This window comes from Bdellovibrio sp. HCB117 (assembly GCF_047305915.1).
Lineage (GTDB): Bacteria > Bdellovibrionota > Bdellovibrionia > Bdellovibrionales > Bdellovibrionaceae > Bdellovibrio > Bdellovibrio bacteriovorus_B.
Genome location: NZ_CP178622.1, coordinates 1,833,843 through 1,888,762 on the forward strand (window position 1 = coordinate 1,833,843; position 54,920 = coordinate 1,888,762).

Below are 54,920 nucleotides of genomic sequence, written 5' to 3' on the forward strand. Positions count from 1 at the left end.
GACGTCGATGACACCATCAAGCTTGCGAATGTGAAGGATCTAAGTGAAGCCGCCCGCTATGCCTTTGATGATAAAAGTCGTTTCTTGGGAATGAATGCGCTTTATCATCACATCGTGAAAGAAAACTCAGACATCCGGGTGGTTTATCTTTCAAAAGCACCCGAATGGTTTATGGGTCGCACGCACCGCAATTTCCTCAAAAACGGAAATTACCCGGCGGGGACCTATATTGGAAAAACCGAATATGATAGCGATGTTCATAAAATCACGAACTTGCGCAAACTCATGGAAGAACACCGTCCGCGCAAGGTGATTCTTATTGGCGATAACGGCGAACAAGACGCCGATATTTACGCGCAACTGGCGCAAGAATACGCCAACCAGGGTATTGAGTTTCATCAATTCATCCGTATCGTTTATAACCGCAACCCTTTCATTGAATGGGGCGCAGCTCTGCATAATGGACAGACAGGCTTTGTAACTCCTTTAGAGATTTCTTTTGAGCTGGAAAAAGCTCACATCTTGAGTTATTCCGCTGTTGAAACTTTGGTAAAGACCCTGGTCCCTGATTTCGTCTATGCGAGCAGCTATGCGGCGGAAGGTGATGTGGCTTTTCCTTATTTCGTGAATTGCCAAACCTTCGTATGGAAGTGGGACGACAGTCTGCAAAGGTTTGATACAATGAAGCAGTTGAAGCTTAAATTGACCGACCGCTGTCGCCTGAAAATGTAAAGAATGTTATTGAAATACCAATTACCACGAGTCTACGAAAATCTCTTACCTCGAGAGATTCTGGAGTTTTCTCCTGAAGAAAATAAAGCGACCTGCGACTCGTGTGCGATGTCTCGTCCTCGCCATAAAGGCAAAGTTCATTATCGCGAGGATTTGAAGTGCTGCACCTTTCATCCGTTCCTCGCAAATTTCATGATCGGGGCTTTGTTGAAGGAAGAGTCTTCTACGGAAGCTCATCGCATCTTCCGCGATAAAATCGCTCGCCGTGAATACGCTCTTCCTATCGGGATGGTGGCCCCGGTAAAATATCAGGTTGAGTTTAATAACCGCACGGAAGGGGAGTTCGGTCAGCGCGAAGACTGGCTGTGCCCTTACTACAATAAAGAAAAACAAAACTGCAATGTGTGGCGCAATCGCGGTGTTGTTTGTACGACCTTCTTCTGCAAAAGCTCTTACGGAAAACCTGGAATTAAGTTCTGGGAAAAAATGAGCAACTATCTTTGGTACGTAGAGTTGGCGCTTTTAGAAGAAGCCTTGGTGATGTTGGATTTTTCGCCTCGTCAAATCATGGATCTTTTGGATTATCACAATCGCTACGATGGCACGGCCGCAGAAAAAAAATCCTGGGTGCTTCCTGAAGCCAAAGCCAAAGATTTGTGGAACGGGTATTACGACGATCAAGAAGGTTTCTATAAGAAATGCCACGATGTCGTGATGAATATGAACAAGAAGTCCTTTCACGAACTCATTGGTGAGCAAGGACAAATGCTGGAAGAAGATATTTTCACTCTCTTGCCGAATTTGAAAGTGGTTTAGTTATGAACATCCAAGAAAGACAACAAAAGATAATCCAAGATTTCTCCACGATGAATCAGTGGGAAGACCGCTATAAAAAAATCATCGAGATGGGGAAAGCTCTTCCTGAAATGCCCGAGAATTTAAAAACAGAGCAAAACGCTGTGAAAGGCTGCCAGTCGCAAGTCTGGCTCTCTGCAAATTTAAACGAGCAGGGTCAAATACAACTTCAAGGCGATAGCGATGCTTTGATCGTGAAGGGTTTGGTTGGACTTTTGTTGTATGTTTATTCTGGAGCGACTCCCAGCGAGATTTTATCGACACCTCCCGAGTTTTTGAAAGCTTTGGGCTTCGAAGGAAACCTTTCTCCTAGCCGCGCCAATGGTCTGCATTCCATGCTTAAGCAAATCAAACTTTATGCGACGGCATTTGATTATCTTCTGAAAACGAAAAAATAAAGTTTGTCTTTCATTCTCACTTTTCTCAGACTTTTATGAGAGGGATGTTCAGGAAGAACATTCAGAGGGGAAAAAGTGAAAAGGAATTCATTCGTAGCGACAATGACTGTCGCGCTTGCAGCAACGTTCTCAGTTGGATTTGTTAACATCACGCCCAAAGTTATTTATGGCGACGACAACCGTGTCGACGTCTATCAAGTAACCAGAGCCGACATTCGTGAAATTGCGGATTCCACAGTGGCTTTGATTCCAACACGCGATATTCAAAATCAAGGAAACGGTTTGGTAAAGATTTTGGCGTCAAGCTATGGCTCTAGTATGAATCTTTGCTCCGATGAGCCTTTCTTTGATCAACCTTCAGCAGCAAATTGCTCAGGTTCTTTAGTTGGTGAGGATTTGATTGCAACTGCCGGCCACTGCATCAGCTCTTCGGACTGCTCTCGGTATGCTTTCGTTTTTGGTTATAAAATGACGGACGCTAAAACAGCTCCAGAGACTTTGCCTGAAGGTGAGGTTTATGGTTGTAAGGAAATCGTGGCTCGTGAATACACAAGCGCCCAAGATTATGCGTTAGTACGTTTGGATCGCCCGGTTCGTGGTCACCGCGTTTTGAGCTTGGCACAGTCAGCAGCACAACCCGGTGACGCAATTTACGTTGTTGGTCATCCCTCAGGTCTTCCGACGAAAGTGGCTGACGGTGCGCAGGTGCGTGCTCAACAAGGAGCTTATTTCACTTCGAACTTAGATACTTACGGAGGAAATTCTGGATCTGCGGTTTTCAACGCAAGAACTCATGAAGTCGTGGGTATTCTTGTTCGTGGAGCCCAAGATTTCACGTATGACCGAGCTAAGCAGTGTACTGTTTCAAACAGATGTGCAGAGACGGGTTGTCGCGGTGAAGATGTTACAAACATCTCTTATATCGTGAATGCTTTAAAAAAATAATTAAGGCTAAAGATATTAAAAAATAAAAAAGGGAGCTTAAGAATAGCTCCCTTTTTTATTTTAACTACTCAAGATGAATGGGAGAACCAGATTGGTTTTGTTCAGCATCGGGAAGTTGCTGATCAGGATTGGGATTTTGTTGAATAGCTCCTTCTTCAGGTTGGCAGTTGGTGCTGTGATTTTCTAGATGGGCTAACTCATCTTTCTGTCCTTCATAACTGACTTGGGGGCACGGGACGAGGGAAGGATCTTGCTCTGTTGCCGTGGGCTGTCGATCTACGCGATCGGCAAGATCACGTTGAGTTTCGATCTTCATTGCATCTGTTGCGGATCCATTTAATGGAACCGTGGGATCTTCAGGGGCCCCTTGAACAAATTGTGGAAGGATAAGGAGAGCTGCCACGATGATAGCTTGTCTCATAACCACCTCCGTATTAACCGCTTTCAAAGTTATTTTAACATAGGTGATTGGGAGTAAGTGCACTTCTGTGCTTTAACGTAAGGACGTTTTGCAGCGAAATTTTCGAAAAAATAATTTAAGGCCTGCGCCACGACAGAGTGAATCTGAGTATTTTCTTAGTTTCCGTGTTTTTCGAAGCGGTAACCAGAACCATAAACGGATTTGATTTCCCATGGAGTGCCCTCAAGCTTTTTGCGAAGCTTTGACATATGAGTGTCGATGGCGCGATCGACCACGCTTGTATTTCCACCCCAGACTTGGTCTAAAAGCTGCTGGCGGGTGATAACTTGATCTTTGTGTTTTGCTAGATACAAAAGAATTTTGAACTCAATTGAAGTGGTTTCAATGGGCTTTTTTTCACCTTTGATATCGCAGGAAATTCTTTGCATCGTTAGGTCGAAATGCAAGCTGTCGACCTTTAACATTGCGTTGTCGTGATGTTTCGTTTTCTTGCGAAGCTTGGCCTCTATGCGCGCCCGGAGCTCCACGGGTTCAAACGGCTTTGTGACATAGTCTTCAGCTCCTAGAGAAAAACCCACGACTTTATCTGTGACTTCATTATGAGAAGTTAAGATCACCACCGGGATGTCTTGCAGTTGAGTGTGGTGATGCATGTAAAAATCAAAACCACTTCCATCGGGCAGTTGTACGTCTAAGATGACAAGATCAAAAGGGGAGGTGATGTGTACTGTGGCTTCTTTCAGCGTATTCGCGCATGTCACGTCATGAGCTGAAAGAGTTTCTTTCACCACAATCTGATTCGTTAGATTGTCTTCGATTAGCAGAATCTTAGCCATACTTGTATTTAAGGATGTCATGGGCTCGCAAGCAAAGCAAGACTTTGACGTAAACTGAAGAGTATTTAGTCTAGTGGATCTCAACAAAGATGGCGCTTTTGCAGAGTCAGCTCAGTTTGAAATTGAGAGGGAAAAAATGGTGCGAATAACTGGACTTGAACCAGTGACCTCTTCCATGTCAAGGAAGCGCGCTACCAACTACGCTATATCCGCACAAGAGCATTCAAGCTAACATTCGGACCTTCAGGCGGCAATCATGGATGCAGCTGGTCAGGGGTAACCTTTTATCACAACAGGCGTATGCTGAGTGTTTAGAGGTGAATCATGATTGAATTCTACACAGCCCAAACGCCCAATGGCCGCAAAGTGGCCTTGATGCTTGAGGAATTGGCAATTCCCTACAACCAACACAACATTGATCTTGGAAAGCAAGAGCAGAAGTCCGCAGAGTTTATTGCAAGAAACCCGAACGGAAAAATCCCCGTGATTATTGATACGGAGGGCTCTTATGGCCATAAAACGACTGTGTTTGAAAGCGGTGCTATTCTTTATTATCTCGCAGAAAAGCATCAAGCTTTCTTTGGACATAGCCTTGAAGAGAAAGCACAAGTCATGCAATGGCTGATGTTTCAAATGTCTGCCATCGGACCTATTTTTGGAAATTATCACTATGGAAAGCACACTCTAAAACCTGAAAATCCAGGCTTTATCGAACGTTTCGAAAAAGAGGCTCTTCGTCTTTTGGGAGTGATGGAAATTCAGTTAGAAAAAAATCACTATCTTGCCGGCGAGACATATACTATCGCCGACATTGCGACTTATCCTTGGTTGATTAATTTCATCAAGTCGAAACCAGAATGGTTTGAGTCTAAACCTTCAGTTCGTCGCTGGGCTCAAGTTGTGGGTGAGCGTCCTGCGGTGAAGAAGGTGATGCCTTAAGGTTTTTGAAGTCCCAAAGCTCTTGATCCATCAGTTGGCTTGGCTTGATATTGCCAAGCGCTGTTTGGATCGAGGCATAGACGTTTGGAATTTCTTTTTCCAAATCACGCACGAGTTTTTTAATACGCTGGCGTTTCAATCCATCCTGAGACCCACACAGATTGCAAGGAATGATCGGGAAGTTCCAAACCGCAGCCAATTCTTCAATGTCGCGCTCTGAAACATAAGTCAGAGGTCGAACCAGAATATTTCTTTCGTCGTCCGATTTCAATTTTGCGGGCATTGCTGCCATAGTGCCGACATAAAACAGGTTCAACAACGCTGTGTGAACTACGTCATCGCGGTGATGTCCTAAGGCGAGTTTTGTGAAGCCTTGAGCATGAGCATAATCATACAAAATCGCACGACGAAGACGGGAGCATAAAGAACAATAAGTGGCTCCTTGAACCTTTTCTTTAACAATTGAATAGGTGTCTTTTTCAACAACGTGAAGCTTCACGCCAATACTTTCGATCCAGGCCTTAAAAGCCGTCGCATCAAAACCCGGTTGCTTTTGATCTAGGATCGCGGCTTCAACTTGAAATTTTCTTTCCGAACGACGTTGGATCTCAGTCAATAAAGCCAAAAGAACACTTGAGTCCTTGCCGCCAGAAACGCAAACCATCACCTTGTCGCCATCTTCAATCATATTGAAGTCATTCAAGGCTTGAGTGATTTGTTTGCGAATTTTAATGGCTAAGGGATGCTCAAAGTTTACCGTGCTCATGGTTCAGGGTTCTATCTGAAAACTCGATCACTTGTCGAGCTAATTTCAAGTTCGCCGCTCTGAGGGCTTCAATTCCACGGATGAGAACCTTATCCCCAACATTGAATTGAGAACCGTAATTATCCAGGAAGTAGATAATTTTAATTTGAATCCAGTTTTCATTAGATTCATTCACATACGCCCAAGGCGCTGGAATGCCGCGAATTTCACCAATACCGGCCACGGTGCGCTCCAAAACCTGTTTTGCCAGCTCCACGTTTTCTCCGTAAGCCAAGCGGAAGACTTGGCTGCGGACGATCGGTGTTTCCGGTGGAGAGAAGTTCGAGATCGTGGCATTTGCCATAAAACGGTTCGGTAGCGTGATGAGTTCATCGGAAAAACCCACAAGAGTTGTGGAGCGCCACGTGATCTCTCGCACCTGACCTGTTGTCTTTTGGATCCCGCTGACGATTTCTAACCAGTCACCAATTTCAAAGTTTCTATCAAGCTGTAAAGAAATCCCGGCAAAAAGATTTCCTAGGGTGTCTTGCAAAGCCAAACCCAGAATGACCGAGGCCGCGGCGGAAGTCGCCAGCAAAGGACCGACTTGCAAACCGAAGACGTGAGTCACTCCCCAGAACAAAAGGACGATAGAAAGAATCAAAGAGAAAATATTCACCAGAAGCAAAGGCACGCCATGCTTCATAGAGCCTAAGAAAAGATATTGGAGAACAATCAGTCGGCTGGTTTTAACAAAGACCACGTTCCCCCAAAGGAAGGTGACGATGGCGATGTAGGGGGTGACTTTAGCTATAGTTCCAATTTGTGGTTCTGAAGTTTGCAAAAAGATGAAAACCAAAAATAAAAAACTCAAAACAATGTAATGACGAACCAAAGTTCTGAAGTGATTACGAATGCTGCGATGTCTTTCTTCAGAGGCCTCTTTCAAGAAGAACTTATAAAACACCCAGGTGATGGCGATTAAGCAGCCCAAAAGAATGAAGGGCTCAAGTTCAAGAAGTCCGTAAAGTGCCTGAATTTTGATAAACTTTTCTGCCATAATTGCGGGGTCCCTCGTAAGTCTGATTATAGTGGCTATTTTTTAGTCTAGTCGAGTCTAAAATTTGTGAGGAAGGTAATCTGTGTCGTAACCGCTGCCGATAAGTAAGGCATGAGAAAACACAGTTTATACTTCGCCTTAGGGATGATGATGACAGCCTGCGCACCACAGGGATTTGATGCGGTTCAAAACATCGCGTCGGACACTGTGCAGGACATCGCTTGTAAAGATCAACAGCTTGAAACAAAACTCTGGGATGGACTCAAAACTTATTTGATTGAGCAAAAGTCCATTCCGACGGCCGACGTCATGAAGCAGGCCTTTCATGATCAGGTCGAAAAGCTTTCTGAACAGAATCCTCAATTGACTTCTGCGGAAGTGAAGCGTTTGAACGCCGATCTGGATGCTTTGGTGGATTCGTTGCTCAGTGAAGCCCCGGAAGGAGAAAGAGTTGAGACTCCAGAACAACTTTTGATGCTTCTTTCGGCTATTGATGTCGGGGATCGCACAACAGTCTTCCGTTCATACATGCAAGACAAAGTACGTGGAAACTTCACGCAGTTGCAAAAAACAGTGCAAGCTTTGGATGTGAATTGTTCTAACGACAATGCTTCTTCAGGCACACCATCCCCAGGTGGTGAGGAAGAAATAGAGACTCCGACCACACCGACGGAGCCTTCAGCTCCTGTTGTTGAAGAGCCCAACCGTGACTACGAATGGCACAAACAGCAAGCTTTAGATTCCGGCACTCCATTGTCGGTGTTTGGCGGCCGCTGGGCCTTCGCAACGACTTATCAAAGCTGTCAAAGCGTGCAGCTTCCTTCTTTGAATGCTCAAGTTCCGAATATTCAAGGGATTAGCATCGTGGGTAAACATTCCGACGGAGTGGGCAGCAAACGTCAGATCGCAAGTCTTTCTAAAGTTCAAAACACGCACTATTACATCAAGGATATGACTTCTTACGGTCAAGGTTGCTTCAATGTGCGCTCAAATCCTTTGATCTATGACTACGGTGGAAAGCCTTACGCCACAACGGCGACGAATGCCGAAATCGATATGTTTAAAAATAACGGCGATGGCACCAGTGTTCTTGGTATTGACTGCTCTGGTTATGTATTTACCTCTATGGCTACGGCAGGACTTCGTTTGAAATCCGGTCGCGCTTTGAAGGCTTCGGATGCTTGGGCGTGGGGATCTTCTTCTTATGTAGAACCTCAAAACAATGGTCTTACTTGTTTAAATAAGATCTCTGTTTCCCCAACGACAACGATGAAGGCAGGTGATATCGTCGCGGTTTACGGTCACGTTCTTTTGATTGATAAAGTGGGTGCAGACCCATTCGGTATCAATAGCGTGAAATCCGAAAGCGAATGCTCAAAATTAACTTCCGACCGCTTTGACTTCGTGGTAGCGCAAAGCTCCCCGAATAAAGAAGGTATCGGAATCAACTACTACCAAGCTCGTGATTATCTTCCAACTAGCAGCAAGATGAAAACAGGCTTAGAGAAGTACGCCTATTACACGTGTCTTTCTAAATTCAACGGTAAGACCTACACTCCAAACGTAGGTACTCTGTCAGTGGTTCGCCACAAAGGCACCGCTGATTGCATGGCTCCAAGGGTAAAAATGGCCCGCGAAAGCTGCATCCAGTCTTGTTCTTCGTTGCAGCGGTAGGAAGTCACCGAAGATGAGTTTCGCGGTTTGGCCTGAAACTCATCTTCTCAAATAGTGTTATGCTTAAATTCTTAACGCCGTAACGGCGAAGCTCCGCGTTGATTTTACCGCGTCTGTATCGTTATGCTTTCAGCACTCTTGCTGATCTTAGTCTTATTAAATTTTTTGGCTAACGTAATGATGACATCGCTCCAAGTTCCTTCAGGACAAATATGGGATAAAAGGTCTCGAGCTCTCTTTAATTCATTAAAATCATTTTCATCGACGGTAAGTTCCAGACGAACAGTTTTATTGGATTGAGGTTTCACTATCTCATATGGTTGAGGCGGTTGATTAAATTCTACGGCCAAAACTTTACTGGTTTCAAAGCCGTTTTTGAATTCGATGGATTCCAGAATTTTTTGAGTCTTTTCTGCGGGTACGATATTACCAGTGGTAATTTCGGTCTTAATGCACTTTTGAAGCTGAGTCAGTTGTGAAAGATTCAGAGCGCCTGATTCAAGTTTATCAGCTACTGACGGAATGTTCTTTAGAACACGAGCTGATTGTATTCGTCGGTAGGCGGCTGATTCAGAATATCCTAATCCCTTCGTAAGATAGGAAAACATACTATCAAAGCCTAGCTCGGCATAAAGCTTTCGAGATTCGATTTCGTTAATATAGTGAAGGATTAGATGAGTTATTTTTCTTTCTGAACGGACTAGTTTTTCAAACTGTAAAGTAATTTCTGCGCTCGAAGAGTTTTTAAAGTTCATGGAGTTCCCTTTCCTGTCTGGTAGGACATAAATACCACGTCTTTTGAAAACCCATTTTTTCAGTTTTTCCAAAATCGAACACCTCTCCGTCACTGAGATTATAAATGATTTTATAGTCGATCATAGCCCCTGTAGGAGGAGAAATGTTATAGAAAGAGATCCTCCGCATTTTTCACAAGAAGAGTGCGCAAATGAAATCTTATGGCTATAGAAAACATGGCAAGAAGAAAGTTGTCAAACTTCCAACTCGCAGCGGCTTTTTTCATGGGAAATGATCTTATGAACAGGCTGTCTTCGATTTTCTTGTTCGAAAGAAGTGCCAAAAAGGGCCCCTGTTTAAACTATAGACAGCTCTAAGGCAGTACGTTTTATCCGTAGAGGGTCTTGAAATTGCTGGTTTTAGCCTTGATGGCTAAAATGATGTCCTTGGCTTTAATAACTCTTGCGTGCTTTTCGGCGTGCTCTTTTAAAAAAGACGACGTCGCGGATAAATATGTTCAGGTAAGAGCTGAGTCTATGCCAGAAGAAGAATCTCTTGTGATTGCAGTTCGCTCCGGGTCTAAAGAGGAAGTGGAGCGATTTCTTGGTGAAAAATCTAGTAGCGAACTTGAAGCTATTGTGGCTTTGAACGGCGATCCTTTGGTTTTAGTTGCGGCTCGCCGAGGTTCGGTTGAGATTCTTGAGCTTCTGCGAGGAAAAGGCCTAAATCTTTGGGCGACCAATAAGAAAACTGGTGAAAGTCTATTATCTGATATCAGCATAGTTACAGTCGAAGCTGATTCTGCAGTTAAAGTTTATTTAGAAACATCACTTCGTAAAGATTTAGATATTGCTAAAAGGTATTTCCATAAAGGTAATACGGCAGCAGGCTTGAATATTCTTTCTAAAGCGCGGATTCCATGCACTGTTTTTACAAGGTCTATGATGTTTATGTTATGGGCAAATCCTCATATAGAAGTTGCGCCATTTATGAATGATCTTTTGAAGCAAAAAGAATGCGTACCAGCGAAGACTCAGGTAGAAGCGCAAGATTTCTTGATTCTGGAGTTAAGCGCAAGACTGAAGTTTGGAGTTAACCATTTCGAAACTCTACAAATACTTTCTGAAAGTACAAATACGAAAATACAAAAGTTTGATGGTAACCCCATTGTAACTTCGAACTCAAACAACCTTGTTCGTGTGAACTTAACTTATTCACCGCTTGCTCTGGTGTATTTATATGAGAAGACAGATCCAGCAGGGCAATCTGCTACTGCGGAGGATATTAATAAAGCGGCTTCAAATATCGTGCAATTAATCGAAGAGCCTGAATTGGTATTACAGGTGGCAGTGCCTGAAGAAAATGTTGCAACTAGTATTACTTATAGCGGAGTAAAATATCAGCAAGCAGAGCTATTTCGTTTTCGAGATTATGTGAAGCTTGAATTTAACGATTACGCTGAATCACTTTCAAAAAAATATAATTTACAAAGATACTCTTTATATCCGAGCGATGAGAGGTCCCAATGAAACATTTTATTATAGCTTTATCAGTCTTTGGAGTTGCGCAAGGAGCCTTTGCGGGAAAGTACAACTGCAAGAACATTGACTCCATCGTTGAAGATTCGAGTTTAGTAGACTTGACAGGTGAAAGCCTTGAGGCGCTACAAAGTAGAAAAATTCATGGCAATAAGATTATCGTTTCGAAAGAAGGAAAGAGACTTTTTCTATTTAACGGCGATAATCTTTTGAGAGTCTATAACGTCGCGTTAGGAAGATCTCCTTACGGACATAAAACTCAAGAAGGTGACAACAAAACTCCAGAAGGAGTTTATCAAATTGATTTCAAAAAGAAGGATAGTGAGTATCATAAAGCTTTGCACGTAAATTATCCAAGCAAGGCAGATGTCGAGAGGACTAAAAAAATATCGCTGAAGAAAGGTGTGGAGTTGAGCCCTGGTGGCGACATTATGATTCATGGTCTGCCGAATGACGACACGTCTCGTTTCTTTGTTGATAAAGCTCATCCGGTTATTAACTGGACGCGCGGATGTATTGCCGTGACGAACGAAGAGATCGAGGAGTTATATCAATTAGTTCCGGTAAAAACAGAACTTGAAATCTGTCCGGCTAATGAGCGCGGAGCTCCGAATAGTGCTTTGAGAATCGCAGAAGATATTGGGAAGGAAGAGCAAGATTTAAAATCGATATCCATCCCAGGAAAAGCGCAATAGATTCTTTCAGAGGTTAATTTCAAAAGGCCGCCTGTTCTAGGTGGCCTTTTCTTTTGCACCCACCAAAGTCCAGTTGAACTCAAAGAATTCGTGCCCCCTGAAGTGCGTTTCGTTTAGCATATTTCTGGGGGATTTTCATGACAGAAGCGGAACTTAAAAGGCCAACCGGGATTTATTTGCTGGCGGTTCTTTTTATGCTCGCTCCTTTGGGGAATCTCGCGATCAGCTTTGCAGGTAGTGGCGTTCCTCATTGGTATTTACCTTCCACATTGATTGAATTTTTAAAAGCGGTCTCCCTTCTTGATTGGTCTTGGTTGGGATTTCTTTTCCTCTCTGGGATTCTTCTTTTTAAAGCCCATAAAACCTCTTGGACCATCGCCATTCTTTCCTTGGTGTTCGTCTTAGGATTGAACATCTATCGCTTTAGCACTCATGCCTTAGAGGGTGATGGTCTGTTCGTGCAAACCCAACTGGTTCTTTCAAGCTTCGTCACAGTCGGAGTTCTTCTTTTAGCGTTTTATTTCCGCTTCCCTTATCTGGATCGTCGTGCGCAATGGCTTTTCCCGACAGCGCATCGCTATGATTTCGTCACGCCGGTGGACGTGGTTGCTCAAGATATCTTTGAGGGCGTCACCGAATCCATTTCTGTTTCGGGAGCCCGCATTCGCCTCAAAAGAGATCTTGAGGGGAGTTCGCGGGATTTGCGTTTTGTGGACGTGATTTTCCCTGCCATTCGCAATTTGAAGGTGAAGTGTAAAGTCGTGGAATATCACGAAAACGTGCTTCGTTTGAAATTTAAAGACTTAAGCCGGGGAGATCGAGGGTATCTGCATGACTGGTTTCGGTCTCAGATTGAGACGAATCAGAAATCCGAAGGTTAAGTCTAGGTTCTCGTTAAGTATTTTAAAAAGTGTACCGAAAAGACTCAAAAGCATGAGGTCGATATGATTGGGAAGTTTAAGCCAAGTTCGTTGCTAAAAAATCTCGCAGCAGGAATTTCTGTTGTGACTATGTGTATTGCGCCGGTCGCTGAGGGTGCTGCAGCATCGAACCAAAAGAAGTTGATCAATCAATACCTGAAAGAAACGGGTTTAACGACAAAGAAAATGACTGTCGGTGAATACTGGCGCATGGTTCGTCACGTTTACCCAGATCATCTTCAATCACAAATGGATCAATGGGTGGCATTAAACCGCAACCAGATGATGCCGTCGATTGAAGCCAGCACATTCAAAGACTCTAACGGCAATGAACAAGTTCGTTTGACGCTGACGAAAGATGGTCAAACAATGAATTTGAATTTCACGGGTGATGAAGAAAATCCGTTGAAAGTAAATGGCGTTCCTGTTCAGAAAAAAGAACTCCTCAACTATAACAGCTTTAATGCTTTAGCTGGTAAGTTGGCAAAACAAGATCCCATGATCAATAAATCCCTGAAAACCGGCAAACAAAAGCCGTTGGGGAATGACTTCGTTCTTTCTTACAAAGAATACGTAAAACTTTCTGCACGTCAAAAAGCGGAATACATGATTCGTATGCGTCGTGCGATGGAAGCGGCTCAACGTGTTTACACCGCGATCTACGGCGCACAAGCGATGAACGAGTTCAATAGCAGCAATAAGTACGAATTCGTTTTAAATTTCCTATTCGGAGAAGAAGCTCAAGCCGCAGGCCTTACGGGTAAAAACTGTATCGTAGCTGGTTACTTGTCAGTTTACGGTGAAAACGGTTCTTGCGGTGGTAACAAGCAAGGTGCTGATGACCTAAAACGTAAGATGGCAGCAAGTGGCGCTTCTTGTGCGAGCAACGGTGTTGCTTGTAATCCGATGGTTTATGGTTTCAATTCTTCTGGTCAAGCGTTCTGTGTAAGCCGCGCTGACGTGAAGTATGCGACTCGTACTTGTAACTCAATGTCTCCACTGAATGGTGGTGATGAAAAATCAACGGCTTTAAATAAGAAACGTATCATCGAGTCTTACTTGAAAAGCAAAGGTCAAAACATTGATCTTCAGTTGAATGATGAAAACAAAATTCCTGAAGAACAATACAAGCAGATTTCTACTTATCTGACTGATTTAAAAGCTTATATCTCTTCAGCGATTGGCGCTTGTGATACAGCTCCTTTGAAAGATATCCAAAAGCAGCGTGAAGACCAAGTCAACGCTTGCCAAGAGATCAAAGACCGCGCGTTTGAATTGCAAGCTTTTGCTGTGAACCCAACGCCTCCAACGCCACTTCCTAATCCAGATCCAGGTGTAAATAACTGTACGGATCAAGGCCGTGGTCAAGCAGGTCCTGATGGTCAATGTAAATGTCCAGAAGGTCAAAAAGAAGGCGAAGGCGGCATCTGTATGATCGTTGAGACCGGCGGTGGCGGCGATCTTCCAGGTGGTAAAGAAGTCACGAAAAAAGAAGACAGCTGTGGTTTCTGGTGCCGTAATAAAAACTGGATCATTCCAGTGGGTGTTGGTTTGTTAGCTCTAGGTGCTTTCTGGTGGTTGTTCAAAAAAGACAGCAAAGCTAAGAGCACAGATCCTGTATATGTGCCACCAGCTCCAGTGCCAGAACCGACGGCAACAGCTACGGCGACTCCACCAGTTGTTGAGCCGCCTCCTCCAGCACCATGTCCAGCACCAAATACATTGGTGAATGGAGTTTGTGTGCCACCGGTTGTTGTGCCTCCTCCGACCACCACCACAGAAGGTGGAACAAAGACGGATGATGGAATCAAAGCGGGCGGGGTTCGATAACCCGGGCCCCTTGCAAGGAAGCAAATGTTTATTGATAAAAATCACGATAAGACACATCCACAGCGGGCTCCTCTGAAAAGAGAAGCCCCTGTGCCGTTAATAGGGCCTGGAATTCGCCGTCGTCGCGCTCCCGGGACGCCTCCCACTTCGAAAGTGAATGAGATCTTTAAAGATCGCAAGGCTCTTAATTTTGATCAAAACACAGGATTTCATGGGGGAGCTTCGCGCCGCAAAGGCTATCGTTTGGCCCTGTGGTCGTGGCTGGCTTCGTTCATTGATGCTTTGATTTTGATTTCAGCAAGCTGTGCTTTTATTGCGTCGTTCTCGCTCATTATGCGCACTTCGGTGGGGGCTCTTTTAGGAACTCTCACTCACAGTCAGCATCAGCTTTTATTCTTTGCTGAAGTGTTTTTTATTTTCGGTTGGATTTATATGATTTCCATCCGTACTCTGATGGGATCGACAATAGGTGAATGGGCTTGTGATTTAAGATTAGGTCAGCCTCACGAGCGCATGCAGTCGGGTTATATTTTCCGAGTCGCTTTGCGCAGCACTTTGATTTTACTCACAGGTGTGGTGACTTTGCCGGTGCTTTCTTTGCTTTCAGGAAAAGATCTTGCCGGAGTGCTTTCTGGCTTAAGACTGTTTTCTTTGAAGTAATCCTAAAACTTCATAATGATTTGTCTGCGGGAACTGATCGACGATGAAAGTTTCCCGCAACTCATAGCCGTATTCCTGAAGACGTTCTAAATCCGTCACCATGGATTCCGGAAAACAAGACATGTAAATAAAAAAGGGCGGACGCTTTTCTAAAGAAAGTTCACCCAAGGGGTTTAGAAAATTCATCAATCCCGATCGCGGTGGGTTTGCTAAAACGCCATCGAACTGAGAAAAATCTTCGGTGAGTTTTTTCTGAAAATCTCCCCGGTGGATTTCAATCTTCGATTTAAGATGCTGAAGATCCGAAGGTAAATGATCTAAAGTCATTCGCAAGCCATTTAAGGAAAGCTCATCGATTTCGCAGGCTAAAACACTTTCAGCCGCAGCTAAAGTAGGCAAAGTTAAATTGCCGATCCCCGAGCCAAACTCGATAATGCGGCTGCGGGGAAACGAAGCGATCCAGGTATTGATCACGTCACAGATAACTTTATTAGCGCGAAGACTGGGTTGAGTGAAGCTTGCGACTTGGCAGTACAAATCCACCGGTCGATCCTTCATCCAGGTTTGAAACCAAACGTGAAGTTCAGGGTCTCGCAGTTTGTATTCTTGTCCATTCCAAAAAGGAACTTTGCGTCTTTGGCCGATTTCGACGAAGGCTTTTTCTTGAAGGCGACGTAAAAGATTTTTTTCGTCTAATAGAGCTTTAATATCGACATTGGCAAAATCAAGCCACGCCCCCTTTTGTCCTTGGGGGCCGACACGCAGACGAATGGAGCCTTTTTTAAAGGGCCATTGCAGCTCACGGAATTCAGTCAACCAGGCCGAAAGCTGTGGTGAAAGTTGAGAGCACGTGGCTAAGTCTACGATCTCTCTTTTGCCTTTATGGTAAAGGCCCAATCGACCGTCTTCGAGGCTGAAATCAAGGCGGTCACGTAAGAACCCCGCCCCGGCAGAAAGAGCTTGGACGGGCGAGGGTGAAAGAATGTTTGAGGCGCTAAATAGTTGCTTTAGTTGTTCTTTTTTAAAGTCTATTTGGGCCCCATAAGGTACGCCCAAGGATTGACATCCTGAGCAATCGGCTTGGTATGAGCAAGGCACCACGGCTTGGTGGTCAAAGTTTTCTTTTTCTAACAGGTTTGCCATTGAATGCTTGCCCCGACCTTTTCGGTGATATATTTCTGAACACCTATTTTAGCAGGTATTGGAGGGGATGATGAAGGTTTTCTTGCTTTCCATCACAATGATTTTCGCAGGACTGACAGCACAGGCTGCTAATAACCCTTGGATGCGCACATGCCGTATCGATCAAGGCCAATTCTGGACGATCAAAGTAGGCAGTGACGAACAGGCCCTGTGTTTGTTTGGCGATGCCTCTATCGGAGCTGAGACTTTCTTTCTTTTTAAAACCAATGCCGGCGTAGGTGACGCTATCGACGCTTACAAGCACCGCAAATCCTCATCACCTCGCGGTGGTGTCTGTGGCGCCTTCGATGCGGAACTTATCGAAGGAAAAGACACTTCGGGTCGCACGTTCAATATATGCCGCTTTGATGATGGTTCTTTGATTGAAGAGACCACATTGTGGTTGGGCGCAGGCTCAGGTTCGAACGAAGCCTTGGATCGCGCCCTTTCAAAAACTTACTAGTTCTTGGCCGTTTCTTCGGGGCGCAGTGAGTAGATACATGAGCTTGCGTCCTTCGTGATTCCATCTTCTAAGTGAAGATCTCTTTTTGTAAAACCCAATGTGACATGCGGATAGAAAGCTTCGGGATTAAAATCCTGGGCTTTTCCACCTTTAGACGTATAGAGCATTTGCACCGCTTTTCTAATCTGGAAAAGACGATCGGATTCTACAACCACGTAGTAGGTAGATTCTTTATGCCCGCGATCTTCCACGGATCCCTGGCCTACGCACAAAAGTTTGTAAGGCGCTTTCTTAATATCCATCTTATCAGCCAAGACTTGAATCTCTTTCATCGAAACTTTCTTCTGAATTTTCTTATACTCCGGCGGAGTGATCACCGTGATATGAGCTTCTCCCCGGTGTTGTAAGGAAACGTGTTGAGATTTCTCTAAATCCACACGCAGTTTTTCAAAGGCCGTGTAGGGAAGATCCAAAGAAAGATAGTTCGAAGGACCTTTGTGATCGACTGACGCGATAGAACGGCTGGAAACTTTAAGGTCTGACTCGTTGTAGTGAAGCGAAGAGAGCTTATAAGGAGACGAGCTTGCACAGGCAGTCAGTGAAAGTGAAATGATAAATCCGTGAAACGTGCGCATCATATTCATTCTTTTCCTTCCGGCGGTTGACATAAAACTGTCGTACTTTTAGGCTACACGCACTATGAAAAAAGTGAAAGTTCTTCTTACAAGTGCCTGCATTTTCTCTGCTATTTCCTGCCAGTACAAGGAAGCAAAACCCACCCAGTCCAAGTCTGAGACTGTGGCAGCCACAAGTGGTTCTTTTATCAATGAACCCAATCAATTGATGGCTGAATCGCGCCAAATGACCTTTGTTGGACCTAAGTCAGGAGAAGGCTATTTCAGTCCGGATGGAAAGAAGATGATCTTTCAAAGTGAAAGAGAGCCAGGAAATCCCTTCTATCAAATGTATGTGATGGATTTAATCAGTGGCGAAACGGTGCGAGTTTCTCCGGGGCAAGGTAAAACGACTTGCGGGTGGATTCATCCTTCGATGAAGAAGGTGCTTTATTCTTCCACGCATTTAGACCCCGCAACAAAAAAGAAGACCGAAGAGGAGATCGACAATCGTAAAAAAGCTGTCAAAGCACGTTACTCATGGAGCTTTGATGATAGCTACGACATCTTTGATTCAAATCTTCAAGGAGGCAGCATTCATCGCCTGACGAAAGAAAAAGGCTATGATGCAGAGGCCTCTTACTCTCCAGATGGTCAGTTGATTGCATTTGCTTCAAATCGCGCTGGTTACACAGAAAAACTAGAAGGCGAAGACAAAAAGCTTTTTGAGCAAGACCCTTCTTATATGATGGACATCTACATCATGAAATCCGACGGCTCTCAAGTGAAGCGTCTGACAGACTCAAAAGGTTATGATGGCGGTCCGTTCTTTAGCGCTGATGGTAAAAAGATCACTTGGCGTCGTTTTGCTCCGAATGGATCAACGGCAGAAATCTATACGATGAATGTGGATGGTTCTGACCAAAAACAAATCACGCGTTTAAAGTCCATGTCGTGGGCGCCGTTCTTTCATCCTTCGGGAGATTACATAATATTTGGTTCGAGTGTTCTAGGTTACTCTAACTTTGAACTTTTCATCGTGGATGCTGAAGGCAAACAGGCTCCAGTTCGTGTCACTTTTGATGATGGTTTTGATGGTCTTCCTGTTTTCACTCCCGATGGCAACAACCTTTCCTGGACCCATAGAAACGAAAAAGGGGATTCGCAAATCCTGATTGCTAAGTGGGACGATGTCTTAGCCAGAAAACTTCTAGGGCTTCCTGCGCAAGATCCTGCGGCGGGTTCTCTTTCTCCTGAAGTGAAGGTCGAGGACATCAAGAAGTGGGTTTACTATTTGGCCTCGCCTGAATTTCAAGGGCGCGGAACAGGGTCTGTTCAAGAAAAGGTTTACACAGAAAAGTTAGCGCAACTCTTTAAGTCTTGGGGTTTGCAAGGTGCCGGACCTAAGGGCTCATACTTTGATACCTTCGAATTCACTTCAGGTGTTCAATTAGGATCTCAGAACTTACTTGAAGTTGTGGGTTCTTATAAAAAGAAATACGAAGTTTCTAAAGACTTCGAGCCGATTTCGTTCTCTAAAATTGGCGACTTCCGCGAAGCCCCGATCGTTTTTGTCGGGTACGGAATTAAAGCTCCAGCCAGTGATAAAGAGCCTGAATACAATTCTTATAAGGGTCTCGACGTTAAAGGTAAGTGGGTTTTGGCATTGACGGATCTGCCAGCGGATATCACATCCCAAAGACGTCACTATCTAAATCTGTATTCTCGTCTGCAACATAAGGTGACGGTAGCAAAGAACGAAGGAGCATTAGGTATCATTATTGCGAATGGTCCAGTCAGCGGCTTGCCTGAAAAGTTTGGCAAGATCAAATTTGAAGGTTCTTTGTCAGAGGGGACGCTTGCAGTATTAAGAATGTCTGAGGCCGCAGCTACAGATCTATTGAAGTATGCAGGTCAAGACCTGGGAGCTTTGCAAAAACGCTTAGATAAGGGCGAGATTGTCGACGCTGTCGTTATTCCATCGGCTTACATCAAAGCCAAAGTCGATTTGCAATTCCAAAAATCAACGGGCGTTAATGTTGTCGCGAAACTTCCAGCTCCGGGCGCAAAGAGTTCCGTCATGATCGGGGCTCACGGTGATCACCTGGGTCATGGACAATTCGGCAGCACACTCGCTCGTGGTGATGAAATCGGTAAATCACATTACGGCGCTGACGATAATGCTTCGGGTGTTTCTGGCGTGATGGAGCTAGCTCATTACTACGCCCATCTAGCCAAGGTTTCTCCGAATAAGATTAAGAAGAATCTTTACTTCGGGGTGTGGTCCGGGGAGGAGCTGGGAAATCTGGGTTCTTCTCACTTCACTAAAAATATTGTGAAACATAACATCGTCGCTTATCTGAACATGGATATGGTCGGTCGCTTGAAAGACCGACTGTTTGTACAAGGCTTGGGTTCCGGAGATCACTGGGTTCCGTTAGCCGAAGAAGTTGGAATCCGCTCGGCAGTTCCGATGGTGGTGCAAGAAGATCCTTATCTTCCAACGGATTCTTTGGCGTTCTATATGGCTGGAGTGCCTACGGCCAACTTTTTCACGGGTTCGCACAGTGAATACCACACTCCTCGCGATACGGCCGATCTTGTGAATTACGAAGGTGTCGTTAAGGTTCTGAAAGTCGTCCAAGGCTTTAGTGATGTCTTGGCGGACTCTTCTTTACCAATGGTGAAATACGTCAAAGTTGCGGGATCTCAAAATAAACTAGAAGGTCGCAGCTTCCGCGTGTATCTGGGAACGATTCCTGATTACTCCCAAGAAGGCGTGAAGGGTGTTCGGATCACGGGTGCTTCTAAAGACAGTCCTGCAGAAGCTGCGGGAGTGAAAGAAAAAGACATCATCGTTGAGTTCGACAATACCAAGATCGAAAATCTTTATGACTATGTTTATACTTTACAGGCCGTGAAGCCAAATAAAGAAACCATCATGAAAGTTCTGCGTGATGGAAAAGTGATCGATCTCAAGATCACACCAAGATTAAAAGAATAAAAAAAAGCCCTCTTCGCGAGGGCTTTTTAATTTTTAAGGAGTGAATGTCAATTGAGGGCAGCGGCTTTTTAGCAAACTTGCGAAGGCCTTATCGGAATGTTTAAAGTAAACATCCCCATCTGAAGTTTTGGCAAAGACTTCGCCGTTTTTAATCTTACAAGTTTTGCCTTTTTCATCTGTCAGTAGGGAGGAAGCAGACAGAACCTCTGTAGGAGCTCTTCCTTTAGTGAATCCAGCGTCCAGCAATAGACCTTTGTAATTTGTGATTTCAACCCCGCCACGGTTGTTTCTAGAGATTTCAGAAGCCACTTTCACGGAGGCATTAGAAATCGTCACGACGTCGGCTGTTTCATAATCAAAATAAAAGACATTACCAGCAACTGAGGTGACCTCAAGTTGACGAGTCTCCACATTCCACTTGTATTGTGGAATGACAGTTTTCCGTGGGAACAAATAGAACTCTCTCGCGCCGGTGTCTTCTGAATTTGAACCCTGGCCGAAGGAATTAAAGACCATGAAATCTCCACCCTTGGTAAACATATAATCTCTATAAATCAGGTTCTGAGCTTTATAGTTGCGCACAGACAAGAAGCATTCTCCGCTTGAGAATGTATTCATTTGAATCTGAATGCTGCCACCGCGTTCTACGACGTTTTTGCAAACAGGGTCGTTAGCAAATGCTGACGAGATTAAAAAATATGTTAACAAAAACAAACAATGTGGTTTCATAAACACCTCTTTATTAAGCAGAACCTAAGCAAAATCCGCTGTCAGTAAGTAAAGCGTGGCGACATTAAAAAAATGACAAAATCTGGACTCGAAGGTCCGCAGGCTTCGTGGTTCTATAGGGACATCCCCCTACAATCTCAAACTGCAAAGCCCCCTGAGGCGTGAGGATTTATGTCATCTTTCGTGAAAGAATTTAAGAAATATCAAAAACAAGAAAGACTTCTAACTGGAGCCTTGGTTTTGGTGTCGGTGTTAGCGCCGATTTCTTTCACACTGATGTTGAATCAAAAAATCCAGTGGCCTTTGTGTAGCGCTGTCGGCTTTGTGCTGGGTGTAGTCGCATTGTGGTTGCACGCTCTTCGCAGCAACATCAGTGAAAAACTTGTTAGCAAATATGAAAAGTTAGAAGTGGGCGATGTTCTTTGCCGTAAGGTCACGCCGACAAATCCAGGTCGCTTCGTGGTGACCAACAGAGCCTACAATCATTTGTTCTTAAAGTGCATGTACACAGGCGAAACCGTTCAGGTGTCTAAGGACAGAGTCCGCGAAGATTTCGACATTGCAAATTGATTTTCCCGTAGCCTCCACCAGAATTAATTCTTAAGGGGGAGGCTATGAAAAGCGTATCCGTATTTTTGCTCCTTCTGTACGTTTCAGTCACTTCGTGGGCACAATCTGAAGAAGAAATTCAAAACGAAATAGAAATTGAAAGTCTGAACTATCAGTGCGGGACTGAAACCGCGCGTGGTATTGATTTTAAATACTGCTATCGAAAGTCCTCGGCCACCAACAACGATGATATTGTCTATTTCTTTCACGGCCTTTATGGATCCGAGAAAAGTTGGCACCGGCAATTCTGGGGGACGTGGTTTATTCAAAAATGGTGGTACTTTCGCGGCTATCAACCGCGGGTCGTTTCAATTTCGTTCGGTCCCAAATGGCTTTTGGTAAATAATAAAAAGTATCCGCTACTACCTCTTTTTACTCAGGAAATCATGCCGATGATGGAAAAGCGTATGGGGGGATTAAGACGTGGTAAGCGTCATGTGATTGGTCAATCTATGGGTGGCTTCAATGCAACCCAAATCGCTTTGCGCAATCCGGGCATGTTTTCGCGCGTGGCTTTATTGTGTCCTGCTATCACGCACATTGGCCCTTATGATTCCGAAAAAGAGATTCATAAATATGTCGCACGCACTGGGGCGAAGCTTCGACTTGTTAAAAAAATGTTGAATATTTCGCGGTCGGTTTTTCTCAATAAACAGGACTGGGATCTTCACAATCCCTTTAATTTGTTAAAAAAATACAACTCTTCTAAACGGGCAAAATTCTATCTGTCTACCGGCATGATCGACGGATATGGCTTCCAAGAAGGATCGAAAGATTTTTATGATATGGCTCACGGGAAGTCCTTCTTATCCAGATGGGTCCCGGTTCCGGGTGGTCACTGCAATTTTAATAGAAAAAACACGGCTTACTTCATCATGGGAGATTAACTTTTATGACTGAGATGGAATCCTATAAATTTGATGAAACCAATAATCCTAAAGGTCTGACTTTGGAAGCGCAGGAGGCTTACCGTGAAGAGATTCGCTCTTTGGTAGAGCATATCACTCGTTTGTTGGTGGATCAGCCAGAGACCGTGACGGTAACGACTTATGTGGGCCCGAAAACAACTGTGTATCGCGTGAACTGCGCTAAAGAAAACCTGGGTCAGGTGATTGGCAGCCAAGGAAAAACGATCATGGGACTTCGTGCTGTAGTCCACGCTATGACAGCTCGCACCGGGATTCGCTCGATCGTGGAAATACCTGTATAAGTCGGAAACACTCATTGTTCCTGTTCCTAGGGTTTCCATTTGCATTAAGCTTTCAATTAAAACTCAGTTCCTTTTCAGTTAAAGGCCAATTCTGGCAGGAGGTTGCTCCTATCAGGAAGGCCTTTTAAAACTTGAGATCGTATGTTGGGTTCTGAGTTCGAAGTCTACAATCATCGAAATAACAGCTACTACGCTTTTCGTCCTCTCTCTTTTGATAAAGATATTGATCTCTATTGCAAGTGGATGCAGCAACCTTACGTCGCTCAATGGTGGGGACGTGGCCAGACCCGCGAAGACCTGACGCGCAAACTGATTTCTGAGCTTGAAGACTGCCATCAGTCTCTTTATATCGGCCTCATCGATGGCGTTCCGGTCAGTTACTGGGAACGCTATTGGATTTCGGAAGATGTACTTGGAAATCATATCAAGCATGAACGCTTTGACCAGGGATTGCATTTCCTTATCGGTGAACCTGAGTTTTTGGGAAGAACCCATACCTCTTCAGCGACGGCGGCCTTTATGAAACTCATCTTCAGTGATCCACGCACGCAGAATATCATTGGTGAACCTGACATTCGCAATAAAGCCGTCCTAACTTATGCCGAAGCGACTTGTTTTGTGAAAAGAGAAACCATTGCGCTTCCTGAAAGAACTTCCGCCATTATGGTCTGTGAGCGGGAAAGATTCTTTTCTAAGTACTCTCATGATCCACGCCGGCTTTATCGTCCCTCCGCTGTCACGCAAGAATCAGCTCTTCACGTATCACTATAAAAAAGAAAAGCGCGAAGTTTCCTTCGCGCCGCTAAAGTTAAAATTTTAAGTTCAACCTATTGAGCTTCTTCAACGAAGTTAGAAGCACGTACGATGTCGAACTCGTAGCGTTGTTGCAAATCTTCCAAGCTTTTTGCGCGGTACGCGCCAAAGATTTCGCCTACATAGTATGGCATCAAAACTTTAGGCATTTGGAAGAAAGCGTTTTGCATCATGGAAACTTGGATAGATGGATAAGAAACCACCTGACGGCCGTTTTTACCATCGATCACAAATTGCGCGCGATAGCCCGCCTTTTTCAACAGAGCTTCTTCATGATTGCGGTTCATGTAGCAATGACCGATTTCATGAATCAACAAGTTGTAAAGTGGTGAAGCATATCCTGTCTCTTTGTCATACACACGCGCAGAGAAGAACTTTTTGTTCAGAACGATTTTCGTTCCAACACCGTTTGCATCTCTGACGCAAGAAGAAGATTCACGTTGCAAGTGAGTCTTCGATACGACAACAGGGATTTTGTTCCAATCCACGTTGATAGAAAACTGCGCGGCATAATCACGGATTAGCGCCATGTTTTCGTCGACAATGTTTCTTTCTTCAGCGGAAGCCTCATCAACCACAGACTCTGTTCCTTGAAGAACTTCTCCACCTGGAGAATCGTCTGAAGAGTTAGCACAACCGATGAACGCCAATAATGTTAGGGGTAGTAGTATGAGTTTTTTCATGAGCTAAGTAAGCCATGCTTTGGTAGAGGAATGGAATTCTTAAATGGTCCGTTTGGTAACAATCAAAACGCCGCATTTCTTCTTTGTGAGTTGTCGATGGAGCGACGGGAATCGCTAAGTTTTGACAAAAAAAAGAGGAGTTTCTGAACTCCTCTTACAGAATGAGTTTTGCAAATCAGTAACAGTAGTAAACCCAGTAGCGTGTGTAACCGCTTCGAGATGTGGCACTACAGTAAACTCGGTAACCCGGAGTCACTGAAGAGTAACAACGATACCCTTGAGACCAACAAGAAATCCTTCCACCGTTCGGGCATGTTGTCCAGGCTCTGCAGGTGTAGGTTTTATTTTCCACGTCTCCTTGGGGCGTCTGAAGTCGTTCTGCAAAGTCGGGTAAGCTCATAGCTTCTTCCGAGAGTGGAAATACGTTCTCCAGCGCTCCTTGTCCTCCTGTATTCTCCGGTGAAGCGATGGCTGCTTCGGTAAACATACTCAAAGATAAAAAGGCGATGAGTGAAAGCAGTGATTTCATAAATCCTCCTGGTCTGATTTTAAAAGGGGGAGGGTGGAAGTAAAGAATCGGCGAGGACTGGTGGCAAAATAAACTCCGGTCAGGGACCTCAGTCTTTGTCTTCGTACCTTGTCGGACGCGGGAATTATGAAATATGGCAGTGACTCTTCTTTGTCATAGTCAAAATAAATTAGGGGCCTCTATTCTTTGCTTTCTCAACAACGGAGGACATATGAAGAAATGGATTGCAGTTTTATTCGCAAGTGTTTGTTTGGCTGGCATTAATGCTCACGCAGAAGAGTTTCGCACCGAAGCCGAAATGCCGGCGGATGCAGTGATTGAACCGATGTTACGAGGTTGCCCTTCAGGCACTCGTCCTGTCGCAAAATACTGCTGGAATGAGTACCGCGGGTGCTTTGTGAAATGTGGAGTTCTTTGTCAGAAGGTTCCAACACCACCACCAACAGGCGGCACACCGGATCCTGAATAAGAAATAAAAAAGGCGCAGGATTTTTTCTGCGCCTTTCATGTTATTGAGATTTAAGAAGTCTTTCTAGATAGTACGGATCGTAACTTTCTAAAATAAGTTCTGAATCATGGGGGCTTAGCCCTTCGTTCAAGGTCTCTAGCACTTCATGTATCATAAGAACATCCATCACGTAAGCCTTGGTATTTAACAAAAACCCACCCAAATTTTCGCGACCCAGTGGTTCAAAGAACTCCGGATAACATTTCAGATTATTTCCCACATAGTCTACGAACTCCGCAACTGTTGTATCTGGATTTTGAACCGCTGTAGCGATAAGAGCGATCTGTTCGTCATTGAGTTTTTCACAGTAAAGACGTTTTCCTTCAGAGGCTCTTTCGTCATTGATGTATTTCAACGTTCTTTCAGTCTGTTCAGAAAAATCACGAACAAACTGTTCGGCCGTCACGGCATGAGCTGTCGATGTGATTAATAAAGCAATAATTGTAAGGACTGCGTTTTTCATAAGTCATTTCCCGCGAATAATTCTGCACTTTTACTGCTAGCAACGACCTTCGTCAAAGTTCACAAACTTTGTATGCCGAAGGCCGTGAAGCTTTTCTAGGACTGACCAAAGATTGACCAATTAAAAGCTGCGAAGGGTGCTTAAACCTCTGGATTTACATGTCACCGCGATGCAATCATTGTCCGTCAGTCTGACACCGCCCACATTGGAATTCTTCTGTGGACCGCAGAACTCGCCGGTATACTTTTGGGAAGCAACTTTTTTAAGGTTTAAAAAGGCTTCGCCACCTTCGATATAAAGATCTCTATTGAGACCATAAGCGGGATCTTCAACTTTTCCTCGGCGGCCGACGGCATAAGCATCAGATGAGATAAGACCTAAACCATCAATTGTCACAGCTTGCAATCTGCCGACGCCATAACCATCGACGTCCTTGGCGATATTGACCATTTGAATAAGAACATTTCGACCTGTTCCATCTCGACCTGCACATTCGATTTGGGCCGCTTGAGAAACCGAAGAAAAACAAAGAACGACCGCACATAAAAAAGAAGCATTTTTGAGGGTATTCATAAGAACTCCTTGAATATTGAAACTGAGGTATAATCCCATAAAGAAAGTGGTCGTTGGGGAGAAATCTATTTTCTCTACAAAAATTTCGCTTCTTTTACAAATTTCGTCAGTGTGTTCTATACATTAAAAGCTCTTTTACCAAGACTCTCTGGAATATTTTAAGTGGCGGCGGGATGACAGAGGTTCCGTTACATGGTTTGATTTGTATATGAAGGTCAAACGCATCGTCGCAAATATCGAGACAAAAAAGATTTCCGCCGCGCGCCGGTTTTATGAAAAGGCTTTAGGATTAGAGGTCCTTATGGATCACGGCTGGCTAAAAACATACGGTTCTAATTCTAAAATGACAGTTCAAATAAGCTTTGCCTCTCAGGGTGGTTCAAACACCCCGGTGCCTGATCTGTCGATCGAGGTGGATGATGTTGATGAGGCTTACCGCCGCATAAAAAAAGCCCGGTTTAAGATTGTCTATCCCTTGACTGAAGAACCTTGGAATGTGCGCCGGTTCTTTGTTCTAGATCCATTTGGACGGACTGTGAATATTTTAGAGCATTTGTAATAGGAAGAAATTCTTCAATAATTGATTTTATCGTGACAACTTCGCGGTTCAGAAATAAATCAATTTGAGAATTGACGGGGATTGAATGAGAAATATTTTTTCTATTATCGCGTTAGTAATATTCGTTTCATCAACGGCGCAGGCCTTCAGCTGCGGCGACCGATTTGTAGATTTCGCGAAAGATCAGATCATAAACCATATCAATAAAATACCTCATGACGCGGATACGGTTGAAGGAATTCATTATTATTGGATTGATTGGGGTGGCTTGCCAGAACATATTTCCATCACGCAAGCTTCGCTAAATTGTTTGAAAGACCATGGAGTCATGGAGCCATTCAAAGCTGGAAACAACATACTCTGGCGAAAAGCGCGTTGATTTCCACGGATCTAGAAGCTCGGGAAGGTCTAGATGTTTTATCTCAATAAGTCTGTCACTTTTTGTTCTCGGCAATAATGTCTCGACTAAAGATGTGCACTATTATTCGACTTGGTGCGCATTCTGTTTTTAATTCTCTTCCGAGAAGTCGCTAAAAATCTCCAGCATGTACCGTGAATAAGATGTTTGAAACACGATTAGTTGACCCTGTTCTTCAACGCGCATTACGAGTGATGTAGAAACTGTTCGGTGATCTGTGCCTGGCGTTAGAGGTTCTGAAAAGATCGTAAAATTAAACCCTTCTGTAGGCGGCGCATAGAAGTGCCCGATGATTCCGTTTGCGCGAATAGCATTGTCGTTGTCTGAGATTTTGGTGAGTCGACCATTCTTCTTGTAGATTGAGAACATAACTTTATTAAGAAATATCTATGCCTACGAGACAACTACAAAAATAAAGAAAACAATTTTAAATTTGCTGATTTTAAGGAAGAATGTTGTCTATGAAGAATAAAAACGACTTGGTTATCCCGATCACGGTTCAAGCTGTGAGAGATAATATTTATCAAATAGAGCGCAATGGAATCCTGGTTCAGGTTGTTTTGGATAAGGATCTTGCTGACTTCTACGAAATGGAAGTTAAAAAACTGAATCAACAGGTGTCACGATCCTTAGATAGAGGCTCTAAGTTGTTTCAAAATGAAACATTTGACTGACAAAAGAAGAGTGGGATTTCATTAAAAAGTCAAAGTCACAAAAAGTGACTTTGGAAAATAACAAGGGAAATCAACAACATACGGGCGGCAAAAGACCCAGAGCATACACAGCCAAGGGGGCCATCGCGATATCGAAAGTTACCACCTCTGAAAAATCAGATGAAGTTTATAAGATTCTCGTGGACGCTTTCTTTTATCAGCAATCTGTAAAGATCGGAAATGCAGAGGTGTCTGCTGAGCGCTTTGATGCACTTGAGAAGCGCGTAGACAAGCTAGAGCTGAAAGAGCATATCCCATCAATCCCAAATCAAATAACCAATACTTTCAATGGGCCTACAGTGTATGTGGCTGGTGACTCAAATGGAGACATTAAGCAAGAATTGGAAAGTCAAATATCACTGGAATTGATTCAGTTGAAAAATGAAGTTTCAAAATCGCAAATGTCTGAGGCAAATAAAGATGAACTGAAGAAAGAGTTAACTCAACTGATCGTAGACGCCCAAAAAAGCAGTAAAAGCTCTTTTGCGGACCGCCTGGCCGTGCTCGCTAATGCTGCAACGATCTACGGCGCTTTACCCGCACCAGTAAATCAAGGGATTAAGGTTATATTGGACCTTGGCAAAAAATATTTGGGCATGTAGACAGTGGGAATGGCAAATAAACACCCAATTCCAGTTTCTGAACCGAGCATTCTCTTGGAGATAATAAATCAGTATCCCCTTGCCACAGTTATCACTCACGATGGCGATTCAGTCGAGATTAGCCAACTTCCAGTGGTCGTCAAAATGAAAGAGGACGGGAAGTTTTTTATTCAGGGACATTTATCAACGCGAAATCCCCAGTGGCGTCATCTTAAAGCGGGCGCCACGATGGTTCTGGTTTTCAACGGACCCAATACCTATATTAATTCGAGTTGGTATAAAGTAAATGACGTATCAACCTGGAATTACATTTCCGTTCAGGCAGAAGGCTTGCCTGAATTGGTCGATAACCACGAGGGTCTTCTAGATATCTTAAAGGCAACAACTACGCTTGCAAATCGTTTATACAAAGACCAGTGGGACTTTTACATCCCTGATGACTTAAAGAATGAAGCAGATTTGATTAACTCTATTGGCGGGTTTTCCTTGGAGCCTAAAAAATTGTCTGGCAAATTTAAACTAAGCCAATCCAAGTCCCTTGAAGATCAAAATCGCATAATCAAAGAACTAAGCCTTCGAGACGATGAGAATAGTAAGCTAATTGCGAAGTTTATGAGTGATAATATTAAATAAACACGTCAGATTCGCTCTCTATTAATAAGGCTCTGAGCTTAGTCAGAGCTTTTATTTTATGAGGCCTTTTTCTTGTTGGGAAACTTTATCGGCTTGCCAGTCACTTGATGTTGCACAACTGCATTCCTAAGCTCTCCGATTGTTTTCCACATGTGCGCATAATGCATGAACGTTAAACCTAGAGATTCTGGAGTCGTCGGTTCCGATGGAAACTCGATACGAGTTGGCTCCGGAATAAGCTCCAAAGAAACCTCCTGGCCACGAACAAAAACTTTCGTGTTTCCATCAAAGTCAGTTCTGAAGGTTGCCTCGTAGGAGCCATATCCGACATTCCCAACGATTTTATATCGTTGATTCTTCCAGGTCGTCGTTTGATCACTCATTATCTTTCGATTTTCTTCTATGGTCAGAATCATATTGAGGTCTAGAAACGGATTAAGAGGGGAGTAGGCGGACTGGGAATTTTCCGGAGAAACTGTTTTCTCCTTGTTCCAATAGCCACTAATAAACGTCTCCATCAGATACTTGTTGGCATCCTCGATGGTTTTGGCTTTATTGATTCTTAATTCCGGAATTAGACGGTCTTGGATAGTTCTGAAGGATCTTTCTATGCGACCTTTGCCTTCCGGCGAGTTCGCAAATATCACCTGAATACCAAGTTCGTCGCAGGCGCGTTTAAATTGGCTGAAATTGACTCTCTTACCTCCGCCAGACCATCCGGCCCGGTCAGTATAGATTGCCTTAGGAAGGCCTTTTAGCTCGATTATATGCTTTAAGACCTTCAGGCAAGCCTGGGTCGTTTCGCCCTCAAAAAACTCGGCATAGGGGATTTCAGATGTTGCATCGTCGATGGCCGCGATCAGGCACCATTCGTCCTTGCCATTTGAATCTATGGTGGCAACCATCAATCTGAAGAAGTAAGCCTTCTGAAGGCATTCTGTGACGGTATTCTTTCTTTTTGCGGCGTTTAACTCGCGGATTCTTTACTAACTTAAGTTGTTTGCACCAGCGCCACAGAGTTTTATATGGAATTTCTAATTGATATTGAGAAACCAGGATCTCGTGGAAGTGTTTCACATTGAAATCGAAGTATTCACGACAAAGGAGTTCAATGACTTGCTGCTGAAGCTCATCTGAATATCTTTTATTTGGGGATTTACCCATATTGCCATGCTTAACTCCAAAAACGCCCAATTTACGAACTTTGGAAGCCAGCCTAGAAACTGACCTTTGGCTCATTTGAAGAAGCTCTGAGGCCTTATCTCGTGAAATAGAACCATCTATGAATCGAGTGATCACTTGAAACTTGATGCTATCCTTGGTGCTCATGAAAACTCCATTATCTGCCATCAATTAAATCCTCCTTGTTTCAGTACTTCTGGCAGAACAGAATCAAATCATAAGAATCTGTTTAGAGACAAAGTAAATGAGAACTAAGAAGGAGACAGAATTAATGAGAATCTACACTCGGGAAGGTCTAGATACATTCTTCTGATAAGTTATATTATGTAACGATATATGTGTATCAGCTTTGATTTAAACGCTTTAAAGCCTGATTATTTGGTTCATTTCTGGAATTTCGACATTCCAATTTAAAGACGTTTTAATGCGTTTTTCGAGTTCTTCCGACGCTGACCTTTCCCCATGCACTAAAAACACTTTCTGCGGGGTTTTAGGAGCTTGTTTTAACCAGTTCATTAGATCACTGCGATCTGCATGTGCTGAAAACGAATCTGAAGGTACCACTTTGCATGCGATATCTACATACATTCCATGCAATTTGATTTCTTTTTCTCCATCTAAAATTCTACGGCCGCGAGTTCCAGCGCTTTGAAAGCCTGCCAATAACAGGATATTTCGTGGGTTTGGTGCGAAGGCTTTTAAATGATGTAAAACTCGGCCGCCAGTTAACATTCCGCTGGCAGCGATAATAATCATGGGTCCGGAACGTTCATTTAAAACCTTCGAATCTTCGGCGGTTTTAACGGTGTGAATTTCAGACATAATTTCTGCAAATTGACCTGGACCTAGACGGTGAAAAAACGGGTAGAGCTCATAGAAATTAGAGATCTCTTGTCCCATCGGAGTATTTAGATAAACGGGGATTTGCGAGGGGACTTCCCCTGCCCTTTTTAACTCGGTAATTTCGTACATCAAGTTCTGCGCACGACCGACGGCAAAGCTCGGAATAAGAAGAACTCCTTTTGATTTCGCTATCTCTAGAATGCATTGTTTTAAGACTTCTTTAGAGGGAATTTCCGAATGATCACGATTTCCATAGGTGGATTCCATCACGATATAATCGGCCTCTTGCGGAGGTTCTGGTGGCCACATTAAAGGATCGTTATTGCGACCTAGATCTCCTGAAAAATAAACCTTCTTTTCGCCATTAGAAACTAACACCGAAGACGCACCCAGGATGTGTCCTGAATTAAACAACTCAATGGATAAAGATCCAATTTGAAATTCTTCATGGACTTTATGGGTTCTAAATAACGGCAAAGTTTTAGTGACATCATCAACCGTGTATAAAGCCAGCGCCGGATGATGTTTTGAGAAGCGTTTTTTATTCGCGTATTCAGCGTCCTCTTCCTGGATTTTGGCTGAGTCCAGTAAAATGATCTTGGTTAATTCTAAAGTCGCTTCTGTGCAGTGAATCTCCCCTTTAAATCCCTTACGAACAAGCAAAGGCAGAGCTCCACAATGATCTAAATGGGCATGAGTTAAAACAACGGCATCGATATTTTTCGGGTCAATAGGAAAATCAGACCAGTTCAATTCGCGAAGCTCTTTAAGGCCTTGAAACATTCCGCAGTCGACAAGAATGCGGGTTCCATCGTTATGAACTAAAAATTTAGAGCCGGTAACGGTGCTCGCACCACCAAGAAAGCCGATTTCCATAGAGTGATCCTCGTTATTAAGAATCACTCTATAGATTGGCTGTGAGTTTGGCTAGATTATTAAAAGACTTTCGAACAAGACATGGCTTTTAAGTACTTCGTATCGATCATTTGTTTTAAGAACTCATGACCGTCACGGTTGTAACGTTCTTTAAGACTTTCATCATTACCATCTTTGGCCGTATTCCATTGGGCAAAATTCACGCCCGTTTTTTCAGAGATTTCTTTCACAAATGTCGCGTACTCACCAGATTTGAATGAACCTTCTTTGTATTTTACAACTTCATCCGGGAATACAATAAGTGGAGCTAAAAGCTCAATCTCAGTGCCATACATCGACGGAACATTTGGAATCATACGGCGAGCGTCCATTTTCACCACTAGTATCCCACCGTAAGGAACTGTGACACTCTCCCCTTTTATTTGTTTCGTTACGTCATTACCCATGAAACGATAAGCAACGTTGGGATCATAAGTAAAAGAGATAAAGCTAGATGCTTTGGGATCTCTTGCATGTGATGTCATTTGATCCGTAATACGAATCGATCTAACGTCGCTGGATTTTTCCTGAGACAGCCTATTGAAAGAGACGTCACCGTTCTTTTCGCGATTTGTTGAAAGCGAACGCAAGCGGCGCGTATAACTTCCTTGGTTTTTAGTTAAAACAGTCGACATAAATCCAAACACTTCGCCTTGCGCTGTTTGTTTGCGCTGGATTTTATCGGTATCGTATTTTAAACCTCGGAACGCAATCACGGATTTTTCGTGATTTGGATTTTCAATTGCTTCAAGCCAAATTTTCCACGTGTTGGCTTCTACCGGCTCCATGACGGCCCATGGAAGATAGGCTTCAAGCATCTTACGAACGCCTTTACGATCGTTCTTTAAAATCAAGTCATCCAGTTTCTCATTCATTGCTTCAAGTTTATCCAAAGCTCCCGTATCGGACTTCCAAGCATCCAAGGCCTTTTGTTGTTTTCTTTGATGTTTTGCTGCCAGTTCATCAAGGGCCGCTTGACGGTCTTTCAATTGATTCGCTTGATCTTTGAGAACATCTTGAGTCAGTCCCATGTCAGTGACCATCGATTGAGACAAACGCAATTGTTCTAATATTTTAGAGAATAGAAGGTTCAAACGCGCTTGCGCTGTCGGACTTCCTTCGCGGGCATTGGTCATAAGCTCGGCGATAGAGTGAGGAGATTCGATTTCTGCAGAAACCGAAGTATTCATGTACACACTTTCAAATACTCCGTAGCCACCATTTTTAGTCAAAGCTGTGATCAAGGCCACATCACGAATCAAAGAGTCTTTGTTTTGAAGAGCCTTTTCATCGTAGCGCAAGCGGAAAACCAGACCGTCTTTAGTATACTCAGGAATGATTTCCGTATGTGTAGCGGTAGAAACGGATTCCGCTTTTTCTAACAAACCCGTAGCACTACGACGAAGATCTGAAGAATTCCAAGCTTTCTTATTCGTCGCTTCCATTGCTTTTACAACGAAGTCTTTTTCAAAAGAAAACGGCTGTTTTTCTTCGGCTACAGAATCCAAAGAGACATCCATCGACATGTAGGCATTTTTCTGTGCCGTCGACGCATCTTGCTTCGTTTCTGGCTGAACAACCTTGGTTGGACCACCCGGTTTGGTCGCCGCGTTTATAAAGTGAGTTGCCGCACTTTTAAGTTTCCCAAAAAAACCATCTTTCGCCGCATAGGCTGGAGAGGTCGAGCTCAAGGCAACAATCACTGCCAAGCAAGGAAGAGTTCTTTTTACAAAAGGATAGCTTCGCATCTCATACCTCCAGAAGTTTCGATGATCTCGCGGAAACGAACTCCGCCATTTTTATCGATTTCTTTTGTTAATCCTAATTTCTTTAAAATTTTGCCTTCATAGTGTTGAACCAGAACTTTGCGTGAATTTGAGTTGAAGAAAATCGCATTGCGCGTTTTTTCTGCATCGTAATTCACAAGCTCAAGCTGCAATTCAGATCCCATTGTTGCTTGAATCTTCAAAAGCTCTGCTTGGTAGACGGACGTCGCTTTTTCAGCCGTCGTATTTCCAACCATCACTTGAAGTTTCAAAGCCTTTTTAGGGTTCCAAGTTCCATTTAAAAGTTCTTCGCCACCCACGATCGCGAAAGAAACTCCAGAAAACTTTTTAGACAGAAGCTCTAAACCGCCAGAGAATTTCTCAAGCTTATCCATCAAAAGCTGGCGATCAAATGAAGCTTCTTTCTTAATTAAAGCTTCCAATTCTGCGTCGGTAGTCAAACCTTGACGAAGAGCCAATTGAGTCAGTTGTAATTTTGAAGTCACGTCACGAGACGGTCTGAGCGTATCAATTTTATGATACATTTTTTGCACTGCAGACTCTGCCGAGATCATTTGGAAATTTGAAATCGGAGATTTAATTCCGTTATTGATGAAAAGACTTTCTAAAAGCTTTAACTGACCGTTCTTACGCTTTCCAGAGTCCGCAGCTGCCACAGCCAAGCTTTCATGTTCAGAACCAACCACATCAGAAATAAGGAGATATGGTTGAAAGCTGACTTTAGAACCTAGATTTTCTTTAAGATATCCAGTCTCTAACTCAACAACATCAATCTTTGCTTCCCATTTAGCGAACCATTTTTTCGTTTCATCAAACGGAGATGTCACTTGACCTAAGGTCTGACCCATTTTTACAAAGTCCGTACCGTAAGTCGGTTTTTCTAACGGCAATAGTTTGCCGTCTTGAGTGTAAGTGTAAGCAGGAGCTACCACATCCCCGACTTTGAGTCCTTTACCGATGATGCCGCCGGCAGTTCCGATGTAAACCACTTTGTCGTGGCCCGAGTTTTTAAGCGCGCGAGCCACTGGCACAACTTCATCTCCCCACATGTTAGAGATAAATCTCCAGCGCACAATACGACCGTCTTTAGTTTCTAAAAGAACGTCTGAAACATCATGGCTCGGCTGTTCGGAGTTGAAGATTTCAAAACTTGAAGCCATGGGGTTAGTCATCTTCTCAAACTCCGTTTTTACAACAGAGGCTTTCGTGGTCACAGAAAAGTAGGATCCTGTTTCCTTTACACGCTCAGACAGTTTTTGAATCTGTGATTTTGCAGGACCAACCGGCTCTTGCATGTTCGGTTGAACTTGAGACATCATGCCAGCCATAGTGATCACGTTGGCAATCGCAGACTTTTGACCAATCACAACCATGTCGGCTTTAGGAAGAGTTTTAAACATATCCAACAAACGTTTTTCTTGATCACGGTGAACTTCATTGGCATTTCCGTACACGCGAACAAACTCATCCTTCAAAGCGACTTTGTTATCGTATTTCAAGATGCGCAATTGAGCGATCAAGTGTTTCACACGGTCATCGCCCGAAATACGCGTAAAGGCGTAAGAATATTCTTTTGAACGAGGATCAAATACCAGATAGATTTTGTTGTAATTCGCCGCGCGGGTTTTTACTTCCGCAACGACTTCACGCTCTTCTTGAGAGATTCTTTGACGGAAATCACGCTCAGTTCCTAAGTGAAATTCAACAGATTTATCCGTTAAAGCCGCATCCCAGAAAAGGGCGCGTGTTGTTTTCTCAGAGATATATCTTTCCGCATCCAACAAAATGCTTTTGCCATCCAATTTAGGAATGGATCTTTTATTGTAAGCAACAGGACCTTTGTTCAAATCTGAAACTGAAGCTTCACGCTTTAAAGCAATTGGATCTGCCTTAAAGCCTTCCATCAACTTTTTACGGAAGAAGTTATAATTCCACTCGATATCTTTTAAAGTCAGGTGCTTAAATTCTGGGAATTTTTTATGTAACACGGAAAGAATAAGTTCATTCCACTTATCAGGATTATTGAGATCACGAGAATTGAATTGTTCTTTTGCAAGATCTTCAGGTTCAATGCGACGAATAGCTTCTGCCGCAAGCTTTTGTTCATGGTCCATCAAATAGTCTGCTAGACCATCAGAATAGAAATCCAAACGATCTACAGCTAATAGATATTCTAGCTGTGAAAGCTGTACTTTGTGTTCTGCTGTTAGTTCCGCGCGCGCATTAAGGCTGCCTTGGAACATCAAGAACGCTAAAAGCAGAGTATAGATCTTACGCATAGAAAACACCTCAAAGGGTATCTATGCAAGCTCTGTGGCATTACTTAAGTGGCGATAATACTTGAGATTCTCAAGATGAGAAGGGGAGGCTTTTCAAGCTTTGTCACTCCCCTGTCAACGGGGAAGACGTCTCAGAATGAGATCATCTCCCCTGCTCGAAGAGGACTTATTCTAAAGTCCATTCCTTAAAGCCCAATTTTAAAGCAGCTTCAAGGTCCTTGCGATCGATTTCATAAACGTTCGACATGCCTGTCGGGCTTCCGCACACCTGAATGCGCATCATACCGTCGTTCTGATTTGAAGAAGAATAGACTTTAATGCCTTTAAGCTGCTTTTGCATTTCAGCGACAGGAATGGCTTTTCCCTGACCGCATTGCAAAGAACCATCAGGTTTATGAACTTTCACGCGATCTGTAGCTGCTGACTTTGTCACGGGAGCCTCGCTTGTTGTTGCGTTGGTCGCAGTCGCGGCTGCCTTATCGGGCTGCTTTTGCGTGCGACAATTACCATGTGTGCATGCACCTAAAACAAAAACAAACGGAATAACTGCCAAAAGCTGTTTCATCTCTTACTCCTTAAAATAAGGTGTTTTAATCCAACCTGCTTGAATCGCAAAAAGATTGGCTTCGCCTGAAATGAAATACACACGGCCGGCTTTTTCATCTACTTGGGGAGATGAAAGAATACCACGTCCTGGCTCGATACTTCCCAAGTCAGAACCTGTATTTGGATCTAAGAAACGAAGACTTCCTTGAGATTCTCCAAACACCAATGTTCCTTTATAAGTCTTTACCTGAGAAGCGATGCCGTCTTTTAATTTATAATTCCACACTTTGTCGCCGTTGGACTTTTTTAAAGCCCAGACTTCGCCGTTCGTCGTAGGGTAAAAGATTTTATCTCCGGCCATAGTCACAGCACTGTAACCACCGCCATCAATACGCCACAACACTTCGCCTTTATCGATAGAAACACAGTACAGCTTGTCGTCATAGCCTGCGATATAAAGCTGATTGCCATCAATAACAGGAGTGGCATCGATATCACGGAAGCGTTTGTTGCGATTTAATTGAAGTTCCCAAACAACCGCACCCGTTTGCGCGTTCAACGCGACTAAAGAACCATCCGAGAATCCGACATACAAGGTTCCGTTCTTAAATGCGGCCTGACTGCCACCACGGATAGAAAACTGAGACGTATCCTGACGGGAGTAAAGCCAGATCTGTCTTCCTGTAGCGGCATCTAACGCGTAAAAAACGTTATTTCCAGCTAAGAAGTAAACAACCCCTTCTTCAAGTAAAGGTGCTGAAAGATTTTCGGCTTTTGTTGCAAAAGACCACTGAATTTCGCCAGTACTGGCAGAAATAGAATAGAAATTTCCGTCACTCGCGCCGACGAAAAGGCGATCGCGAATGATCGTAGCGCTGGGCTCAATACCGTTTTGAATCGGCAAGCGCCATTTTAACTGACCACTTTCTTTTTCATAAGCGACCAAGCCATCAAGACCATTTCCTTGAATGACTAAATCGCCAGCAAGAACTGGAGTCATGCGATTGATTTTACGAAAGCCTAGGTTGTCTTTTTCAGTCGTTTGACGAACCCAAGCCGTTTTAACTTCGTATTCTCTTTTATTGTTATTTTTAGAACTCCACTGCTCAAGTGTACGATCCAATGTCGTACACCCCGCAAGACACAATAAAAGAGATCCTAGAAGCAAATTCTTCATTAAAGCCCCAGATTAAAGGTTCTTCTTAGCTTTCAAAAGACGAAGATATTTTTGAGCTTCACGTGCGGCTGCAAAGTCTGTCGTATTTTGATCTTCTTTTTTCGCGATCTCAGTGTAAATCTCTTCAGCCTTAGTCAGGTCATTCATAGATTCAAAGCAAAGGCCCATACGAAGTTTGGCTTCGTCATGCGCAAACGCCAAAGACTTCTGGCTAGACAAAGCTTGCCATTTTTCAATCGCACCTTTGCAGTCGTTTTTAGCAGCAAGGACATTACCCATTTGCATCCATACCAAAGCCGTTAGCATATCGTCTTTATCAAGACCTGCTTCTACTTTTTGTAGAGTCGACAAAGCTTCATCTTGCTTACCGTAGTTCGCATAGATTTCGCTGACATTCAAAGCCGCCATTTGCGCGGCTTTTGTTTTAGGAGCTTCAGAAATGAAAGATTCAAAACCCGCGATCACGGTGCCGTAATCTTTTTGCAAATCACCAGACGCTTTTTTAGCTGGATCAAACGCGGGAACGTTCTTTTTATCTTTTGTTTGAGCTGCCATGATCTCTGCACGAGCCGCTTCTTCAAAGCCTGCTTTCTTTTCGTTATAAGCTTTTTCAAGAAGGAAGTACTTTTCCTGTTGAGACACTTCTTTCTTTTGCGACAAATAACCCGCAATAGAAGCACCTAGACCAACAACAACGAAAGCAATCACGGCGATGATCACCATTTTGGAGTGAGTTGTTGTCCAAATAAAACCCTTTCTCAAAGTTTGTGTAACCTGATCTGGGGACTTCAAATCTTCTTTAGAAATCTTTGTGCTCAAGATAATTCCTCGCTGTTAATAAATACTTACGAGGAAAGATTGTTCTTTGGTCGAGGAGGCTTGTCAAGAAATGGGACCTGGGAGATTCCGTATCACTCGGCGCATAAAAAAAGGGGCTTTGTGGCCCCTTGATTTTGCTAGGAAGTTTGTAAAGCACAGATGCTGCTTCAGCCTACGCGCCCGAAGGCGCTTCGGCTCTGCCGACATCCGTCGGTGCTGCTTCAGCTTCGGCGGCACGAGGCCGCCTGCGCTCTGCCGGCTCACGCCGGGATTAACGATTATAAACTTCTTTAAGCGTCGTGAATGAACGAGAAGACTTACCTGGGTGACGTTGTTTCAAGCGACCAATAGTGTTGATGCGCTCTTCAGCCAAACGGTCTGCCGCCGTGTGAGTTCCGATATTGTCACGTTTTGCAATTTCGTAAACTTTAAGGATGTTGTCATAAACGCGTTTTGTTTTTTCAAACGCGCGATCTGGGGAGTAACCCTCTAGCTCAACGAAGACGTTCATCAAACCACCGGCATTGATCACGTAATCTGGAGCATAAAGGATGCCCAATTCCTTCAACTGGTCACCGTGGCGTGCTTCAGCAAGAACATTGTTCGCACCGCCCGCAATAACTTTAGTTTTGAACTTCGTGATAGTTTGATCATTAACGATCGCTCCCAACGCACATGGCGCCAAGATATCACATTCAACAGAAAGAATTTCGTCAGGAGAAACGGCTTTTGAACCTGAAGCTTCAGCAACTTTTTTAGTGCGGCCCATATCGATATCAGCAACCGTGATTTCCGCGCCTTCTTCTTTCAAGTACTTCACAAGGTTGGAACCCACGTTACCAAGACCTTGGACAGCTACTCGCAAACCTTTCAAAGAATCCGTACCGAATTTTTCTTTCGCAGAAGCTTTGATCCCCATCAAAACACCGTGTGCTGTGTAAGGAGATGGGTCACCAGATCCACCGAAATCCTTAGGGATACCTGTCACCCAAGGTGTTTCCATGTAGATGTGTTCCATATCTTGAACTGAAGTTCCTACGTCCTCAGCTGTGATATATTTACCGTTCAAAGAGTTTACGAACTGACCAAAAGCTCTGAATAGACCTTCTGATTTTTGAGTTTTTGGATCGCCGATGATAACCGCTTTACCGCCACCTAAGTTCAAACCTGAAGCAGCTGCTTTGTAAGTCATACCTTTAGACAAACGAAGAACGTCTACCAAAGCCTCATCTTCATTCTTGTAGTTCCACATACGTGTACCACCAAGAGCAGGCCCCAAAGAAGTATTGTGAATAGCGATGATGGCTTTAAGACCAACGTGAGGGTCGTTACAGAAAACAACTTGCTCATGGTCTCCATGCTTAGAAATAAGCTCAAAAGTTCCCAAAGTAGGCTCCTTCATTTATTTAGTGCGAGGAGATCATGTGTCCATTTGAGTAAAAAGACTAGCGTTAATGCGGCGAATATGTTCGCCGCATTATTTGCATAAAAAGAGAGCGAAAATCCCTCTACCAAGAGGGACTTTCTCATTACATTTTCTCTGGTGCCGGCATTCCCAGAACAGAAAGGCCGTTTTTAAGAGTGATACCCACTGCGGACGCCAAAGCAAGACGAGCTTCACGAGTGGCTTCATCTTTCTCTGTGCCGATCGGGCACTCATGATAGAAGACGTTAAACTTTTTTGCTGTCTCATACAAATAGGTGCAGATCGCAGCGGGTTTAAAATTTTCTGCAGCCTGAGCCACTGCCGAGTTAAATCCAAATAGCGCCTGCATCAACTGGCGTTCTGAAGAATGAGTCAACTTAGACCAGTCGACATTCTTTTGGGTGCGCGGGAATTTGCGTCCCAGACTTGCAATACGCGCATAAGAGTACTGAACAAAAGGCCCAGACTCCCCATCCAGCTTCAACCATTCATTCATATCAAAGACGATTTTCTTATTCGTATCCATACGAAGCATACCATAGAAGATCGCGCCTTTAGCCACCTGTTCAGCGGTGCGGACGATGTCTTCTTTGCTCCACTCGTTTTCATAACGGTGTAGGTACGTCGTCTTAACGTGTTCTTCCATACGATGAACAAGCTCAGTTAAAGGAACGATATTTCCTTTGCGAGAACTCATGGCGCCATCGGGAAGTTCGACATAGTTGTATTGAAGATGGAAACAGTTTTTAGCTTGCTCAAAGCCCAGCATTTCAAGAACGCGGAAGACTTGTTTAAAATGCAAAGCCTGGCGCATATCTACGACATAGACGCTTTTTTCAATGTGCACATCTTCAAACTTATGTTTTGCCAGCAACAAATCTTTCGTCGCGTAAAGCCCAGTGCCGTCGGATTTCAAAAGCATGCAGAAGCCTAAGTTTTCAGCTTCTAAATTCTTACCGATCGCACCTTCTGATTTTTCAAGCTTTCCTTGCGCGTAAAGGTCTTTCACCCACGCCACAGACGGAGAATCCATTTCAGATTCAAAATACCATTCGTCGAAGTGAACTCCCGCCCAGTCATAGACTTTCTTCATCAAGGCGATAGACCATTCACGGGTCTCTTTCCAAAGTTCAAAGTAAGGACCGGATTTAGATTCCAACTGATGAAGAATATCCGTCAGTTCCTGTCTATTAATAGCTTCTTGAGGCGTGCCGTTTTGATCTTCTAAAAGAAGATTGGCTTTTGAGTACATGCGCCCTAACCACTCACCCTTGCCCGTTTCAGGAACAGGCTCTTGGTTGTGCTTTTTCATGTACCAAAGACATTTGGCGACGTGCGTACCCATATCGCCCGGAAAAGTGGAAGCGACGATATCGCGACCCGAATAGCGAAGCATGCGAACGATCGCATCTCCCAAGCACAGATTTCTCATATGACCCACATGAAGTTCTTTGTGAGTGTTTGGCTGAGAATATTCGATCATTGTTTTGGGTGATTTTTCGACCAAAGGCTTCTTAAAGAAACTTCCATCCAGGATCGTCTCTAAAACTTGAGTTCCATGGCAAACGGGAGAAAAAGTGATATTTAAATAAGGGCCTGCCGCCTGAGCCTTTTCAATGAAAGGATCCGCTGAAAAATTCTGCGCGATTTCTCCCGCAATTTGGGGAGGACCTTTTTTTAAAGCCTTTGCCAACGTAAAACAGCCGAAAGCCAAATCACCCATATCCGATTGGGGAGGCTCAACAAGAGCTTTATAGATTTCATCTTCCGAAAGGCTTTGACCCATCTTTTGAATGGCTTCAGAGATCTTTTTCGTAGCTAAAAGTCGAATTGAGTCGTGCTTAATCATAGGCCTTTCCAAAACCACAAAACGGCGAACCAGGATAAACTAATTAAAAGGATGACTATACTCATCTTCTTATGAAAATTCAGGTCTTTTTTCAGCGAAGAAATCTCCGAACGAAGAGTGTCGCGTTCATAGGCAATTCCCTCAAGTTTTGCCGACAACTGAGCCATGTCTTCCATGCGCTGCTGACGTTCTAAATCGACTTCTTTCAAAGCCTTTTGATGCAAAACCTGGGGATTTGTACTGATAAAATACTGAGGAGTTAAACCCGGAATCTTCTCTCGAAGAGCCATATACCATTGCAAAGCCCTCCAAATATGTGGGGGTGCTTCATCATTCTGTTTCGTCCAACGCGTCCAACTGGACGGATCAACCAAAAGAAGCTGGGCCATTTTGCGTTGAGAAAGGCCTAAAATCCCGCGAATTTCTTCCAAATTGCCGATCTGTTTTTGAATGACTGATACCTGAGCCTCGTAATGGATTCGAAGCGATGTCTTTGAGCGGGGCTCTACATCCCCCTCCAAAAAGCCCTCGTTTAAAGTGGCCTTTTCATCCATTTCCTGACCTAGACCCAGAACGTCTATTTCCATTTCAACCCCTTCAGGACTGTTGCATTTCACAATATTTATATTGTTATTCACAATAAATAGCGTTGTATAATACATATATGATTGTTTGAAGGCCTTTGGGGAGTCAAGCTAAGTCATTGAAACCACAAAAGAATCCCTCCAAGGGTATCCCAGTATGCCCTTTTTCAAATTCGCCTAAAGCTTATAGTTATATTCTTTAGTATTAAGTTATTGATATTATTATATATTTTATTGGTGGTTTTTAATGGTGGCATTCATGACGCTATGCACCTATTTATTATTCACTGCGTCTAAACAAATATTTTCTACATGTCACCACTTTGAATGCAAGGCGTTATGAATATCGGTTGTCAAAGCCACCTGGACTCTTGATGATGAGTTATGGCATCGGCAGCACCTCGGTATCAGCTCAATAAAAACAAATATCTTCTCGCGCCCGAATCAGAACGTTTGCGAAAAATTCTCACAGATTTTGAAGATCGAGATCCCCGCAATTGTTTGATGATTTGGGTGGGATTAAGAACCGGAGCCCGAGCTCAGGAAATTTTGAATATCCAGCGCAGTGATTTGAATCCCTATGATGAAACGGTTTTCATCCGGGGTTTAAAGAGCTCGAATGACCGGGAAATCCCCCTTCATTCGCAGCTTTTTTCTAAACTTCATCGCTTTGCGGAAAACCAAGGCGGAACGAAGGTTTTTCCCATCACCTATGATCGTCTCTATCAGGTCTGGCAATTGTATCGCCCCGTCCCAAAGAAGTTTCACGCTTTGAGGCATACTTTTGCGATCGAGCTCTATCAAAAGACGAAAGATTTGCGCTTAGTTCAGGTGGCTTTAGGACACAGAAATATCACAAACACCATGGTTTACGCGGACTACGTGTACTCCCAACAGGAGCTTCGCAAACTCATCCTTTAATTTCATAAACAGACCCGGATACTCTGAACCTTTTGACCGAAGCCCCTGGGGCAAATGGCTTCTTTCTGCTTGAGAGCTTCGAAAAATAAAAAACGCCTTCTGTTAGGAAGGCGTTGGTGGTTCGTATTTTCGTATTTAAAATCTGTATCTAAAATTACTCTGCAGAGCTGATTTCAGATGCAAGGCGCTCGAATTGTTTTGATTCAGAAGCACGGTGAGATCTTTTTTCCTTTTTAAAAGCCAAAAGATCTTTCTTAGTCGGAGAATTATAAGATACACCCGAGTTTTCAACGACAACGATGCGTTCACGAACTTGAGCCGCAGCAGCTTGATCGCGAGCTTCATCGATATTGCCTTTCACTGTAGAGTGCAACTCACCTTGAGCTTTGACGTTCTCAGAAATAAGAGCGTTAAAGTCCGAGATTTTAGCGAAGCTCACAGCCGGAATCATTGCGATGATTGTTACAAGAACTTGCTTTTTCATAGTTTCACTCCTTGTGGATACGGATTACTAAAGCAAGTGCGGTGCCACGCGGAACCCCGATATTTTGGCTTTGATATGGGGGGCGCCGAAAAAGCGCCTAACACATGTCTAACTAGTAGTGAACTTCTTGAAATGAGACAGGATTCGCCCTATCTTGAAAGCTAATAAAGCGACTATAAAAGGCGTCTCAAAATGATCAAAACTTTGTTCCCCACATTCGTTTATTACTCCCCTTTAGCTGTGAAGGGGCAGCCAAAACTTCTTAAAGAACTTAAAGACGAGGCGTATAAATTTGCCGAAATCGACGAGGAGGGACAGGCTTGGTCTAAAAAGAATTATAAGGGCGGTTACACTTCTTATGGTTCTTTAGCGCAATTGCATCGCTACTCTTCGACATTTGAAACACTGGAAAAAGAAATCAACAAACACGTTCGCAAATTCGTAAAGCATCTTGAGATGGATATTGACCCAAAAGAATTAAGAATGAGCTCCTGCTGGGTGAATATCATGCCGACGGATGTGATTCATACCATGCACATCCATCCGCTTTCAGTGATCAGCGGCACTTATTATGTTCAAACGCCGAAAAACTGTTCTTCAATTAAGTTTGAAGACCCACGTCTGGATTCATTCATGGCGTCCCCGCCACGCAAGCACAATGCGAAAGACCATAACCAACGCCATTATTCTTTAGCACCTCAAGAAGGTCATGTGGTGTTGTTTGAAAGCTGGCTCCGTCATGAAGTTCCTAAAAACGACGCCCACAAAGAACGCATCAGCATCAGCTTTAATTACGACTGGGTGTAAAGATGAGCGAAGGCTTGGGTATTGAAATCAAAGAACTTCACAAAAGCTTTCAAAAGCGTGAAGTGATTCATAATCTCGATCTGAAGATTGAACCCGGCTCCTTTGTTTCCCTGGTCGGCCCTTCGGGGTGTGGCAAATCCACCCTGCTGAGACTGATCGCAGGTCTAGAAAAACCAACAAAAGGGGAGGTGAGCCTCTCCCCGTCTGGCAAAAATATTTTTAGCTTCGTCTTTCAAGAGGCCAATCTTCTCCCTTGGAGAAATGTTTTTGAAAACGTGGCTCTGCCTTTTGAGCTCAACAACGAGCTAAAGACTCTTTCAACAGAAGAAAAATCTAAACGCATTCGCGACGCTCTTAAAAAAGTCCATCTCGAAGACAGCGAAACACTTTTTCCCCACGAGTTGTCTGGGGGCATGAAAATGCGTGTCTCATTAGCTCGCGCTCTTGTTAATAAACCCCGCCTTTTGTTGATGGACGAACCCTTCGCCGCTCTGGATGAAAACACCCGCTTTGAAATGCAGAATGAACTTCTAGAATTGTGGAAGAAAGAAAAAATGACAATCGTGTTTGTGACACATTCGTTGTTTGAATCCACTTATCTTTCTGAGCGAATTATTATGTTAAAAGGCCCGGGCGCAAAAATAGTGATCGACCAGAAAGTCGCGCTTCCTGACAACCGCACCGAAGAACTTCGCACCTCCGAAGACTTAAACCATATTGTTAGAAGTATTTCGGCGAGGTTTAAAGAATGAAACGTTTTCTTCCCGCAGCGATCAGCTTTTTTGTTCTTACTTTGCTTTTAGAACTAGCCGTTCAAAAGGGTCTTATAAGTGATACGTTAATTCCTGCACCAACATCCGTTATGAACACTCTTCAAGAAATGCATGAAGACTTCTGGATTGCATTCAAAGAAACACTTTTCAACGTACTTGCCGGTTTAGCTTTAAGTGTTTTAATCGGAAACTTGATCGCCTTTGTATTTTCACTTTCAGAGCTTCTAAAACGCGCGATCTTGCCATTTGCGGTGTTTTTTCAAACCGTCCCGATAATCGCCATTGCTCCGTTGTTGGTGATCTATTTCGGCTTCGGAGCGCCCACAGTGATTGCTTCAAGTTTCATCGTTTCCTTATTTCCGATTATCGCCAACACCTTGATGGGCCTAGAAAGTGCCAGTGAATCGCAGAAAGATTTATTCCGCATTTATCATGCGTCCTCTTTGCAAGTTCTTTTAAAGCTTCGAATCCCTGCGGCGTACTCTTACATCTATTCGGGCTTAAAAATTTCCGCAGGTCTTTCCATTATCGGAGCGATTGCGGGTGAATTCGTGGGTGGCGGAGGTTTGGGCACCCTTATTGATTCAGCACGCACACAGCAAAGAGTAGACATCGTCTTTGCTGCGTTATTATTGTTATCACTCATGGGACTTTTATTTATGGGCACGCTGACGGCCGCTCACAAACTCATCGTTTCACGCCGACCTTTTGCCTCTTCATCACAAGAATAAGGACTTACGAAATGAAATCTTGGCTTTTAAGTTTCACTTTTCTTTTAGCCTCCCACGCTTTTGCTCAATCCCCGACTTCAGTCACATTGGCTTTAAACTGGAAAGCAGAACCCGAGTTTGGTGGCTTCTATGCGGCCGCCCTGCAAGGGATTTACAAAAAGCACGGCTTAGACGTGAAAATTTTAGAAGGCGGCTCTGGCACACCTACAGTGCAAATGCTTGCTAACGGCAAAGTGGAATTCGCCATTGTCAGCGCTGATGAAATCGTTCTTTCCCAAGATCGAAATTCAAAAAACAAAGTCAAAGGTCTGTTCGCGGTCTATCAGACATCTCCTTACATCGTCATGAGCCACGCTGAAAAAAATTATAAAAATCTGAAAGATGTTTTTATGAGTGATGGCATTCTTTCGATGCAGTCCGGCCTACCTTACTACCAGTATCTGGTTCAGAAATTCGGAAGACCCAAAGTCAAAGTGGTTCCTTATGCCGGGGGAGTCAGTAACTTTTTAAACGATAAGAATTTTTCTCAGCAAGGCTTCATCACAACGGAACCTTTGAGCGCGGAAAAAGCCGGCGCTAAAGTAAAGACCTTCTTAATTGCCGATGAAGGTTTTAATCCCTATCTGGTTGTGATTGGTGCCACTGAAGAAACACTTTCTAAAAAGCCAGAGCTCGTCAAAAAATTTGTTGCGGCTTCGCGTGAAGGATGGATCGCCTATCTGAAAGATCCTAAAGACACAAACAAACACATGGCTACATTGAATAAGGCCTTCGACCTAGAAACATTCAACAAAGCGGCGGATGTTCAAAAACCTTTGATTGAAACAAAGGAAACCTTGGGCTCCATGAGTTCCACTCGCTGGAGCACCTTGGTTCAACAGTTAAAGGAATTAAAACTTATTAAGACTTCACCTAAAGCTGAAGATCTTTATATGAATTACTGATTATTTTTTAACTGACTCAACAGAGACAGCCATGGCTTCTGTGTAAGAGGCCTGGATCTGATCTCCAACTTTGATACTTTTCAAAACATCAGCCTTAGGAACTTGAAGGACAATAGTTCTTTCCGGTCCTTTCACTGTGATGGCCTGAGCTTTTGAGTTTACTTTGATCACTGTGCCTGTTGCCGTCACTTGATTCACCATGCGAGCGGCAGGTTTTTGTCCGGGTTGAGACTCATCCACTTCAGTCGACTCACTCATAGCCACCGGAGAACCACCGCCTTTTTTGATATCCCAAGCGAGGGACTCTTGATAGTCGACTTTTAGCACATCCCCTTTTTTAATCTGGGCAAAATTTCTGACTTCGTCGCCAGCAACTACAGCCACCTCTTCACCAGAATCTGTTTTTAGAACAATCTTGCGGCTTTTCTGATCAACAGAAACCACGGTTGCCTGAACCTGAATAATGTTGGCGGTGTTGATCGCGGCGTGAGCCGGGACGGATTGGAACATAAATACCGCTGCTAAAGCTAAAACCAAACGCTTCATGAGTCTCTCCTTGTGATTTATATAAAAATAAACAAGTTGCCGTGGGATTCCAAAAGCCTCGGTGCCCTTATGTTAACAATCTTAAAACCGCCTATTTTGAGCCCGCCTAGAATTCGCAGCCTCTGCACCCGCTTAATTCCAGCTGGAAAAAGAGGGCAAAACAGGGCTTGACCTAGCGCTTCCAAATGTCTTAAAACATCCTGCTTGCCACTAGTTAAAGTGTTGATTTTGGCCGCACTTAAGGAGTTCTTATGAAAATTAAACTGACCGAAGTTCCTGAAGAAGGACGCTCTTATTCTTGGTCCACAGAAACCGGCGAGGCCAATGCCGTTCTGAAGGATATCGTCGGTAAGAATCATTATCAGACTGAGTTTTTCATTAAACCCTTAAATTCTCGCGACTTCGAACTTACGGGCCGTATTGTGACAAAGTCCCCTGAAGTATGCTCCCGATGCGGTATCGACATTGATTATCCAGTGAATGAGAAGTTTCACGAGATTCTGATCCCTAAACAAGATCAGCCTCGCAATAGCAAGTATTCAAAGGTGAACCACGTCAGCGATCTTCCAACGGAAGGCCCTGAGTTCTCTGAATACGAAAATATGGTGTTTGATATGGGGGAATTCCTTCATGAGATCGTGGCTCTTGCTGCGCCTTTTAATCCAGCATGCCCCGAAACCGTGGATGGAAAGCCTTCGGATTGCAGAATTCCCGAGGAAGGACAGCCCTTTAGCTACAATGAAGAGATGCCCTCAGAAAAGCCTCAGAACCCATTTGCGGTTCTAAAGAATATCAAACTCAATTAAAGTGTTGATTTTTATTGTTCTTTGGTTAAATTAACGTGCTTCAATTATAAATGACTCAAAAAGAGGTTTGAAATGCCAACTCCTAAGAAGAAAACGTCTCGCTCTCGCCGTGACATGCGCCGCTCTCATGACGGTCTATCTGCTCCAGCAGTAGCTGTTGAAAAGAAAACTGGCGAGCTAGTACGCCCTCACCGTGCATCTAAAGGTGCTGACGGTGCATTGTACTACAAAGGCAAACAAATCAGCGCAGCTAAGTAATCACTTACAGCAAGGTTGACTCCATGGCAGGAATGTATCGATCTCGAGTTTCAGGGATAGGCTCGTATCTACCAGAAAAGATTCTTTCAAATAAGGATCTTGAAAAAATGGTGGAGACAAACGACCAATGGATCGTTGAAAGAACAGGGATCGAACGCCGCCATATCGCATCGGAAGATCAGGCTACATCTGATCTTTCCGTGATCGCCGCTAAAAGAGCTCTTGAAGACGCCAATTTAAAAATCGAAGACATCGACATGATTCTTGTGGGCACCGTGACTGGCGACCATCAGATGCCGTCCACGGCTGCTTATGTTCAAGCAAAGTTGGGCGCTAAAAACATCATGGCGGTGGATTTGAATGCCGCTTGTTCTGGCTTTCTTTATGGTGTCTCTATCGCAGACCAATTCATCCGTACAGGAATGTACAAAAACGTTCTGGTGATTGGTGCTGAAGTTCTTTCTCGCTACATGAATTACAAAGACCGTGAAACTTGCATCCTCTTCGGAGATGGTGCTGGTGCGTGGGTTGTCTCTCGTGCTGCGGAAGGCGATAAAAACGTCATCGAGAGTTCTCATCTTCATGCGGATGGAACTTTAGCTGAGCTTTTGATTCTGCCTGCTGGCGGAAGCCGCATCCCTCAATCTCATGAGGCGATTGATAAAGGCCTGAACTTCATGACAATGAAGGGCCGTGAAATCTTCAAAAATGCCGTTCGTACAATGGCGTTGTGCTGTCAAGAAGCTCTTGAGCACAATAAAGTTTCCCCTGAACAAGTTGACTGGATCGTGCCTCACCAGGCCAATAAGCGCATCATCGAAGCTGTTGCTGACCAGTTCAAGTTCCCTATGGAGCGCGTGATTGTATACCTTCAAGAAACAGGTAACACCTCTGCAGCCTCCATCCCTCTTGCCTTTGATTGGGCAGTTAAAAATGGAAAAATCAAACGGGGTCAGACGATTCTGCTTACCGCTTTCGGTGCAGGTCTTACTTCCGGCAGTATTCTATTGAGGTACTAAAAATGTTTACATTAGCATTTCCTGGACAAGGCAGCCAACAACCTGGCATGGGCCGTTTTTTGTTTGATAACTTCAAAATCGCTCAAGAGACTTTCGAAGAAGGCTCTGAAGCTTTGAAGCAAGACATGAAAAAACTGTGCTTTGAAGGCAGTGAAGCAGATCTTGCTTTGACGGAAAACACTCAACCCGCTTTGCTTTTGGTATCAACAGCTACGCAAAGAGTTTTGCGTAATGAATTTAATTTGAAAGTTTCTGCAGCAGCTGGTCACTCTATTGGTGAATACGCGGCTTTAGTTGCGGCTGATGTGATTCGTTTTGATCAAGGCATGCGCGCCGTTCGCGCTCGTGGACAAGCTATGCAATCGGCTGTTCCTGTTGGTAAGGGCGGCATGGTTGCCGTTCTTGGCTTAGAGCCCGATCAAGTTGAAACACTTTGCAATTACGTCGTGAAAAATTCCGGGGTGGGTCCACTTTCTCCAGCAAATTTCAACTCTCCGGGACAGATCGTGATCTCAGGATCGCAGGCCGCTATCAATTGGTTGAAAGACAACTTCAAACCCGAAGTTATTTTTGCTGACGCTCCCAAAAGAGCCAAACTTATTCCATTGACGGTGTCAGCCCCATTTCACTGTGAAATGATGAAGCCTGCAGAAGATAAAATGCGCGAAGTGCTGACCGCGATGGAATTCAACAAGGCCGCATTCCCTATTATTCAAAACTTCCATGCTAAATCTGAAACAGAAGGTTCTGTTCTTCGCGAAAATTTGATTCGCCAAGTTTCTGCACCTGTTCGTTGGACTCAAAGCATGGAGACTTTAAAAGCCATGGGTCACTCTCAAATCATCGAATGTGGCGCGGGTAAAGTCCTTCAAGGTCTTCTAAAAAAGATTGATGGTGATTACTTCAAAGTGATGACCACAACAAGCATGGAAGATATTAAAAATATTGAGGATTTTTTGAAAGCTTCGAGTCATTGAAATTTCTTGAGCTTTACTCTGAGTTCGGCCAAAGTGTGCTGAAAAGGACTTGCACATGAGTGGAAAATCTCTTCAAGGAAAGAAAATCGTTGTAACTGGCGGTAGCCGCGGCATTGGAGCTGCTATCGTAAAACTTCTTGCGGAAGAAGGCGCCCAAGTGGCGTTCACTTATTCTTCGCGCGAAGAAGCTGCTCAACAAGTCGCTCACACTCTTCCGGGTGAAGGTCATTTCTACATCAAAATGGATATCGCTAACGAAACTTCCGTGAACGAAGCCGTTGAACACATTTTGGAAAAATGGCCTGAAGTCGATGGCGTGGTAAATAACGCTGGCATCACTAAAGACCAACTTCTTCTGCGTATGAAAGCGGAAGATTTTGACTCTGTTATCAATACAAATCTTCGTGGCACTTTCCTAGTTACGAAAGCTTTCACTAAACCGATGATGAAATCCCGCAAAGGTTCCATCGTAAATATCACTTCGATCATTGGTGAAATTGGAAATGCCGGACAGGCCAACTACGCCGCTTCTAAAGCCGGAACTATCGCTTTTGCGAAATCCGTGGCTCAAGAGCTTGCCTCACGCAATATCCGCGTGAACAACGTAGCTCCTGGATTTATTGGAACTGAAATGACAGAAGTTCTTTCTGAAGACGTTAAAGCCAAAATGATGGAGAAAATCCCTTTGGCTAAAATCGGCGAAGGGACAGATGTTGCGCAAGCCGTTCGATTCCTTCTCAGTGACGAATCGAAATACATCACAGGGCACACTCTGGATGTAAACGGTGGAATGCATATGAATTAATTTTTTTTGCTGAATAGAACTCTGTTTTCAGAGGACTATTCGCAAAAATAAAAAGTCATCTGCAATTAAAAGGCAGATGACGACTAGACTTGTGAATTAAATTAGATGAACGCATATTAGGAGGACAAATGGCAATTCATCCAAAAGTAAAAGACATCATCGTTGAGCAATTAGGCGTAGATCCAGATAAAGTGAAGCCTGAAGCTTCTTTCATCGACGACCTAGGTGCAGACAGCCTTGATATCGTTGAACTTGTGATGGCTATGGAAGAAGAATTCGATCTTGAAATTCCAGACGAAGACGCTGAGAAGTTGAAAACTGTTCAAGACGTAGCTTCTTACCTTGAGAAAAAAGGAAAAGCTTAATTTTTTATGAACTCCCGATTTGAACGTCCATCAAAACCGCAAAGAAGAGTCGTCGTCACTGGCGTGGGCGCAGTCACTCCCCTTGGTAACACCATTGAGGACAGCTGGTCTGCCGCAAAACGTGGGCAATCTGGTATTGCTAAGATCACTAAATTCGATACAACGGGTTTCGATGTTACTTTTGCCGGCGAAGTGAAGGGTTTTAATCCTGATCTTTACGTCGAGAAAAAAGAACAGAAGAAAATGGACGAGTTCATTCACTATTCAATCGCAGCTTCCAAGATGGCTCTTGAAATGGCCAAATTGGAGCTGACTCAAGATGTGAAAGATCAAACGGGAGTCATTATCGGTGTGGGTATCGGTGGTCTTCATACCATCGAAGAAACATCGATCAAGATGAAGGAAAAAGGACCGGGTCGCATCAGTCCTTTCTTCATCCCTGCTGTCATCACCAACTTGGCAGCTGGACAAGTGTCTATCGCTTTAGGACTGAAAGGTCCTAACTACTCTATCACTTCAGCCTGTGCTTCTGGCGTTCACTCTATTGGTGATGCTGTTCGCTACATCCGTGATGGAAATACAGAAGTGATGCTTGCGGGCGGAGCGGAAAGCACAATCTGCGGACTTGCTGTCGGCGGTTTTGCCTCTATGAGAGCTCTTTCCACTCGCAATGATGCTCCTGAAAAAGCCAGCCGTCCTTGGGACAAAGACCGTGATGGTTTTGTTCTAGCAGAAGGTGCTGCGGTTCTTTGCCTTGAATCTTTAGAGCACGCTGAAAAACGTGGCGCTAAAATTCTTTGCGAGATCACAGGCTATGGAGTTTCTTCCGACGCTTATCACATGACGTCTCCTGCTCCTGAAGGAGAAGGCGGCTACCGTGCGATGAAAATGGCCTTAGAAGATTCAGGTCTGAACGCTTCTGACATTCAGTATGTAAACGCGCACGGCACAAGCACTCCTATGGGTGATGGTCTTGAATCGGCCGCGATCAAACGCCTTTTGGGCGATCACGCGAAGAAGGTCTGGGTTTCTTCTACGAAATCTATGACAGGTCACGCGTTGGGTGCAGCAGGTGCGATTGAATCTGCTTTCTGCGTGATGGCGATTCGCGATCAAGTGGCTCCACCGACGATCAATTTAGAAAACCCAAGCGAAGACTGTGATTTGGACTATGTTCCTAATAAAGCTCGTGAAGGTAAGATTGATAATGTTATCAACAACAGCTTCGGTTTCGGCGGAACAAACGCGTCGATTATATTCTCAAAACTAAAATAGGGTGAAACATGGTTGTGTACATAGGTTGTGATCACGCAGGGTTGGATTTAAAACTGAAAGTGATGGCAGCCTTCCCCGACCTTCAATGGAAGGATTTAGGGACACACACACCCGATTCTATTGATTATCCCGATTACGCTGACAAAGTTTGCAAAAACATTGTTGAAGTAGAACTTCAAAACAAGAAAAACGGAGTTCAAGATTCACTTGAAGGTCCTGCTTTAGGTATTTTGATCTGTGGATCAGGCCAAGGTATGGCAATTCGTGCGAATCGTTACCCGCAAGTGCGTGCAGCCCTCTGCTGGGACGAGGATGTCGCTCGTCTTTCAAGGGAACATAATAATGCGAACATTCTTTGTATGGGGGCTCGTTTCATTGCGCCTAATTTGGCCGTGAAAATGATCAAAGCTTTCTTAGAAACAAAGTTTGCTGGCGGCCGACATCAAAATCGAGTCAATAAGCTCGAACTTCCCTGTTAAATCTGCATTAAGAGTTTAAAAGTTCGTGATGCAAACTCGAGTCTGACCCTCGTTTTCTTATCAAGAACCTTGAATCATCTCGTCAGCGACACTGGTTGTTGAGGCTTTTCATTAAGTCCCATTCACGCAATAATTCTATCAATAAGAAGCCAAGTGAAGGAGCTTTTCATGCATTCCACGTCTCAATCTTTAGCGCAAGTTGATCCTGAAATTTTAGCGGCGATTAACAAAGAATCAGATCGTCAGCAATTCGGATTAGAGATGATTGCATCTGAAAACTACACTTCGCGCGCGGTGATGGAAGCTCAAGGATCTATCCTGACAAATAAATATGCCGAAGGGTATCCTGGGAAGCGCTATTACGGTGGTTGCGTCAACGTTGACACCGTAGAAAGTCTTGCAATTGAAAGGGCTAAAAAACTTTTCGGCGTTGGTTTTGCGAACGTACAACCTCACTCAGGTTCGCAGGCAAACATGGCTGTTTACTTGGCGGCTTGTAAAGCGGGCGACACTATTTTAGGAATGGATCTTTCTCACGGTGGACACTTGACTCACGGTTCACCAGTCAACTTCAGTGGTCTTTTGTTTAAAGCCGCTTCGTACAAGTTGGACGCTGAAACAGGTCGCATCAATTATGATACAATCCGTGCGACGGCAAAAGAAACTCAACCGAAATTAATCATCGCGGGTTACAGCGCATACCCTCGTCTTTTGGATTTTGCAAAATTCAAAGAGATTGCTGATGAAGTGGGCGCACAGTTGCTTGTCGACATGGCTCACTTTGCTGGCCTTGTGGCGACAGGACACCATCCTTCACCGGCTCCTTATGCAGATTATATCACGACGACAACGCACAAAACTTTGCGTGGTCCTCGTGGCGGTATGATTCTGACGAATTCAGAAGAAAAAGCAAAGACCATGAACTCACGCATCTTCCCGGGTATTCAAGGTGGACCGCTTGAACATATTATCGCAGGAAAAGCCGTGGCTTTCGGCGAAGCTTTAAAGCCCGAGTTTAAGCAATACAGTGAGAAG

Annotated in this window: 62 protein-coding genes and 1 tRNA gene (2 of these 63 cut by a window edge); 37 read left to right on the plus strand and 26 right to left on the minus strand. The window is 43.9% G+C overall.

Annotation, left to right across the window (positions count from 1 at the left end; genetic code table 11):
* The 4 genes from ACLWBD_RS08755 to ACLWBD_RS08770 all read left to right on the plus strand — a co-directional run.
* Positions 1-732, plus strand: the 3' portion of a protein-coding gene (locus ACLWBD_RS08755) for a phosphatase domain-containing protein (protein ID WP_413570661.1). 72 nt of this gene lie to the left of the window's left edge; 732 of the gene's 804 nt are visible here — the last part of the coding sequence; the start codon falls outside the window, past its left edge; its stop codon occupies positions 730-732.
* Between the two features lie 3 nt (positions 733-735).
* Positions 736-1,548: a hypothetical protein gene (locus ACLWBD_RS08760; RefSeq protein WP_063207431.1), complete on the plus strand. Its 813-nt coding sequence runs from the start codon at positions 736-738 to the stop codon at positions 1,546-1,548.
* Positions 1,549-1,550: 2 nt separating this feature from the next.
* Entirely contained in the window at positions 1,551-1,985 is a 435-nt protein-coding gene (locus ACLWBD_RS08765; protein ID WP_063207428.1) for a SufE family protein, read from the plus strand.
* A 75-nt stretch (positions 1,986-2,060) separates the two neighbouring features.
* Positions 2,061-2,930, plus strand: a complete 870-nt coding sequence (locus tag ACLWBD_RS08770; RefSeq protein WP_413570662.1) for a trypsin-like serine peptidase — start codon at positions 2,061-2,063, stop codon at positions 2,928-2,930.
* Positions 2,931-2,994: 64 nt separating this feature from the next.
* On the opposite strand, the gene ACLWBD_RS08775 is transcribed toward ACLWBD_RS08770, so the two are convergent.
* The 3 genes from ACLWBD_RS08775 to ACLWBD_RS08785 form a co-directional block, all read right to left on the minus strand.
* Entirely contained in the window at positions 2,995-3,351 is a 357-nt protein-coding gene (locus ACLWBD_RS08775) for a hypothetical protein (protein ID WP_063207422.1), read from the minus strand.
* 155 nt (positions 3,352-3,506) lie between these two features.
* Positions 3,507-4,187 (minus strand): response regulator transcription factor, encoded by a 681-nt coding sequence (locus ACLWBD_RS08780; RefSeq protein WP_413570663.1) that lies wholly within the window; start codon positions 4,185-4,187, stop codon positions 3,507-3,509.
* 137 nt (positions 4,188-4,324) lie between these two features.
* Positions 4,325-4,400: transfer RNA gene (locus ACLWBD_RS08785), tRNA-Val, on the minus strand.
* Positions 4,401-4,511: 111 nt separating this feature from the next.
* On the opposite strand from ACLWBD_RS08785, the gene ACLWBD_RS08790 reads away from it, so the two are divergent.
* Positions 4,512-5,126 carry a glutathione S-transferase family protein gene (locus tag ACLWBD_RS08790; RefSeq protein ID WP_063207416.1) on the plus strand — a complete coding sequence of 205 codons (615 nt, stop codon included), beginning with the start codon at positions 4,512-4,514 and terminating at the stop codon, positions 5,124-5,126.
* Here the strand turns inward: ACLWBD_RS08790 and ttcA are convergent.
* Positions 5,056-5,892 (minus strand): tRNA 2-thiocytidine(32) synthetase TtcA, encoded by an 837-nt coding sequence (gene ttcA / locus ACLWBD_RS08795; RefSeq protein WP_413570664.1) that lies wholly within the window; start codon positions 5,890-5,892, stop codon positions 5,056-5,058. The two genes, ACLWBD_RS08790 and ttcA, sit on opposite strands and share 71 nt — an antisense overlap.
* Entirely contained in the window at positions 5,873-6,931 is a 1,059-nt protein-coding gene (locus ACLWBD_RS08800; protein ID WP_063207410.1) for a mechanosensitive ion channel family protein, read from the minus strand. Before ACLWBD_RS08800 ends, ttcA begins: the two co-directional genes overlap by 20 nt.
* A 111-nt stretch (positions 6,932-7,042) precedes the next feature.
* On the opposite strand from ACLWBD_RS08800, the gene ACLWBD_RS08805 reads away from it, so the two are divergent.
* Positions 7,043-8,605, plus strand: coding sequence for a hypothetical protein (locus ACLWBD_RS08805; protein WP_063207407.1), 1,563 nt, complete (start codon positions 7,043-7,045; stop codon positions 8,603-8,605).
* 104 nt (positions 8,606-8,709) lie between these two features.
* Here ACLWBD_RS08805 and ACLWBD_RS08810 read toward each other — a convergent pair whose 3' ends face one another.
* A complete protein-coding gene (locus tag ACLWBD_RS08810; RefSeq protein WP_413570667.1) occupies positions 8,710-9,432 on the minus strand; it encodes a hypothetical protein in 723 nt (240 codons plus the stop codon).
* Between the two features lie 312 nt (positions 9,433-9,744).
* Between ACLWBD_RS08810 and ACLWBD_RS08815 the strand changes: the two genes are divergently transcribed.
* The 5 genes from ACLWBD_RS08815 to ACLWBD_RS08835 all read left to right on the plus strand — a co-directional run bounded on the left by ACLWBD_RS08815 (position 9,745) and on the right by ACLWBD_RS08835 (position 14,983).
* Positions 9,745-10,869, plus strand: a complete 1,125-nt coding sequence (locus ACLWBD_RS08815) for a hypothetical protein (RefSeq protein WP_413570669.1) — start codon at positions 9,745-9,747, stop codon at positions 10,867-10,869.
* Positions 10,866-11,573 (plus strand): L,D-transpeptidase family protein, encoded by a 708-nt coding sequence (locus tag ACLWBD_RS08820; protein WP_413570671.1) that lies wholly within the window; start codon positions 10,866-10,868, stop codon positions 11,571-11,573. The genes ACLWBD_RS08815 and ACLWBD_RS08820 overlap by 4 nt, the downstream gene beginning before the upstream one ends.
* Before the next feature lie 137 nt (positions 11,574-11,710).
* Complete coding sequence (locus ACLWBD_RS08825) at positions 11,711-12,454, plus strand: PilZ domain-containing protein (protein WP_063207399.1); 744 nt, start codon at positions 11,711-11,713, stop codon at positions 12,452-12,454.
* A gap of 63 nt (positions 12,455-12,517) precedes the next feature.
* Positions 12,518-14,323, plus strand: a complete 1,806-nt coding sequence (locus tag ACLWBD_RS08830; RefSeq protein ID WP_063207396.1) for a hypothetical protein — start codon at positions 12,518-12,520, stop codon at positions 14,321-14,323.
* Positions 14,324-14,347: 24 nt separating this feature from the next.
* On the plus strand, positions 14,348-14,983 hold the full coding sequence (locus ACLWBD_RS08835) for an RDD family protein (protein ID WP_063207393.1): 636 nt from the start codon (positions 14,348-14,350) through the stop codon (positions 14,981-14,983).
* On the opposite strand, the gene ACLWBD_RS08840 is transcribed toward ACLWBD_RS08835, so the two are convergent.
* On the minus strand, positions 14,960-16,126 hold the full coding sequence (locus ACLWBD_RS08840; RefSeq protein ID WP_413570674.1) for an RNA methyltransferase: 1,167 nt from the start codon (positions 16,124-16,126) through the stop codon (positions 14,960-14,962). The genes ACLWBD_RS08835 and ACLWBD_RS08840 overlap by 24 nt on opposite strands.
* Before the next feature lie 67 nt (positions 16,127-16,193).
* Between ACLWBD_RS08840 and ACLWBD_RS08845 the strand changes: the two genes are divergently transcribed.
* On the plus strand, positions 16,194-16,628 hold the full coding sequence (locus tag ACLWBD_RS08845; protein WP_063244614.1) for a hypothetical protein: 435 nt from the start codon (positions 16,194-16,196) through the stop codon (positions 16,626-16,628).
* Here ACLWBD_RS08845 and ACLWBD_RS08850 read toward each other — a convergent pair.
* Positions 16,625-17,272 carry a hypothetical protein gene (locus tag ACLWBD_RS08850; RefSeq protein WP_413570676.1) on the minus strand — a complete coding sequence of 216 codons (648 nt, stop codon included), beginning with the start codon at positions 17,270-17,272 and terminating at the stop codon, positions 16,625-16,627. The genes ACLWBD_RS08845 and ACLWBD_RS08850 overlap by 4 nt on opposite strands.
* Before the next feature lie 55 nt (positions 17,273-17,327).
* On the opposite strand from ACLWBD_RS08850, the gene ACLWBD_RS08855 reads away from it, so the two are divergent.
* On the plus strand, positions 17,328-20,246 hold the full coding sequence (locus tag ACLWBD_RS08855) for a M28 family peptidase (protein WP_413570678.1): 2,919 nt from the start codon (positions 17,328-17,330) through the stop codon (positions 20,244-20,246).
* Between the two features lie 33 nt (positions 20,247-20,279).
* Here the strand turns inward: ACLWBD_RS08855 and ACLWBD_RS08860 are convergent, their stop codons facing one another.
* Positions 20,280-20,975 (minus strand): hypothetical protein, encoded by a 696-nt coding sequence (locus tag ACLWBD_RS08860; RefSeq protein WP_413570680.1) that lies wholly within the window; start codon positions 20,973-20,975, stop codon positions 20,280-20,282.
* A 171-nt stretch (positions 20,976-21,146) separates the two neighbouring features.
* Between ACLWBD_RS08860 and ACLWBD_RS08865 the strand changes: the two genes are divergently transcribed.
* The 4 genes from ACLWBD_RS08865 (at position 21,147) to ACLWBD_RS08880 (ending at position 23,565) form a co-directional block, all read left to right on the plus strand.
* Positions 21,147-21,545, plus strand: a complete 399-nt coding sequence (locus ACLWBD_RS08865) for a hypothetical protein (RefSeq protein ID WP_413570681.1) — start codon at positions 21,147-21,149, stop codon at positions 21,543-21,545.
* A gap of 44 nt (positions 21,546-21,589) precedes the next feature.
* Positions 21,590-22,471, plus strand: coding sequence for an alpha/beta hydrolase-fold protein (locus ACLWBD_RS08870; protein WP_413570683.1), 882 nt, complete (start codon positions 21,590-21,592; stop codon positions 22,469-22,471).
* A gap of 5 nt (positions 22,472-22,476) precedes the next feature.
* Complete coding sequence (locus ACLWBD_RS08875) at positions 22,477-22,794, plus strand: KH domain-containing protein (RefSeq protein WP_063244609.1); 318 nt, start codon at positions 22,477-22,479, stop codon at positions 22,792-22,794.
* A gap of 141 nt (positions 22,795-22,935) precedes the next feature.
* Positions 22,936-23,565: a GNAT family N-acetyltransferase gene (locus ACLWBD_RS08880; protein ID WP_413570685.1), complete on the plus strand. Its 630-nt coding sequence runs from the start codon at positions 22,936-22,938 to the stop codon at positions 23,563-23,565.
* A 56-nt stretch (positions 23,566-23,621) separates the two neighbouring features.
* Here ACLWBD_RS08880 and ACLWBD_RS08885 read toward each other — a convergent pair whose 3' ends face one another.
* Together ACLWBD_RS08885 and ACLWBD_RS08890 are read right to left on the minus strand one after the other, a co-directional pair.
* The gene (locus tag ACLWBD_RS08885; protein ID WP_155722560.1) at positions 23,622-24,290 is read right to left on the minus strand and encodes a hypothetical protein; all 669 of its coding nucleotides are present in this window, start codon (positions 24,288-24,290) and stop codon (positions 23,622-23,624) included.
* A 175-nt stretch (positions 24,291-24,465) separates the two neighbouring features.
* Positions 24,466-24,819, minus strand: coding sequence for a hypothetical protein (locus ACLWBD_RS08890; protein WP_063207363.1), 354 nt, complete (start codon positions 24,817-24,819; stop codon positions 24,466-24,468).
* Positions 24,820-25,030: 211 nt separating this feature from the next.
* Here ACLWBD_RS08890 and ACLWBD_RS08895 point away from each other — a divergent pair, with 211 nt between their 5' ends.
* Positions 25,031-25,288, plus strand: coding sequence for a hypothetical protein (locus tag ACLWBD_RS08895; RefSeq protein ID WP_063207360.1), 258 nt, complete (start codon positions 25,031-25,033; stop codon positions 25,286-25,288).
* A gap of 40 nt (positions 25,289-25,328) precedes the next feature.
* On the opposite strand, the gene ACLWBD_RS08900 is transcribed toward ACLWBD_RS08895, so the two are convergent.
* Both ACLWBD_RS08900 and ACLWBD_RS08905 read right to left on the minus strand, forming a co-directional pair.
* Complete coding sequence (locus ACLWBD_RS08900; RefSeq protein WP_413570688.1) at positions 25,329-25,790, minus strand: hypothetical protein; 462 nt, start codon at positions 25,788-25,790, stop codon at positions 25,329-25,331.
* A 120-nt stretch (positions 25,791-25,910) separates the two neighbouring features.
* Entirely contained in the window at positions 25,911-26,363 is a 453-nt protein-coding gene (locus ACLWBD_RS08905) for a hypothetical protein (protein ID WP_413570689.1), read from the minus strand.
* A gap of 208 nt (positions 26,364-26,571) precedes the next feature.
* Between ACLWBD_RS08905 and ACLWBD_RS08910 the strand changes: the two genes are divergently transcribed.
* From ACLWBD_RS08910 to ACLWBD_RS08930, 5 genes are all read left to right on the plus strand, one after another.
* The gene (locus tag ACLWBD_RS08910; RefSeq protein WP_063207352.1) at positions 26,572-26,922 is read left to right on the plus strand and encodes a glyoxalase superfamily protein; all 351 of its coding nucleotides are present in this window, start codon (positions 26,572-26,574) and stop codon (positions 26,920-26,922) included.
* Between the two features lie 85 nt (positions 26,923-27,007).
* The gene (locus ACLWBD_RS08915) at positions 27,008-27,301 is read left to right on the plus strand and encodes a hypothetical protein (protein ID WP_063207349.1); all 294 of its coding nucleotides are present in this window, start codon (positions 27,008-27,010) and stop codon (positions 27,299-27,301) included.
* 500 nt (positions 27,302-27,801) lie between these two features.
* On the plus strand, positions 27,802-28,014 hold the full coding sequence (locus tag ACLWBD_RS08920; RefSeq protein ID WP_413570692.1) for an ORF6N domain-containing protein: 213 nt from the start codon (positions 27,802-27,804) through the stop codon (positions 28,012-28,014).
* Positions 28,015-28,064: 50 nt separating this feature from the next.
* Positions 28,065-28,655, plus strand: coding sequence for a hypothetical protein (locus ACLWBD_RS08925; protein WP_413570694.1), 591 nt, complete (start codon positions 28,065-28,067; stop codon positions 28,653-28,655).
* Positions 28,656-28,664: 9 nt separating this feature from the next.
* Positions 28,665-29,288, plus strand: coding sequence for an FMN-binding negative transcriptional regulator (locus ACLWBD_RS08930; RefSeq protein ID WP_413570695.1), 624 nt, complete (start codon positions 28,665-28,667; stop codon positions 29,286-29,288).
* Positions 29,289-29,344: 56 nt separating this feature from the next.
* On the opposite strand, the gene ACLWBD_RS08935 is transcribed toward ACLWBD_RS08930, so the two are convergent.
* The 11 genes from ACLWBD_RS08935 to ACLWBD_RS08985 form a co-directional block, all read right to left on the minus strand.
* Positions 29,345-30,196 (minus strand): hypothetical protein, encoded by an 852-nt coding sequence (locus ACLWBD_RS08935; protein WP_413570696.1) that lies wholly within the window; start codon positions 30,194-30,196, stop codon positions 29,345-29,347.
* Entirely contained in the window at positions 30,120-30,638 is a 519-nt protein-coding gene (locus tag ACLWBD_RS08940; protein ID WP_413570697.1) for a hypothetical protein, read from the minus strand. Before ACLWBD_RS08940 ends, ACLWBD_RS08935 begins: the two co-directional genes overlap by 77 nt.
* 195 nt (positions 30,639-30,833) lie before the next feature.
* Positions 30,834-32,189 (minus strand): MBL fold metallo-hydrolase, encoded by a 1,356-nt coding sequence (locus ACLWBD_RS08945; protein WP_413570699.1) that lies wholly within the window; start codon positions 32,187-32,189, stop codon positions 30,834-30,836.
* A 59-nt stretch (positions 32,190-32,248) separates the two neighbouring features.
* The gene (locus ACLWBD_RS08950) at positions 32,249-33,976 is read right to left on the minus strand and encodes a hypothetical protein (RefSeq protein ID WP_413567966.1); all 1,728 of its coding nucleotides are present in this window, start codon (positions 33,974-33,976) and stop codon (positions 32,249-32,251) included.
* The gene (locus tag ACLWBD_RS08955; RefSeq protein WP_413567967.1) at positions 33,955-36,294 is read right to left on the minus strand and encodes a hypothetical protein; all 2,340 of its coding nucleotides are present in this window, start codon (positions 36,292-36,294) and stop codon (positions 33,955-33,957) included. Before ACLWBD_RS08955 ends, ACLWBD_RS08950 begins: the two co-directional genes overlap by 22 nt.
* 166 nt (positions 36,295-36,460) lie before the next feature.
* Entirely contained in the window at positions 36,461-36,859 is a 399-nt protein-coding gene (locus ACLWBD_RS08960; RefSeq protein ID WP_063207337.1) for a hypothetical protein, read from the minus strand.
* 3 nt (positions 36,860-36,862) lie between these two features.
* A complete protein-coding gene (locus ACLWBD_RS08965; RefSeq protein ID WP_413567968.1) occupies positions 36,863-38,017 on the minus strand; it encodes a PQQ-binding-like beta-propeller repeat protein in 1,155 nt (384 codons plus the stop codon).
* A gap of 12 nt (positions 38,018-38,029) precedes the next feature.
* Positions 38,030-38,836: a tetratricopeptide repeat protein gene (locus tag ACLWBD_RS08970; protein WP_063207331.1), complete on the minus strand. Its 807-nt coding sequence runs from the start codon at positions 38,834-38,836 to the stop codon at positions 38,030-38,032.
* A 271-nt stretch (positions 38,837-39,107) separates the two neighbouring features.
* Positions 39,108-40,238: a Glu/Leu/Phe/Val family dehydrogenase gene (locus tag ACLWBD_RS08975; RefSeq protein ID WP_063207328.1), complete on the minus strand. Its 1,131-nt coding sequence runs from the start codon at positions 40,236-40,238 to the stop codon at positions 39,108-39,110.
* Between the two features lie 127 nt (positions 40,239-40,365).
* Positions 40,366-42,111, minus strand: a complete 1,746-nt coding sequence (argS, locus tag ACLWBD_RS08980) for an arginine--tRNA ligase (protein WP_413567969.1) — start codon at positions 42,109-42,111, stop codon at positions 40,366-40,368.
* Positions 42,108-42,698, minus strand: a complete 591-nt coding sequence (locus ACLWBD_RS08985) for a hypothetical protein (RefSeq protein ID WP_413567970.1) — start codon at positions 42,696-42,698, stop codon at positions 42,108-42,110. Before ACLWBD_RS08985 ends, argS begins: the two co-directional genes overlap by 4 nt.
* A 381-nt stretch (positions 42,699-43,079) precedes the next feature.
* Between ACLWBD_RS08985 and ACLWBD_RS08990 the strand changes: the two genes are divergently transcribed.
* Positions 43,080-43,616: a tyrosine-type recombinase/integrase gene (locus ACLWBD_RS08990; protein ID WP_081112215.1), complete on the plus strand. Its 537-nt coding sequence runs from the start codon at positions 43,080-43,082 to the stop codon at positions 43,614-43,616.
* 154 nt (positions 43,617-43,770) lie between these two features.
* On the opposite strand, the gene ACLWBD_RS08995 is transcribed toward ACLWBD_RS08990, so the two are convergent.
* Positions 43,771-44,100, minus strand: a complete 330-nt coding sequence (locus tag ACLWBD_RS08995) for a hypothetical protein (protein WP_063207272.1) — start codon at positions 44,098-44,100, stop codon at positions 43,771-43,773.
* A gap of 192 nt (positions 44,101-44,292) precedes the next feature.
* Between ACLWBD_RS08995 and ACLWBD_RS09000 the strand changes: the two genes are divergently transcribed.
* From ACLWBD_RS09000 to ACLWBD_RS09015, 4 genes are read left to right on the plus strand one after another with little or no spacing between them, the layout of a single operon-like run.
* On the plus strand, positions 44,293-44,907 hold the full coding sequence (locus tag ACLWBD_RS09000) for a 2OG-Fe(II) oxygenase family protein (protein WP_063207269.1): 615 nt from the start codon (positions 44,293-44,295) through the stop codon (positions 44,905-44,907).
* A gap of 2 nt (positions 44,908-44,909) precedes the next feature.
* A complete protein-coding gene (locus ACLWBD_RS09005) occupies positions 44,910-45,659 on the plus strand; it encodes an ABC transporter ATP-binding protein (RefSeq protein ID WP_413567971.1) in 750 nt (249 codons plus the stop codon).
* Positions 45,656-46,411, plus strand: a complete 756-nt coding sequence (locus ACLWBD_RS09010; RefSeq protein ID WP_413567972.1) for an ABC transporter permease — start codon at positions 45,656-45,658, stop codon at positions 46,409-46,411. The genes ACLWBD_RS09005 and ACLWBD_RS09010 overlap by 4 nt, the downstream gene beginning before the upstream one ends.
* Positions 46,412-46,422: 11 nt before the next feature.
* Positions 46,423-47,355, plus strand: coding sequence for an ABC transporter substrate-binding protein (locus ACLWBD_RS09015; protein WP_413567973.1), 933 nt, complete (start codon positions 46,423-46,425; stop codon positions 47,353-47,355).
* Here the strand turns inward: ACLWBD_RS09015 and ACLWBD_RS09020 are convergent, their stop codons facing one another.
* Positions 47,356-47,901 (minus strand): hypothetical protein, encoded by a 546-nt coding sequence (locus tag ACLWBD_RS09020; protein WP_413567974.1) that lies wholly within the window; start codon positions 47,899-47,901, stop codon positions 47,356-47,358.
* Between the two features lie 251 nt (positions 47,902-48,152).
* Between ACLWBD_RS09020 and ACLWBD_RS09025 the strand changes: the two genes are divergently transcribed.
* The 9 genes from ACLWBD_RS09025 to glyA form a co-directional block, all read left to right on the plus strand.
* Positions 48,153-48,707, plus strand: coding sequence for a DUF177 domain-containing protein (locus tag ACLWBD_RS09025; protein ID WP_063244587.1), 555 nt, complete (start codon positions 48,153-48,155; stop codon positions 48,705-48,707).
* 72 nt (positions 48,708-48,779) lie between these two features.
* Positions 48,780-48,965, plus strand: a complete 186-nt coding sequence (rpmF, locus tag ACLWBD_RS09030) for a 50S ribosomal protein L32 (protein ID WP_063207251.1) — start codon at positions 48,780-48,782, stop codon at positions 48,963-48,965.
* A gap of 23 nt (positions 48,966-48,988) precedes the next feature.
* Positions 48,989-49,984: a beta-ketoacyl-ACP synthase III gene (locus ACLWBD_RS09035; RefSeq protein ID WP_063207248.1), complete on the plus strand. Its 996-nt coding sequence runs from the start codon at positions 48,989-48,991 to the stop codon at positions 49,982-49,984.
* A gap of 2 nt (positions 49,985-49,986) precedes the next feature.
* The gene (gene fabD / locus ACLWBD_RS09040; RefSeq protein ID WP_413567975.1) at positions 49,987-50,961 is read left to right on the plus strand and encodes an ACP S-malonyltransferase; all 975 of its coding nucleotides are present in this window, start codon (positions 49,987-49,989) and stop codon (positions 50,959-50,961) included.
* A gap of 55 nt (positions 50,962-51,016) precedes the next feature.
* Positions 51,017-51,766, plus strand: coding sequence for a 3-oxoacyl-[acyl-carrier-protein] reductase (gene fabG / locus ACLWBD_RS09045; protein ID WP_063207242.1), 750 nt, complete (start codon positions 51,017-51,019; stop codon positions 51,764-51,766).
* 128 nt (positions 51,767-51,894) lie between these two features.
* On the plus strand, positions 51,895-52,131 hold the full coding sequence (gene acpP, locus ACLWBD_RS09050) for an acyl carrier protein (RefSeq protein WP_041871683.1): 237 nt from the start codon (positions 51,895-51,897) through the stop codon (positions 52,129-52,131).
* Positions 52,132-52,137: 6 nt separating this feature from the next.
* Complete coding sequence (gene fabF, locus ACLWBD_RS09055) at positions 52,138-53,406, plus strand: beta-ketoacyl-ACP synthase II (protein WP_063207239.1); 1,269 nt, start codon at positions 52,138-52,140, stop codon at positions 53,404-53,406.
* Positions 53,407-53,414: 8 nt separating this feature from the next.
* Positions 53,415-53,885, plus strand: a complete 471-nt coding sequence (locus ACLWBD_RS09060) for an RpiB/LacA/LacB family sugar-phosphate isomerase (protein ID WP_063207236.1) — start codon at positions 53,415-53,417, stop codon at positions 53,883-53,885.
* A gap of 168 nt (positions 53,886-54,053) precedes the next feature.
* Positions 54,054-54,920, plus strand: partial view of a serine hydroxymethyltransferase gene (gene glyA, locus ACLWBD_RS09065; RefSeq protein ID WP_063207233.1) — the 5' portion only. The gene runs 381 nt beyond the window's last position; only the first 867 of its 1,248 coding nucleotides appear in the window; the start codon lies at positions 54,054-54,056; its stop codon lies off the right edge, out of view.

What these genes read in the sequence shown, in the direction of transcription:
- ACLWBD_RS08760 (WP_063207431.1), top strand. Translation starts at nt 736, where the DNA reads ATGTTATTGAAATACCAATTACCACGAGTCTACGAAAATCTCTTACCT.
- ACLWBD_RS08765 (WP_063207428.1), top strand. Translation starts at nt 1,551, where the DNA reads ATGAACATCCAAGAAAGACAACAAAAGATAATCCAAGATTTCTCCACG.
- ACLWBD_RS08775 (WP_063207422.1), bottom strand. Translation starts at nt 3,351, where the DNA reads ATGAGACAAGCTATCATCGTGGCAGCTCTCCTTATCCTTCCACAATTT.
- ACLWBD_RS08780 (WP_413570663.1), bottom strand. Translation starts at nt 4,187, where the DNA reads ATGGCTAAGATTCTGCTAATCGAAGACAATCTAACGAATCAGATTGTG.
- ACLWBD_RS08790 (WP_063207416.1), top strand. Translation starts at nt 4,512, where the DNA reads ATGATTGAATTCTACACAGCCCAAACGCCCAATGGCCGCAAAGTGGCC.
- ttcA (WP_413570664.1), bottom strand. Translation starts at nt 5,892, where the DNA reads ATGAGCACGGTAAACTTTGAGCATCCCTTAGCCATTAAAATTCGCAAA.
- ACLWBD_RS08800 (WP_063207410.1), bottom strand. Translation starts at nt 6,931, where the DNA reads ATGGCAGAAAAGTTTATCAAAATTCAGGCACTTTACGGACTTCTTGAA.
- ACLWBD_RS08805 (WP_063207407.1), top strand. Translation starts at nt 7,043, where the DNA reads ATGAGAAAACACAGTTTATACTTCGCCTTAGGGATGATGATGACAGCC.
- ACLWBD_RS08820 (WP_413570671.1), top strand. Translation starts at nt 10,866, where the DNA reads ATGAAACATTTTATTATAGCTTTATCAGTCTTTGGAGTTGCGCAAGGA.
- ACLWBD_RS08825 (WP_063207399.1), top strand. Translation starts at nt 11,711, where the DNA reads ATGACAGAAGCGGAACTTAAAAGGCCAACCGGGATTTATTTGCTGGCG.
- ACLWBD_RS08830 (WP_063207396.1), top strand. Translation starts at nt 12,518, where the DNA reads ATGATTGGGAAGTTTAAGCCAAGTTCGTTGCTAAAAAATCTCGCAGCA.
- ACLWBD_RS08835 (WP_063207393.1), top strand. Translation starts at nt 14,348, where the DNA reads ATGTTTATTGATAAAAATCACGATAAGACACATCCACAGCGGGCTCCT.
- ACLWBD_RS08840 (WP_413570674.1), bottom strand. Translation starts at nt 16,126, where the DNA reads ATGGCAAACCTGTTAGAAAAAGAAAACTTTGACCACCAAGCCGTGGTG.
- ACLWBD_RS08845 (WP_063244614.1), top strand. Translation starts at nt 16,194, where the DNA reads ATGATGAAGGTTTTCTTGCTTTCCATCACAATGATTTTCGCAGGACTG.
- ACLWBD_RS08850 (WP_413570676.1), bottom strand. Translation starts at nt 17,272, where the DNA reads ATGAATATGATGCGCACGTTTCACGGATTTATCATTTCACTTTCACTG.
- ACLWBD_RS08855 (WP_413570678.1), top strand. Translation starts at nt 17,328, where the DNA reads ATGAAAAAAGTGAAAGTTCTTCTTACAAGTGCCTGCATTTTCTCTGCT.
- ACLWBD_RS08860 (WP_413570680.1), bottom strand. Translation starts at nt 20,975, where the DNA reads ATGAAACCACATTGTTTGTTTTTGTTAACATATTTTTTAATCTCGTCA.
- ACLWBD_RS08865 (WP_413570681.1), top strand. Translation starts at nt 21,147, where the DNA reads ATGTCATCTTTCGTGAAAGAATTTAAGAAATATCAAAAACAAGAAAGA.
- ACLWBD_RS08870 (WP_413570683.1), top strand. Translation starts at nt 21,590, where the DNA reads ATGAAAAGCGTATCCGTATTTTTGCTCCTTCTGTACGTTTCAGTCACT.
- ACLWBD_RS08875 (WP_063244609.1), top strand. Translation starts at nt 22,477, where the DNA reads ATGACTGAGATGGAATCCTATAAATTTGATGAAACCAATAATCCTAAA.
- ACLWBD_RS08880 (WP_413570685.1), top strand. Translation starts at nt 22,936, where the DNA reads ATGTTGGGTTCTGAGTTCGAAGTCTACAATCATCGAAATAACAGCTAC.
- ACLWBD_RS08885 (WP_155722560.1), bottom strand. Translation starts at nt 24,290, where the DNA reads ATGAAAAAACTCATACTACTACCCCTAACATTATTGGCGTTCATCGGT.
- ACLWBD_RS08890 (WP_063207363.1), bottom strand. Translation starts at nt 24,819, where the DNA reads ATGAAATCACTGCTTTCACTCATCGCCTTTTTATCTTTGAGTATGTTT.
- ACLWBD_RS08895 (WP_063207360.1), top strand. Translation starts at nt 25,031, where the DNA reads ATGAAGAAATGGATTGCAGTTTTATTCGCAAGTGTTTGTTTGGCTGGC.
- ACLWBD_RS08900 (WP_413570688.1), bottom strand. Translation starts at nt 25,790, where the DNA reads ATGAAAAACGCAGTCCTTACAATTATTGCTTTATTAATCACATCGACA.
- ACLWBD_RS08905 (WP_413570689.1), bottom strand. Translation starts at nt 26,363, where the DNA reads ATGAATACCCTCAAAAATGCTTCTTTTTTATGTGCGGTCGTTCTTTGT.
- ACLWBD_RS08910 (WP_063207352.1), top strand. Translation starts at nt 26,572, where the DNA reads ATGAAGGTCAAACGCATCGTCGCAAATATCGAGACAAAAAAGATTTCC.
- ACLWBD_RS08915 (WP_063207349.1), top strand. Translation starts at nt 27,008, where the DNA reads ATGAGAAATATTTTTTCTATTATCGCGTTAGTAATATTCGTTTCATCA.
- ACLWBD_RS08920 (WP_413570692.1), top strand. Translation starts at nt 27,802, where the DNA reads ATGAAGAATAAAAACGACTTGGTTATCCCGATCACGGTTCAAGCTGTG.
- ACLWBD_RS08930 (WP_413570695.1), top strand. Translation starts at nt 28,665, where the DNA reads ATGGCAAATAAACACCCAATTCCAGTTTCTGAACCGAGCATTCTCTTG.
- ACLWBD_RS08940 (WP_413570697.1), bottom strand. Translation starts at nt 30,638, where the DNA reads ATGGCAGATAATGGAGTTTTCATGAGCACCAAGGATAGCATCAAGTTT.
- ACLWBD_RS08945 (WP_413570699.1), bottom strand. Translation starts at nt 32,189, where the DNA reads ATGGAAATCGGCTTTCTTGGTGGTGCGAGCACCGTTACCGGCTCTAAA.
- ACLWBD_RS08950 (WP_413567966.1), bottom strand. Translation starts at nt 33,976, where the DNA reads ATGCGAAGCTATCCTTTTGTAAAAAGAACTCTTCCTTGCTTGGCAGTG.
- ACLWBD_RS08955 (WP_413567967.1), bottom strand. Translation starts at nt 36,294, where the DNA reads ATGCGTAAGATCTATACTCTGCTTTTAGCGTTCTTGATGTTCCAAGGC.
- ACLWBD_RS08960 (WP_063207337.1), bottom strand. Translation starts at nt 36,859, where the DNA reads ATGAAACAGCTTTTGGCAGTTATTCCGTTTGTTTTTGTTTTAGGTGCA.
- ACLWBD_RS08965 (WP_413567968.1), bottom strand. Translation starts at nt 38,017, where the DNA reads ATGAAGAATTTGCTTCTAGGATCTCTTTTATTGTGTCTTGCGGGGTGT.
- ACLWBD_RS08975 (WP_063207328.1), bottom strand. Translation starts at nt 40,238, where the DNA reads ATGAAGGAGCCTACTTTGGGAACTTTTGAGCTTATTTCTAAGCATGGA.
- argS (WP_413567969.1), bottom strand. Translation starts at nt 42,111, where the DNA reads ATGATTAAGCACGACTCAATTCGACTTTTAGCTACGAAAAAGATCTCT.
- ACLWBD_RS08985 (WP_413567970.1), bottom strand. Translation starts at nt 42,698, where the DNA reads ATGGAAATAGACGTTCTGGGTCTAGGTCAGGAAATGGATGAAAAGGCC.
- ACLWBD_RS08990 (WP_081112215.1), top strand. Translation starts at nt 43,080, where the DNA reads ATGGCATCGGCAGCACCTCGGTATCAGCTCAATAAAAACAAATATCTT.
- ACLWBD_RS08995 (WP_063207272.1), bottom strand. Translation starts at nt 44,100, where the DNA reads ATGAAAAAGCAAGTTCTTGTAACAATCATCGCAATGATTCCGGCTGTG.
- ACLWBD_RS09000 (WP_063207269.1), top strand. Translation starts at nt 44,293, where the DNA reads ATGATCAAAACTTTGTTCCCCACATTCGTTTATTACTCCCCTTTAGCT.
- ACLWBD_RS09005 (WP_413567971.1), top strand. Translation starts at nt 44,910, where the DNA reads ATGAGCGAAGGCTTGGGTATTGAAATCAAAGAACTTCACAAAAGCTTT.
- ACLWBD_RS09010 (WP_413567972.1), top strand. Translation starts at nt 45,656, where the DNA reads ATGAAACGTTTTCTTCCCGCAGCGATCAGCTTTTTTGTTCTTACTTTG.
- ACLWBD_RS09015 (WP_413567973.1), top strand. Translation starts at nt 46,423, where the DNA reads ATGAAATCTTGGCTTTTAAGTTTCACTTTTCTTTTAGCCTCCCACGCT.
- ACLWBD_RS09020 (WP_413567974.1), bottom strand. Translation starts at nt 47,901, where the DNA reads ATGAAGCGTTTGGTTTTAGCTTTAGCAGCGGTATTTATGTTCCAATCC.
- ACLWBD_RS09025 (WP_063244587.1), top strand. Translation starts at nt 48,153, where the DNA reads ATGAAAATTAAACTGACCGAAGTTCCTGAAGAAGGACGCTCTTATTCT.
- rpmF (WP_063207251.1), top strand. Translation starts at nt 48,780, where the DNA reads ATGCCAACTCCTAAGAAGAAAACGTCTCGCTCTCGCCGTGACATGCGC.
- ACLWBD_RS09035 (WP_063207248.1), top strand. Translation starts at nt 48,989, where the DNA reads ATGGCAGGAATGTATCGATCTCGAGTTTCAGGGATAGGCTCGTATCTA.
- fabD (WP_413567975.1), top strand. Translation starts at nt 49,987, where the DNA reads ATGTTTACATTAGCATTTCCTGGACAAGGCAGCCAACAACCTGGCATG.
- fabG (WP_063207242.1), top strand. Translation starts at nt 51,017, where the DNA reads ATGAGTGGAAAATCTCTTCAAGGAAAGAAAATCGTTGTAACTGGCGGT.
- acpP (WP_041871683.1), top strand. Translation starts at nt 51,895, where the DNA reads ATGGCAATTCATCCAAAAGTAAAAGACATCATCGTTGAGCAATTAGGC.
- fabF (WP_063207239.1), top strand. Translation starts at nt 52,138, where the DNA reads ATGAACTCCCGATTTGAACGTCCATCAAAACCGCAAAGAAGAGTCGTC.
- ACLWBD_RS09060 (WP_063207236.1), top strand. Translation starts at nt 53,415, where the DNA reads ATGGTTGTGTACATAGGTTGTGATCACGCAGGGTTGGATTTAAAACTG.